Genomic DNA, 57,307 nt, shown 5'->3' with positions numbered 1-57,307 from the left:
ACGGCACGAAGGCTTCGGCCTGACCCCGCTCGAGGCGATGGCGTCGGGTGTGCCTGCCATCGCCTGTCACGGTGTTGGCGCATTCAGCGCGCAGATCAAAGATGGTGTGACCGGCCGTCTGGTCGAGAAAGACAATGCAAAGGCGCTGGCGGGCGCGTTGCAGGACATGTTGGAAGACCGCGAAAAACTGGCGCTGGCCGGGCAGGCTGCACGGGCCCATGTCGAGAAGAATTTTCGAATCGAGGGCGAGGCAGAAGCCATCGTTCGGGTCTATCGATCCTTGTTGGAGGCGCATTGACCCGCCGCAACGGTGTCAAATTGGTGTTCCGCGCCGAAATTCGCTTCGATTAGTCTTTTTTCTTCGCCGCAACGCGGCTATGAACGCGCGTCCTTAGACTTCAGGAGACATGATATGGGCTATCGCGTCGTCGTCGTTGGCGCCACAGGCAATGTGGGCCGCGAAATGCTGAACATCCTGGCTGAACGCCAGTTCCCCGTGGACGAACTTGCCGCGCTGGCAAGCCGCCGTTCGCTGGGCACCGAGGTCAGCTTTGGCGACAAGACATTGACGACCAAGGATCTGGATACGTTCGATTTCAGCGGTTGGGACATCGCGCTGTTTGCCGTGGGTTCAGCGGCAACCAAGGACTATGCGCCCAAAGCCGCGGCTGCCGGCTGCGTGGTGATCGATAACTCGTCGCTGTATCGCTATGACCCTGACATTCCGCTGATCGTGCCGGAATGTAACCCGCAGGCGATCCACGACTACAAGAACAAGAACATCATCGCCAACCCCAACTGCTCGACCGCGCAGATGGTTGTGGCGCTGAAACCGCTGCATGACCGCGCCAAGATCAAGCGCGTTGTCGTGTCGACTTATCAGTCGGTTTCGGGCGCAGGCAAGGAAGGCATGGACGAGCTGTGGGATCAGACCAAGGCCGTGTACAACCCGATCAACGAGGTTGAGCCGAAGAAGTTCCAGAAGCAGATCGCTTTCAACGTCATTCCGCAGATCGACGTCTTCATGGAAGACGGCTCGACCAAGGAAGAGTGGAAGATGGTTGTCGAAACCAAGAAGATTGTCGATCCGTCGATCAAGGTCACGGCCACTTGCGTTCGTGTTCCGGTCTTTGTCGGCCATTCCGAGGCGGTGAATATCGAGTTCGAGGAATTCCTCGACGAAGACGAAGCCCGCGACATCCTGCGCGAGGCACCCGGCATCATGGTGATCGACAAGCGTGAGGCGGGCGGCTACGTCTCGCCCATTGAATGCGTTGGTGATTTCGCCACTTTCATCAGCCGCATCCGTCAGGACTCGACCGTTGAGAACGGTCTGAACCTGTGGTGTGTGTCGGACAACCTGCGCAAGGGTGCGGCCCTGAACGCCGTTCAGATTGCCGAGCTGCTGGGCCGTGAGGTTCTGAAAAAGGGCTGAATTCTTCCCATCCGAATGTACGAAGGGGCCGCTTCACATGAAGTGGCCCTTTTTTCTCGGCCCCGGCCCGGTGATAGGCCGGACGTTCGAGACCCTCACACCAGTTTCAACTGGACGTATACACCACAAAATGCACAGTGTTTGCCCTGAGCATTTCGATTGAGGCAGAACGTGCGTTTCCTGAACAACAACAGGTTTGCCCGATCCGCTATTCTGGGTTGTGCAACGCTTCTCATGGGTTTGGTGATCTTTGGATTCACCGGACGGTATTTTGCACCCGGTGACTCGGTCGCCCTGATGAGGCCCCAGATTGGCGTGCTGCTGATCGTCTTTGCCGCGATCCTCATGGCCGTGCGTGCCAGGGGTTTCGCGTTGGCCTCCCTTGCTTTCGCAGTGATTGCGGTGGGGTCCGTTGCCGCCGGGCTCGTACCTGTTTCAGACGAATGCGATGATCCTTGTGTGACCCTGTATCAAAAGAACCTGATGTCTGTGGCATGGCCCCGGTATTCCCTTGCTGACGACATCCTTTCTTCGGACGCGGACATCGTGACACTTCAGGAAGTTTCCAGCCACAACAGGCAATATATGGAAAACCTGTTCGGGAATTACCCGACATCGGCAATATGTGAGTTCAGGCCCGAGCAGAACGTTGCGATACTGACCAGACTGGCCATTGTTGAGGATTCAGAACTTTGCCTACAGGGGCTTGGACTGGTGGGTCTTCAGGTCATCGGTCCGGGTGGTCAGCCGGTTTGGGTTGTCTCCGTTCACCTCAACTGGCCCTACCCTTATGGCCAGTTCGAACAGAGCAAAAAGATCGCCCACCAAATCGAACAACTGGACGGCCCTGTTCTGATCGCCGGGGACTTCAACATGGCCCATTGGGGCAGCAGCGTGCGCCGTATCGGTATGGCTGCCGGCAATCACGTGTTTGGCGCAGTTATGAACACGCACATTCTTGGCAACTGGATGATGCCGATGCCGATCGACAATCTTTTGGTGCCCAATGGCACGACGGGCACGGCGGAACTGCGCCCGTTCATGGGATCCGACCATATGGGAATCAGGGCCCGCATCAGCCTGCCCTGAGAACTCATTTTTCAGCTTTTTAGAGCCTGTTTGTGCCTTACTGGCCGGATTCGACCAGTTCTTTGAGGTTGGAAAGCCCGCGCTCGTAATCCCCGCCGACCCATTCATCCATCATGAGCCCCATCCAGCGCGACATGGGGTTCATACCAAGATCACTTTCAAAGCCCCACGAAATCTCGGTCTGATCGCCTTCGGGCTGCAAAGTAAACGACGCACTTGCCGTCCCCATGGATCCGAAATCCAGCGCGGTTCTGACGAACTGGTTTTCAACGCTTTCGATGATTTCTTGTGATCCCGATCCGACTTGAGGATGCTCAGAGCTCCAGTTCAGGGTATTCCCGACGCCGGCTTCTGGGCCGCTGTAGGCCAGTTTGGTTTCCGGATCGCGCGACAGCCATGGCGACCATTTCTCGGTCGCCTGCATCGAGTTCACAAAAGGAAAGATGGCAGCAGCCGGCGCGTTGATGGTGACGCTTCGCGAGACTTCGGCCTTACCGGGCAGCAGATAGGACGCGCCCACCAGAACCAGTATCAATACAAGTAAAATCAGAAGAATTCGTTTTATCCATCGCATGGCTGTCTCCGATTCCAAGCAGAATAATCTCATGTTCAAAAACCGGCGGCGCCAGATTGGACCAGAGCCGCGCCAGCTTGACTTTGCCGCGCCACGCAAACGGAATTCAACATAAATTCGAAGAACTTTCCCGACCCAATGCAAGGTTTTGCAAAGATTATGGGGCGCATTCTCTGCCTGTGCCGTGGGGGCATGAACATAGGGGTGAACGTGGTGGATAATGTAATCACGCTGGAGCACACGGAATCCGTGCGGCTGGATCCGGATCGCATTGGCGGCTTGTGCCGTCAACTTGGTGACCAGAACGCGCTGGATGTCATGTGCCGAACCGTTGAAGAACTGGCCGTGCGGCTTTCGAACTGCGAACGTTTCTGGCGGCAACGCAACTGGGCCGATCTGCGCAAATGCGCCAGATCACTGGTGGCGATTGCCGATCAGATCGGAATGACGGCGCTGGCCCATGTGGCAAATGATGTGGCCCGGACAGTGGATGCCGGGGACGCCGTTGCCTCGGGGGCGACGCTGTGCCGTCTGATCCGTGTGGGCGAGCGGTCGCTGACGGCAATTTGGGATCAGCAGGATCTTTCCGTTTGACGGGGGTTGCAGGCGCGCGTCCGGTGGCTAGTCTGGGCGCGAACCGAGCCAGCCGAGAACCCTATGACCCTGTCCTTTGCACCTGCCTCTGAACCGTCCTTGCCGCTTCATGTGATCGAACAATCCCGGCTGGAGGACTGGCTTAAAAACCAGAGCGCGAAAGTGCAATCATGGATTGCCGTCAACGGTTTCACCGGTGCTTTGGGACAGGCCCTGTTGATACCAGACACTGATGGTGTGCCGGGCTGCGCAGTTGCGGGATACGGAACGGGCGCCACGCGGGCGCGCAAACGTTTTCCTCTGGCGGCCGCGGCCGAAGCGTTGCCGCAGAGCAATTACCACATAGCGTCAGGTGTACCCGAGGATGCGCTGGACACAGAAAGCCTTGGCTGGCTTTTGACCGGATACACATTTGATCGCTACGCCAGCCAGTCTCCTGTTGGTGCCAGGTTGGTTGCACCCGACGGGTTGGACAGCGCGCGGATTGAAGCGATCGCCGCCGCCGAGGCGCTGATCCGAGATCTTGTCAATACGCCAGCTTCCGACATGGGACCGGATCAGTTGCAGGCCGCCGCGGAAACGCTCGCGCAGGACTTTGGGGCCTCTTGCAACGTGATCGCAGGCAACGCTCTGCTGGAAAACAACTTTCCAATGATCCACGCTGTCGGTCGTGCCGCCGCGCAGGAACCTCGGCTGATCGAAGTGAACTGGGGCACCAGCGGCCCCAAACTGACACTGGTGGGCAAAGGTGTCTGTTTCGATACCGGTGGGCTGGATCTGAAACCGGCGGCGGCGATGGGACTGATGAAAAAGGATATGGGCGGGGCGGCCAATGTGCTGGGTCTGGCCCGCATGATCATGTCCCTGAACCTTCCGCTACAGCTTCGGGTCTTGATCCCTGCCGTGGAAAACGCGGTTTCGGGTAGTGCATTCCGTCCCGGCGACATCCTGACCTCACGCAAGGGGTTGACCGTCGAGATCAACAACACCGATGCAGAGGGGCGGCTGGTTCTGGCCGATGCCCTGACACTGGCAGATGAGGGGCAGCCGGACCTGCTGATCTCGATGGCCACGCTCACCGGCGCGGCGCGCGTTGCGGTCGGAGCGGATCTGGCTCCATTCTATACCGATGACGATGGCGCGGCGGAAATTCTGACCGGCGCGGCGCGGTTAGCGGCGGATCCCGTCTGGAGGATGCCGTTCCACGAACCTTATGAAGCCTTGATCGAACCCGGCATAGCAGATCTGGACAATGCCCCATCGGGCGGGTTCGCAGGTTCGATCACTGCGGCCTTGTTTCTGCGACGCTTTGCCGGCCAAAGTCGCTACATGCATTTTGACATCTATTCATGGCAACGCGCCAAGGAGCCGGGACGCAGCAAAGGTGGCCTTGGACAAGGCCCTCGGGCCTTGCTGGCCGCGTTGCCGGAGTTGTTGGACCTATGAGCCGTCTTCGCATCATCGAACCGGTTGTCGACCTTCTGCGCCAACCCAACGGACCGCGCGACCGTCAATTGCTGTTTGGTGATACGGTTGAGGTCCGTGAAAACCGGGAAGGGTGGAGCCGTATTACTTCGGACAAGGACGGGTATCAGGGCTGGGTTGCGACAGACCGTTTGGGGCCCGAGGCGTCACCGACCCACTGGATCATTGCCCCGTCGACTCATACCTATGAGCGGGCGGACATCAAAAGCGCGGATCGGGCATCGCTGAGTTTTGGCAGCAAGGTTCAAGCTCTTTCCAAGCAAAACGGGTTTCTTGAGACCGAGCTGGGGTTCATTCCGTCCACCCACGCCACCACAATTTCCGACACAGTGAATGACCCGGTTGCCGTAGCCGAACTGTTTTTGGGCACGCCCTATCTTTGGGGTGGCAACAGCCGGTTCGGCCTGGATTGCTCGGGGCTTGTTCAGGCCGGGTTGCTGGCCTGTGGCATTGCCTGCCCCGGTGACAGTGGCGATCAGGAAAGGGCGTTGGGACACCTGGTGCCGCAGGATGCACCCGCAAAACGGGGCGATCTGTTATTCTGGAAAGGACATGTGGCCTGGGTCAGCGGCAACAACATGCTGCTGCACGCCAACGCCCACGATATGGCGGTCGTATATGAACCGATGGATCGGGCCATTGCCCGTATCCGGGAACAAGGCGACGGGCCGGTTACGTCACATAAAAGGCTCTAATCCAGGTCAACCGCCCGGATCAGCTTCCGCTCAAGCACGCGCAACACGGTGCGCAGGTCATGGCCGCGTTTCAGAATGCGACCGTCCATGCCAATGACCGAGTACATTCCTTGCCGCTGACGAAGGCGGGGGTGTTTTTCCACCCGATAAATCGGATGCTCGGCCGTGCGTCGGAAGATCGAAAAAACTGCCGTATCCCGTAGGTTTGAAATGCCATAGTCGCGCCATTCTCCGGCGGCGACCATTCGGCCATAAACAGACAGGATCTGGGTCATCTCGCGCCGGTCAAAAGCGACTGGCATCTGAGCCGGGCTGGCAGAAAACCCGCTGGGTGGCTGCATGTTCATACTCTCAGCCTTGCCGGAAATTCTGTTTTAATCAACCCCGAGGCAGACACACTGGTTCATTTTGCCTTGAACCTGTTACCTGCGGCCAACCTGCCGGCAGATCAGGATCACGGGCAACAATCCAACAGCCAGTATCACAAGCGAGGGTACGGCAGCCCCTTCCAGCCGCTCATCAGACGCCAATCTGTAAGCCTGCACTGCCAGCGTGTCGAAGTTGAAGGGCCGCATGATCAGCGTCGCGGGCAGTTCCTTCATGACATCGACAAACACGATCAGCAGCGCGGTCAGCAGCGATGGCGTCAGAATCGGCAGGTGCACCCGCCGCAGCGTCGCCAGCGGCGTCTGGCCCAAAGACCGCGACGCGGCATCCATATTTGCGTGAACCGTGCTTTGTCCGCCTTCATAGGCGCTGAGCGCGGCGGCCAGAAACCGCACCATATACGCCGCGACCAGCAACCAGATCGAACCGGTGATCAGCAACCCGGTCGAAATATCGAAGGTCTTGCGCATCCACGCGTCCAGCGCGTTGTCGAACCCGGCAAAAGGCACGATCAGACCGACCGCAATGACACCGCCCGGAACCGCGTATCCCAGCCGCGCCAGATAAGCCGCCGCTGACGAGACGCGCCCCGGTCTCAGGCGCTGATAAAAGCCCACGCAAATGGCGGCGAACACGGTCACCACAGCGGCTATACCGGCCAAAGTTAGTGAGTTCTGGATGAACCCGATATAGCGCCGCGACAAAAGGTTCTGTTCTGAGGTCATCCCCATCTGCACCAGTATGATCACCGGCAGAAGAAAACCCAGGACGACCGGAATGATGCACAGGACAAATGCCCCGACCGACTGCCAGCCTTTCAAATGTGCTGTTGGCAGCGCGGCGTGGCTTTTACCGGCCTGATAGTATTTGGCTTTGCCGCGCTGGGTCCGTTCGGCTACGGCCATCAGCAGCGCGAACCCTAGCAGGCACAGGGCCAGTTGAGCGGCTGCAGCGCGGTCGCCTATGGAAAACCAGCTTGTATAGATCCCGGTGGCAAAAGTCTGAACGCCGAAATAGGCGACTGTTCCAAAATCGGCGATGGTCTCCATCACTGCCAGCAGAACACCGCCAGCAATCGCCGGGCGCGCCATCGGCAGGGACACGCGCCAGAATGCCATCCACGGGCTGTTGCCCAACGCCCGGGCCGCCAGAAAGGCCGAGCCGCTTTGCTGTATGAACGCCGCGCGCGCCAGCAGATAGACATAGGGATACAGTACCAGGATCAGCATGACCGCCGCGCCTTCGGTCGAGCGGATTTCGGGGAACCAGTAGTCGCGTGGCCCCCAACCCGTTATTTGCCGCAGGTTGGTTTGAACAATGCCGGGGTGATCCAGAATAAAGGTGTAAGCATAAGCCAGAACATAGGCCGGAAAGGCCAGGGGCAGAACCAGAGCGATCTCGAGAAGTCGCACACCGGGAAAGCGTGTCATGGTCACAAGCCACGCGGCACCGACACCGATCGAAAAGGTCCCCGCCGAAACCAGGACCACCAGAACCGCCGTGGTCAGCGCGTATCCGGGCAGAACCGTGGACATCAGATGCGAGATCGTGGCCGTACCACCGGTTGCGGCCGCCAGAACAACCGCCACCATCGGCAGCAGACAGGCCGCAGCCACAAAAAGAGCGACCCCGCCGACAATCCTGGTGCCCAATACGCCGCGGTTGCGGGATCCGTGTTCTGAATACTCTATTTCGGCCATTGTCCCGGCTAACGAGTGGCAAATGCGCAGGTTTGGTCTTTCATTGACCAAAACGCTCCGAAAAGCCAGTAGGCGGGGCAACAATTCTGCGGCACTTACTGCCGCAGACTGTTCCGATGCGTCATTCGTAGACGCGCTGATCCTCGATAACCAGCCCATCCTTGGGAAGCGAGCCGGGTGCAACCACCTCGACCGCGCCCTTCAGCTTCAGGACCTCGACGACCGATTTGGCATAGGCCGCGTCGTTTTCGCAGGGGCTTTCGATCTGAACCGTCATCATGTCCATCTCGCCCTGGCGGGCTGCAATCACGCGCGCTTTGACGATTTCCTCGTGCTTGTCCACCAGCGCCGCAACCTGTTCCGGACGCACGAACATGCCCTTGATCTTGGTGGTCTGATCGGCGCGGCCCATCCAGCCCTTGATGCGGGTATTTGTCCGCCCGCAAGGGGACTGGCCCGGCATGATGGCCGACAAGTCACCGGTGGCAAAGCGGATCAGCGGGTAATCCGGGTTGAAGGTCGTGACCACAACCTCGCCAACCTCGCCGGGTGCAACCGGAATTCCGGTGCCGGGGGTGACGATCTCGACGATGACATGTTCGTCGATGATCATCCCTTCCATCGCGGCACTTTCATAGGCGATGTTGCCCAAATCCGCCGTGGCATAGCATTGCAGGCAGGAAATACCCCGGTCGGCATAGTCCTGCCGCAATGAGGGAAACAGCGCACCCCCGCCCACAACCGCCTTCGAGAAATTCAGCGAAACGCCCATCTCGTCAGCCTTATCCAGGATCACTTTCAGGTAATCGGGCGTTCCCGCATATGCGGTGCATCCGATATCACGGGCAGCAGTGACCTGAAGCTCGGTCTGGCCGGTGCCCGCTGGCAACACGGCAGCGCCGACGGCCCGCGCGCCGTTCTCAAAGATCATTCCGGCCGGTGTCAGATGATACCCAAAACAGTTCTGCACGATGTCTCCGGGTCCGACTCCGGCGGCGTGCAGAAACCGGCCCATGCGCCACCAGTCGTGATCCGTGCTGCCCGGTTCGTATATCGGACCCGGTGATTGAAACACATGGTGGAAATGACGCGCCGGTTTTACCGTGAACCCACCAAATGGCGCACGTGCGGCCTGCCCCTGTGTCAGGTCGGACTTCCGCAAAACCGGCAGCTTCGCCAGATCCTCGATCGTGGCAACCGCGTCGACATCCGCATCCGCAAAATGAGCCGCAAATCCCGGTGCCGATTTCGCCCGCTGCAATTGCGCGCGCAATGCCTGGGTCTGATCAGACAAACGTTGATCGGCCGAGCGGGTTTCGAGTGCATCGAAGTAAGTCATCGCCAAATCCTCCATCCGCTCACAGCCACCGCTTGCGGCGGCGATAAGAGCGCACATCCCGAAAGCTCTTGCGGCCTTCGTCCGACATGCCGAGATAGAATTCCTTTACATCCGGGTTTTCGCGCAATTCTGCGGCGGGGCCGTCCATCACGACGCGACCCGATTCCAGAATGTATCCATAATGCGCAAACCTAAGCGCGACATTGGTGTTCTGTTCGGCCAGCAGGAAGGACACGCCTTCTTTCTCGTTCAGATCCTTCACAATGCCGAAAATCTCTTCGACCAGCTGCGGCGCCAATCCCATCGACGGTTCGTCCAGCAGGATTGTCTCGGGCCGGGACATCAGCGCCCGTCCCATCGCAACCATCTGCTGCTCGCCACCCGAGGTATAACCGGCCTGGCTTCGGCGGCGTTCCTTGAGGCGGGGGAAATATGTGTAGACCAGCTCAAGGTCCTGCTGAATCGCGGCCTTGCCATCCTTGCGGGTATAGGCACCGGTCAGCAGGTTTTCCTCGACCGTCAGGTGTTCAAAGCAATGGCGGCCCTCCATCACCTGGATCACGCCTTTCTGCACCAGATCAGCCGGATCGCTTTCGTGAACACTGGTTCCGCGATATTTGATGGAACCTTTGGTCACCTCGCCCCGTTCGGAATGCAGCAGGTTTGACACCGCCTTGAGCGTCGTCGTCTTGCCTGCACCATTGCCACCCAGCAGGGCCGTGATACCGCCCTTGGGCACAGTCAGGCTGACGCCTTTCAGCACGAGGATCACATGGTTGTAGATCACCTCGATATTGTTGACTTCAAGCAGGGTTTCCGCCTGCACGTCAGTGGTTTGTGCCGCATCCAGCATCAGCGTGTTTCCTCATGCCTGCCCCATCCGGGGCGGTTCATCAGGAGCGGCAGGCACGCCGCCGCTCCGATTGTTTGGCGACCCCGGATCGCTCCGGGGCGCGGAGTCTTCTCTTATTCGCAGCGGGGTGCGACGTTGTTTTCAGCCGCGTACGCGTTAGAATCTTCCGCAACCAGCGCGCCGATCACTTCGCCATCGGTTGGCTTGAAGTCGGAAATCAGGCTCCAGGTCTTGGTGCCGGCATCCCATTGGGACACACCGATCAGGCCGGGGCCACCATGGTTGTCACACGACACCTGGAAGGTTGGGCCAAAGTTCGGCATGCCCAGTGCGGCCATACGCTCTTCGGTGATGTTGAGGTTCTCCATCGCGTCGCGCACCATGCCCGGTGTAACATCGCCAGTTCCGTTGGCCTCTTGCGCGTCCTTGATCGCTTCGGCGGCCAGCATCGCGGAATAGAGACCGCGGTTGTACAGAACGGTACCGACCTGATCGCCTGCGCCTGCGGCCTTACCGGCATCGACAACATGCGTTTTGATGTCATCGAATACAGGGAAGTCATTACCGACCGCGTGGAAGGTGACGGCCTTGTACCCGTTCGCCTTGTCGCCTGCGGGCAGCACGTCATGCTGCGCACCCGACCACCAGACGCCGATGAAATTTTCCATCGGGAAACGGATGTTCGCGGCTTCCTGGATTGCGACCTGGTTCATCACGCCCCAACCCCACATCAGAACGTAGTCCGGCTTTTCGCGGCGGATTTGCAGCCATTGCGACTTTTGCTCCTGACCGGGGTGATCTACCGGCAGCGTGGACAGTTCAAAACCGTGCTTCTTGGACAGCTCTTCCAGCGTGCGGATCGGCTCTTTGCCGTAGGCCGAGTTGTGATAGACCAGCGCGATTTTCTTGCCGTTCAGATCACCGCCATTTTCTTCCAGCAGATAGTTCACCGCGCCCGAGGCGCCGTCCCAGTAATTGGCGGGATAGTTGAAGACATGGCTGAACACCTTGCCGTTGCGGGCCGAAGTCCGGCCATATCCCATGGTGTGAAGCGGGATGTCATCGGCCGTCACTTTCGGGATGAGCTGATAGGTGATGCCGGTCGACAGCGGTTGATAGATCAGCGCGCCCTCGCCCTTGGTCGATTCATAGCATTCCACACCCTTTTCGGTGTTGTAGCCGGTCTCGCATTCGACAACACGAACGGGAACACCGCCGATACCGCCATCCCTCTCATTCAACAGAGTGAAATAGTCGTTGTAGCCGTCCGAGAACGGAATACCGCCCGCAGCATAAGGCCCTGTGCGATAGCTGAGGTCCGGGATCACAAGATCCGCCAAAGCGGGCCCTGCGGCCATCAGAGCGCCCAGCGCCATAGTTGCCAGTTTCTTGTTCATCGGGTGTTTCCTCCCTTGGTTATTCCGATGCGGTTTCGGGCTTTGCACCCGTCTTATGATTGGGCCGGTTCCGTTTAGTGCGGGAACGGCCAGAGTCTGAGTTTTTCCTTGGCCACGCGCCACAGCTGCGCCAGCCCGTGTGGTTCCAGGATCAGGAACATGATGATCAGCGCACCGACGATCACAAGCTGAAGATGCGCCACGATATCGGTGGGCCAGCCCAGAACGTCGACCCCGACGACCTTCAGAACCACCGGCAACAGCACAAGAAACGCAGCCCCGGCAAAGGATCCGAAAATAGAGCCTAATCCGCCGATAATCACCATGAACAGCACCAGGAACGACTTCTGGATGCCGAACACCTCGCCCACTTCGACCGCGCCCAGATAGACCGCAAAGAACAGCGCACCAGCTATGCCGACAAAGAACGAACTGACGGCGAAGGCGCTGATCTTGGCCTTCAGCGGGTTCACCCCGATGATTTCGGCTGCGATGTCCATGTCACGGATCGCCATCCATGTGCGCCCGGTGGTGCCGCGCGTCAGGTTGCGGGCAATCAGCGCGCTGACCGTCAGGAAGATCAGGCAGAACAGATAGGTCGCCCAGGCCGGAGCATTCGGCCCCGTGATGATGATGCCGAACACATCACGTTCGGGCGCATTGATCTGACCCGAAGCGGAATAGTTGTAGAACCACGGCACCCGGTTGAACAGCCAGACCAGAAAGAACTGCGCCGCCAGCGTGGCCACCGCCAGATAGAACCCTTTGATCCGCAGCGAAGGCAGACCGAACAGCACACCCACGATGGCCGTAATGCCTCCGGCAAGCAGGACATGGATGAACATGCTGACATCGGGAAAGGCCGTCATCAGCTTGTAACAGGCATATGCGCCCACAGCCATGAACCCGCCGGTCCCCAGCGATACCTGCCCGCAATAGCCCACCAGAATGTTCAGCCCGATGGCCGCGATTGCGTAGATCAGGAACGGCAACAGCAGCGCGTTGGCCCAATAATCGTTGATGATGAACGGAATGATCCCGAACGCCACCGCCAGCACCACGTAGTAGCGGTACCGATCAAACTTGATCGGGAAAGTCTGGCTGTCATCCACGTACGAGACTTTGAAGTCCCCGGCTTCACGATAGAACATGTCTTACTTTCCCCATTCTTCCTGCGCCCGGTTCCGGGTCGCAGCGTCCAATTGTTTTGAAGACTTGGCGTAACCGCTCTGCTCGGTGTTGCGCACCAGTTTCATATAGGCCAGCACGCCCGTCACCAAACCGGCAAACGCCAGGATCGCGGCGATCATCAACTGACCGTCCGTCAGCCCCTCGGCTGTGATCGCGATGTAGCCGAAGGCCCAGAACCCGGCCCAGGCGATGACGTTAATGATGGCGATCAGCTTCTGCACGACCTAAACCCTTTCGATGATCTTCTCACCGAACAGACCCTGAGGCCGGAACACGAGGAAGATCAGCGCCAGAACATAGGCGAACCAGTTCTCGGTCGCGCCGCCCACCATCGGGCCGATCGCGAATTCGAACAGCTTCTCTCCCACACCGATGATCAGCCCGCCCACGATCGCGCCGGGGATCGAGGTGAACCCGCCCAGCATCAACACCGGCAGCGCCTTGAGCGCGATCAGCGACAATGAGAACTGCACGCCGGACTTGGTGCCCCACATGATCCCTGCGACCAGTGCCACGAATCCGGCCACCGACCAGACCATGACCCAGATGAAGTTCAGCGAAATGCCGACCGACAGCGCGGCCTGGTGATCATCCGCCACGGCGCGCATCGCCCGGCCCTGTTTGGTGTACTGGCTGAAGGTCACCAGCGCCGCCACCAGCAGCGCCGCAATGACCGTCGCCACGATATCCAGATTGTCGATGAAGAAGCCGTAATCAAAGATGTTGAACGTCGTCTCGTCAATCCACAGGTTGATACCCTGCGGCAGGCCAACATCCAGCGTCTTGATCTCGGATCCCCACATCAGGTCGGCCACGCCTTCAAGGAAATAGGCCAGACCGATGGTCGCCATGAACAGAATGATTGGCTCCTGCCCGACCAGATGGCGCATGACGAACCGCTGCACCGCCCAGGCCAGCAAGACCATCACCGCCATTGTCAGAATGATCGCCAGCAACGCGGGCACGTTCCAGCCGAAATAGTGGACATGGGTGCCGAAGATCGCGTTGATCAGATGCGCAAAGGGCACCTGACCGTTCATGATCCCGACCAGTGTCATCGCCGCAAACAGGGCCATAACCCCTTGCGCGTAATTGAAAATCCCGGACGCCTTGTAGATCAGCACAAAGCCCAGCGCGACCAGTGCATAAAGCACCCCGGCCATCAGACCGTTGAGGATGACCTCCATCGCAAATACGAGTTGTTCAGGCATGTCAGCCCCTCCCCAATTCTGCCAAGGCTTCAGTCATGGCTGACCCCCAGATAGGCGTCGATGACTTCCTGATTGTTGCGCACCTCGTCGGGTGTGCCGTCGCCGATCTTCTTGCCGTAATCCATCACGACCACCCGGTCGCTAAGGTCCATCACCACGCCCATGTCGTGTTCGATCAGGGCAATCGTGGTGCCGAACTCGTCATTCACGTCGAGGATAAAGCGGCTCATGTCCTCTTTCTCTTCGACATTCATGCCCGCCATCGGTTCATCCAGCAGCAACAGCTTGGGTTCCGCAGCCAGCGCACGGGCCAGCTCGACGCGTTTTTTCAACCCGTATGGCAAGCGCGCCACGGGCGTCTTTCGGATGTGTTGAATTTCAAGAAAGTCGATTATCTTCTCGACTGCCTCACGGTTCTCGACCTCTTCCGCCTCGGCCTTACCCTTCCAAAACGCCTGCTGCAGGACGTTGGTCTTCATGAAGTTCAGGCGGCCGGTCATCACGTTGTCCAGCACGCTCATCCCCTCGAACAGGGCGATGTTCTGGAACGTGCGCGCAATGCCCTGGCGCGCCACTTCGTAGGGGCGCATCGCCGGGCGTTTCGATCCGTGGAACCAGACCTCACCCTCCTGCGGAACATAGAACCCGGAAATCACGTTCAGCATCGAGGATTTACCGGCCCCGTTCGGGCCGATGATCGCGCGAATTTCACCTTCGCGGATGTCAAACGAGATATCCTTGATCGCCACGACGCCGCCAAAGCGCAAGGTGATGTTCTTCATCTCCATCACCACACCGCCGATCTTGCGGCCGTCTTCGGTGACATATCCTTCGGAATTATCCAGCATCAGTCGCTCCCTGACGTTTGGAAAAACGGGACGGCGGGCGGGGCGATGACCGCAGGTCGAGCGGCGTACGACCGGCCCTCATTCTGCCGCCACCTTGTGCTGCGCGACAGGCACGACCGGCGCATCGACAATCTTCAAGGTCGCGCTGATCGCGCCTTTGCGGCCATCCTCATAGGTCACTTCCGTGGTCGTCGAAATGCTCTCGGACCCATCATAAAGTGCCTGGATGATGTCGTGGAACTTCTCTTCAACGAAGCCGCGCCGCACCTTGCGGGTCCGGGTCATTTCACCGTCATCCGCATCCAGTTCCTTGTGCAGAACCACAAAGCGATGCACCTGGCAGCCCGACAACATTTCGTCAGCGGCCACAGACTTGTTGACCTCTTCCACATGGCCGCGAATCGTCTCTAACACACGGGGATGCGCCGCCAGTTCCTGATAGGACGCATAGGCCACGTTGTTACGTTCGGCCCAGTTGCCGACAGCGGTCAGGTCGATATTGATGAAGGCCACGCAGCGATCCTTGCCGTTGCCGAACAGGACAACTTCAAGAATGTCAGGAAAGAACTTCAATTTGTTTTCGACATATTTCGGCGCGAACATGGACCCGTCGGCCATTTTGCCCACATCCTTGGCGCGGTCGATGATCCGCAGATGGCCGCTGCTTTCTTCGATAAATCCGGCATCCCCGGTCGCCACCCAACCTTCGGCATCTTTGGTCGATGCAGTCGATTCCGGGTTGTTGTAATACTCGACGAACACACCGGGCGAGCGGTAGTGAATCTCGCCCTTGTCGTCGATCTTCAGTTCGACATCCGGCGCAGGGACGCCAACCGTGTCGGCCCGAACCTCTCCATCCGGCTGAACGGTGATAAAGACCGTCGCTTCGGTCTGGCCGTAAAGCTGTTTCAGATTGATGCCCAGCGAGCGGTAGAAATCGAAAATCTCCGGCCCGATTGCCTCACCCGCCGTGTAGCCGACGCGAAAGCGACCGTAACCAAGCGTGTCCTTCAGCGGACCATACACCAGCAGATTGCCCAGCGCGTATTTCATCCGGTCGCCGAAACCCACCGGCTTGCCGTCCAGCAGCAGGCCTCCGACCTTCTTGGCATGCGCCATGAAGTGGTGGAACATGCGCTGCTTCAGTTTGCTCGCATCCTCCATCCGGATCATCACGTTGGTTAGCTGCGTCTCGAACACGCGCGGCGGGGCAAAGAAGTAGGTCGGTCCGATCTCGCGCAGGTCCGTCATCATCGTGTCGGCGCTTTCAGGGCAGTTCACGCAGAAGCCGCACCAATAGGCCTGTCCGATCGAAAAGATGAAATCCCCAACCCACGCCATCGGCAGATAGGACAGAATGTCTTCGTTCCGTGTCAGATGATCGAAATCGGCCGAGTTCTTGGCGCTCTCGATCACGTTGCGGTTCGACAACACCACGCCCTTGGGCTTGCCGGTGGTGCCCGAGGTGTAAAGCATCACACATGTGTCGTCATAGGTGATCTCGGAGATGCGCTTGTCCAACTCCTCATCGAACCGCGCATGGCCGGCGCTGCCCTCGGCCATGATATCGGCCAAAGTGTTCATCTGACTATGGTCGTATTTCCGCATCCCCCGCTTGTCGGTATAGAGGATGTGTTTGACCTGATCCATTTTTCCCTGGATTTCGATGACCTTGTCGACTTGCTCCTGATCACCGCAGACGACGTATTTCGCGCCGCAATGTTCCAGAACATAGGCCATCTCTTCGGCGACTGAATCCTGATAGAGAGGCACCGGAACCGCGCCCACCATCTGGGCCGCGACCATGGACCAGTAATGCGCCGGGCGGTTGCGGCCGATAACCGCGATATGGTCGCCCTTCTCGACGCCAAGCTCCAGAAAACCCAGCGCGATGGCGCGGATTTCCCGGGCCGCTTCTGCCCAGGTCCAGCATTGCCAGATCCCGAATTCTTTTTCCCGATAGGCCGGGGCATCCCCGAACCGGGTCACATTGCGGTGTAACAGCGCCGGAAGAGACTGCATCCCTTCGGCGCCCGACTGCGTCTGAGCCAATCTTTTCTCCTCCCCATCCGACCCCTCTCCCCGGGGACGGAAATGGCGGTTCCGGAACAGGGTCCGAACGCCAATGCCCCGATTTGGGACAGTGGCACAGTCAGCGTCAACTTTTTCCTGATGTTTTCTCAATTCTTACGAATTGTAACAGGGGTAGAGTGGTGATCTTCTGATTTGCACCAAACTTACAAGCAACGAAATTATGCCTCCGGGAAAAGCGGGGCGGAAAACGGGCCGTTGGCACACGGACAGATCCAGCAGACCGGCTGATACCGCTTCAAAGTTTTCCGGGAGCCATCGACGGGGCGTTGTGACGACCAACAGATCGGACTGGAAAACCAATTCCCTTTCATGGAAAAGTTCCGTCAAAGCCGAGGCGAGTGATGCAACTGTATGAAATATCTCACGCTGGTGAACGAACACGGAATTGGAGATTACAGTGAGTGGCGAAAATAACAAACCGATCCCGGCACATGTGGAACTAGATCCCGATCACGAAGACGCCATCGTTCGGTGGTGCAACAGGATGATCCGCCACGGTGTCAGAGCATTGTCAGTGCTCATGCTCGGAATCATTCTGATGGCTATTATAGACGCAGGTTTCACAACATTTCAGAAGTTGCTGGAACCGCCTGTCTACATCTTGGAAGTCAGTGACCTTCTTACAGTTTTTAGCGCTGTATTGGTCGTTCTTATCGCAATTGAGATCTATACAAATATCACGCTCTATCTGACCGCTGACGTCATCCACATCAAGCTTGTGGTCGCGACGGCCTTGATGGCGGTCGCACGAAAAATCATCACGCTCGACGACAAGAATCTGGAGCCGCAGTACTTTCTTGGTTACGCGGCAATCGGCCTAGCCTTGGGCGTAACATACTGGCTTATCGCGAGAAAACCGTGAGTCCAACTGCTCGTTTGTGTCCGACGCACCGGTGAAGCCGTTTGCTTGGCCTGCTCGGAGTCTGACCCCTCCATCGGAAAGTTGCGGTTGGGCCATTCGATCTGGGTCGGCACAATGCGATCTGCTGGATTTTCCTTTAGGGCGTGACGGCTTGGTGTCGTTTACCAGAAGGGCGCAGTTTGTGCTGACCATTTGCGAAAAGAAACAGCTGCCAGGTCCACGTTCCCGACATCCAGACTGATCACCCTGAATGCCCTTTGCATTCCACTTATAACCAGTCCCGCAAGATCGGGATCAGCGGCACATCTGCGGCAGGCATGGGGTAGTTGCGCAAGTCGTTGGCGCGGACCCATTTCAGCGCCTGCCCTTCTTTCGACTGCGGGATGCCCTGCCATTTGCGGCAGGCGAACAACGGCATCAGCAGATGGAAGTCACTATAGCTGTGACTGGCAAAGGTCAGTGGGGCCAGGCAGGACGCCCAGGTGTCGATACCCAGTTCTTCGTGCAATTCGCGGATCAGCGCGGCCTCGGGGGTTTCGCCGGGTTCGATCTTGCCGCCGGGGAACTCCCACAGACCGGCCATGGATTTGCCTTCCGGGCGCTGCGCCAGCAGAACCCGGCCTTCGATATCGATCAGAGCGACCGCAGACACCAATACGGTTTTCATGGTCGCACTCCCGGACGCAAAACCGGGCTCCACTTTTGCTGGAATTGCTCCGGTTTCACGAGCGATAATCCGCGTTTATCTCGATATAGCCGTGGGTCAGATCGCAGGTCCAGACGGTGGATTTGCCCTCGCCCAGCCCAAGATCAACGGCAATCACCAGATCCTGACCTTTCATATATGCGGCCGCGTCTTCTTCGCGGTAATCCGGGCTGACCCAACCTTTTTCAGCCACCAGAATGTCACCGAAAGAGATGCTCAGAAGGTCACGGTCTGCCGCGGCACCGGACTTACCAATAGCCATGACCACACGGCCCCAGTTCGGGTCCTCGCCCGCGATGGCCGTCTTGATCAGCGGAGAGTTGGCGATAGCCAGCCCATGCACCTTGGCATCCGCATCCGAGGCCGCACCAGTCACGCGAATTTCCACGAATTTCGTGGCGCCTTCACCGTCGCGCACCACTTGCTGTGCCAGATCCAGCATGACGCCTTCCAGCGCCTCTGCAAACGCCCCATTGCCGGTGGCATCCATCCCCGAGGCCCCCGTCGCGCACAACAGCAGACTGTCCGAAGTCGAGGTGTCGCTGTCGACAGTGATGCAGTTGAACGTCCGGTCCGTCTGCGCGCCCAGCATCGCCTGCAGTGCCGATTGCTCGACCCGGGCATCCGTGAAGATGTAGACCAGCATCGTCGCCATGTCCGGCGCGATCATGCCGGAGCCCTTGGCAATCCCTGCAATAGAGACTGTTTTGCCGTCAATCGCAACCTGCGCCGATGCCCCTTTCGGGAAAGTATCGGTGGTCATGATGGCGCGGGCGGCATCCTCGATCGCATGCCGGCTGAGCCCCGCCTTCAGCGTCTCAAGCTGGGCCACGATGCGTTCATGCGGCAGCGGTTCACCAATCACGCCGGTTGATGAGGTAAAGACCCGTTCGACCGGAACGCCGGTGGCCTTGGAAACGGCCTGGGTTACTTCTGCCACCGAGGTCTGGCCATAATGGCCGGTGAAGGCGTTGGCATTGCCCGAGTTCACAACGATCGCTGCCGGTCCTTCGCTGGATCCGCCAATCTTGTTCTGACAATCCAGCACCGGGGCCGCGCGGGTCGCCGAGCGGGTGAATACCCCGGCCACGGATGTGCCCGGATCCAGCACTGCCAGCATGACATCGGTACGACCCTGATAGCGCACACCGGCCTCAACCGTCGCGAAACGCACGCCGTCGATGGCCGGAAGGTCGGGGAAGGCCGCAGGTGCCAGCGGCGACACTTTAGTGATATTGGCCAAGGGGATTACTCCTGAATCAGATCCAGCTGCCGCATGATTTCCGGACCGGCACCTTCCAGCGCCGGACGCTCGATCTGGGCTTTCTGGGTCAGTTCGTCGATACGGGCCTGAATGGCTTCCTGCTGGATGGATTGGGCCAGTTCATTGCGAACATCGGCAAGTTCGGGGGCCTCGGACTTGCGCTGATCGTTCAGGATGATCACGTGCCAGCCGAACTGGGTCTGCACAGGATCCGAGATCTGGCCTACTTCCAGTTCCAGCACGGCGGCCTCAAACTCGGGCACCATGCGACCCTTGCCGAACCAGCCCAGCACGCCGCCATTGGGGCCAGACGGGCCGGTGGATTTTTCCCTGGCGAGCTCCGCGAAATCCGCGCCATCGTCCAGCTGGGTCTTGATTTCCTTGGCCTCATCCTCGGTTTCTACCAGAATGTGGCTGGCCTCGTACTCGTCCTCGCCTTCAAACTCGGCGATCTGCGCATCATAGGCGGCCTGAATCGACTCGTCCGTCACCAGACCGCCGGTGATTTCGGCAACCGTCTGCACGGCCCTCAGCGAACGTTCCTCGTTCTTGAGCGTCAGGGCGTTGTAGGTGGAAAGGCCTTCCTGTTCCTGGCTGAGCAATTGCTGCTGGACCAGCTGCTCGACGATGAAGTCAAAGAGGACCTGGTCTTCCATCTGCTGGTATTGCTGCGGCAGGCTTGCGGCGGTGGCGATCACGTGACCCAAAGTGATCTCGTCCCCGTTGACGCGCGCAACCACAGTGGTCGCATCCGGCTGGGTCTGGGCGGCCAGTGGCAGGGCCATCACGGCGGCCAGGGCCAGCGATGGCAGAAAAGTGAGGCCTTTGGGCATTGAATTATCCTATTTCCATGCCGCGACAGGGCGCAGCGTTGACACTCTGGAACCTGCCGCTTACATCGCTTTGAAGCCTTGGACAGGGCCGCCTTTCACCCCCCGTATCTATGGGTTGCGCGCAAGGTGGGCAAGCCTGTCGCAACCAAGACAAGAACAGATCCGCTGGAGTGAACATGCTGGGACTCGGAACGCTTGCCAAAAAGGTGTTCGGAACACCGAACGACCGCAAGATCAAGGCGACCCGCCCGCTGGTCGAAAAGATCAACGCGCTGGAGCCGGAGTTTGAGAAACTGTCGGATGAGGGTTTGATCGAGAAGACCAAAGAGCTGCGCCAACGCGCGCTGGATGGCGAGAGCCTGGATGCCTTGCTGCCCGAAGCTTTTGCCAACGTGCGCGAAGGAGGAAAGCGGGCTCTGGGTCTGCGGGCATTCGACGTGCAGCTGATGGGCGGCGCGTTCCTGCATCAGGGCAACATCTCGGAAATGAAAACGGGTGAGGGAAAGACGCTGGTCGCCACCCTCCCGGCTTATCTGAACGCGCTGACCGGCAAGGGTGTGCACGTGGTCACGGTGAACGAATACCTGGCCAAGCGTGACGCGGAATGGATGGGCAAGGTTTTCTCGGCCGTAGGCATGACGACCGGTGTGATCTGGTCCGGTCAGCCGGACGAAGAGAAAAAGGCGGCCTATGCCTGCGACATCACCTATGCCACCAACAATGAGCTGGGCTTCGACTACCTGCGCGACAACATGAAGGCGGACCTGAACGACGTCTATCAGAAGCACCATAATTTCGCGATCGTGGACGAGGTCGACTCGATCCTGATCGATGAGGCGCGGACACCGCTGATCATCTCGGGTCCATCACAGGACCGGTCGGACCTGTATACCGCGATCGATACGCTGATCCCGTTGCTGCAGGACGATCACTATTCGCTGGACGAAAAGTCGCGCTCGGTGACCTTTACCGATGAAGGCAACGAGTATCTTGAGCAGCAGTTGCTGGCAAACGACCTGATCCCTGAAGGTCATTCGCTGTACGACCCCGAAAGCACGACCGTGGTGCATCACGTCAACCAGGGCCTGCGCGCGCACAAGCTGTTTCAGCGCGACAAGGACTACATCGTCCGCGACGGCAATGTGGTACTGATCGACGAATTTACGGGCCGGATGATGCCGGGCCGCCGGTTGTCCGAAGGCCTGCATCAGGCCATCGAAGCCAAGGAAGGCGTGCAGATTCAGCCCGAGAACGTGACCCTGGCCAGCGTGACGTTCCAGAATTACTTCCGTCTTTATGACAAGCTGGGCGGCATGACCGGTACCGCGCTGACCGAAGCCGAGGAATTTGCCGAGATCTATGGGCTGGGTGTGGTCGAAGTTCCGACCAACAAGCCGATCGCCCGTCTGGACGAAGACGATCAGGTCTATCGCACCGCCCCCGAGAAATACGACGCGATGATCAAGGAAACCAAAAAGGCGGTCGAGAAGGGCCAGCCGGTTTTGCTGGGCACCACCTCGATTGAAAAATCAGAGGTGCTGAGCCAGATGCTGACCGAGGAGGACATTCAGCACAACGTGCTAAACGCCCGCCAGCACGAGCAGGAAGCGCAAATCGTCGCCGAAGCGGGTCGTCTGGGCGCGGTGACCATCGCCACCAACATGGCCGGACGCGGTACCGACATTCAATTGGGCGGCAACGTGGAAATGAAGGTTCTGCAGGCACTTGCCGAGAACCCCGAAGCGGACCCCGCCGAACTGCGCGCGGCGGAAGAGGCGCGTCACGCCGAGGAAAAACAGAAGGTGCTTGAGGCCGGTGGCCTGTATGTCATGGCCTCGGAACGGCATGAAAGCCGCCGCATCGACAACCAGTTGCGTGGCCGTTCGGGCCGCCAGGGCGACCCGGGCCGCACCGTGTTCTACCTGAGCCTCGAAGACGATCTGATGCGCATCTTCGGCTCGGAACGGCTAGACAAGGTGCTGACAACGCTGGGTATGAAAGAAGGCGAGGCGATCATCCACCCGTGGGTGAACAAGTCGCTGGAACGCGCACAGTCCAAGGTCGAAGGCCGCAACTTTGACATGCGCAAGAACGTTCTGAAGTTCGACGACGTAATGAACGACCAGCGCAGGGTGATCTTCAGCCAGCGGCGCGAGATCATGTCGACCGGTGACCTTTCGGAAATCGTATCGGACATGCGCGAACAGGTAATCGACGATCTGATCGACGAATATATGCCGCCGAAAACCTATGCCGACCAGTGGGACACCGACGGTCTGCACGAGGCAATCAAGGACAAGCTGACCATCGACGCGCCGGTTCAGGACTGGGCCGCCGAGGAAGGCGTCGATGACGAGCAGGTGCGCGAGCGCCTGATCAAGGCCGCCGACGAGATGATGGCCCAGAAGGCCGCCGCGTTTGGCCCCGAGAACATGCGCAACATCGAAAAGCAGGTGCTGCTGCAGACCATCGACGGCAAGTGGCGCGAGCATCTTCTGACGCTGGAACATCTGCGCTCGGTCGTGGGCTACCGCAGCTATGCCCAGCGCGATCCGCTGAACGAGTACAAGAACGAAAGCTTTCAGCTGTTCGAAGGGATGCTGGACAGCCTGCGCGAAACCGTGACCCAGCAATTGTCGCGTGTTCGCCCGCTGACCGAGGAAGAGCAGCGTGAGATGCTGGCCCAGATGGCGGCGCAGCAGGCCCAGGCGCAACAGGCGGTCGAACAGGCCGCCGGTCAGGCCGAAGCAGTCGCAGAAGCCGACGCCTCGGGTGATGCCCGGCCCGGATTTGACGAAAGCGATCCGGCGACCTGGGGTAACCCGTCGCGCAACGACCGCTGCCCCTGTGGATCCGGAAAGAAGTTCAAACACTGTCACGGCAGGCTGACCTAACGTCACCCAAATTCGAACACAATGACTTCGCGTCGCGGTCACAAATTGGCCGCGATTGACCGGGAAAGTGTGACTCGCTCCTTCAACTGGGGAGGGTGTCTTGTTCGTTGTAAGAAACTACGTGACCATGGGTGGCACTGTCGTCTGCGCGCTCGCCATCGGTTACCTGATGCAGAATGGATCTGCCGCGCAACCTGATGGAAATCAGGCCGGTATCTCTGTGGCTTCTGCCGCGAGCCAACCTGTTGGGCTGGCCGGGCTTGAGCAGTTCGCGCTTACTTCGTCTTCTGCCAGCACCGCGTCACTTTCTGCTCCGGCACCCTCGCAGCGCAGCCTGCAACCCCGCCCCGAAGTAACGGCCGACTGCAACCTGAGCGCGCGCGCCACCGCGGTGCCTGGCGCAGCGGCAAGGTTGATCGTCAAGGCCCCCTGCCACGCCAATCAACGGATCGAGGTCCATCACAGCGGGCTGGCCGTTTCTCAACAGACGGATGAAAACGGCGCCTTGGATCTGACGATGCCGGTGCTGTCGGAATACGCGATTTTTCTGATTTCCTTCGAGGATCAAAAAGGCACGGTGGCAACAACCCATGTGCCGGACATAAGCCAGTACGACCGCGTCGCGCTGCAATGGAAGGGCACGACCGATCTGCAGATTCACGCGCTGGAGTTTGGTGCCAGTTATGGCGGTGACGGGCATGTTTGGGCGGACAGCTCGGCAACGGGTCTCGGCGAAGTTGTCCATATGGGCCAGCCGGGTCTTGGCACCGCGCAGAATATCGAGATTTATTCCTTCCCTTCCGCCCAGTCTGCGCAATCGGGTGCCATCGGCCTGACGGTCGAGGCTGACGTGACCAAGGCCAATTGTGGCTCGGATCTGAGCGTACAGTCGCTGGAACTGCGCGCCGACCGCCGCCTGCGCTCGCGCGATCTGGTGCTGAACCTGCCCGACTGTTCGCAGGTCGGAGAGTTTCTGGTGTTGAATAATCTGTTCCAAGACCTGACAATCGCGGCAAAGTAAACGGCAGGCAGGCTCGAAACTCCTATGACATCCTTGCGTGCAGCGGTGGCTGCACTTTTTCTGGCAACGCTGGCATCTGGTGCCAAGGCGCAGGACATCACGCTGACCTCGCATGACGGCAAGGTCGAGGTAACTGGAAACCTGCTGGGATATGATGGCGAGTTCTATCGTATCGATACCCAATTCGGTGAACTGACGGTGGACGGGTCCGGCGTGACCTGCGATGGCCCCGCCTGCCCCAATCTGACCGATTTTGTGGCAGAGGTCCGGTTCTCCGGGTCGTCGGTCATGGCCGAGAAGGTCATGCCTGCCCTGATTCTGGGTTTTGCCCAACAAGAAGAGTTGTCGGCGACCCCATCACGGATTGACTCGGCAACCTTTGCCTACGATCTGTTTAAACCCGGTCGACCCGCACCTTTGGGGCGGTTCTTCTTTCGCGTGGGCAATACAGGCCGGGGGTTTTCCGATCTGAGCGCGAATGAAACCGATATCGTCATGGCCCTGCGCGAAATCCGTCCGGGTGAGCGAATGGCCGCGGAAGACGCCGGGATGGGCGATCTGACAAAAGCGCGGCGATCCCGGGTTGTGGCGCTGGATGCGATGGTGCCTGTGGTGTCCGCCGTCAACGCAATACGACAGATCTCGCCCACGGATCTGGCACGCGTGTATTCCGGCGAAATCCTGAACTGGGCCGAACTGGGCGGGGCCGATGCGCCGATTGCGCTGCATCTGCCGGACATAGGATCGGGCTTGTCCCAGGCCTTCGAGGATCAGTTGCTTGCGCCCGCCGGCGTGGCGCCGTCCGACACGGTCCTGCGGCATGGGCGCAGCAACGACTTGGTTCACGCAGTGGCCGAGGATCCGTTTGCCATCGGAATCGCCAGCCGGGCCGAAGCTGACAAGGTTCGCGCGCTGCCGCTTGCCGGGGGCTGCGGCCACGCGCTGACGGCGACCCGGCAATCGATCAAGACCGAGGATTATCCGCTAACCTCACCTATGTTCCTGTACCTGCCGTCATACCGCCTGCCCCGGATCGCACGACAGTTTCTGGCCTATACCCAAAGCCCGGAAGCTCAGATGGCGATACGGCAGGCCGGTTTCGTGGATCAGGCACCCGAGACCATGCGCATCGGATTGCAGGGGGACCGCCTCGCCAACGCCATCGCAAACGGCGGGGACGAAGTTGGCCTGGACAGCTTGAAACAGATGATCGAAACGCTGCGCCCGATGTCACGCCTGTCGCTGTCTTTCCGGTTCGAGGCCGGGTCTTCGCGCCCGGATGCCCAGTCCCGCGCGAACATCCTGCACTTGGCGCAGGCGCTTGAGGCCGGGGCCTACGAGGCCCGAAAGCTGACCTTCGTGGGATTCAGCGATGGTGACGGGCCAGCGGCGGGGAACGCCCGCATTGCGCTATTGCGGGCCAAAACAGTGCGCAACGCGGTTCTGGCCGCTGTTGAGACCGCGATACCCGACAGTGTCGAGATCTCGGTCGAAGGGTTCGGCGAAGCCATGCCCATGGCCTGCGACGACACCGAATGGGGCCGCAAGATCAACCGCCGGGTCGAAGTCTGGATCAAGTGACTTCGAATCCCACCGACAGCTACAGATAGCCTTGCGACTGGAAACTCAGCTCTGTCGATTTTCCGATGATAAGGTGATCGTGCAGCACCAGGCCAAGCGCGGTGCAGGCATCTTGAATGCGATTGGTCATGTCGATGTCGGATTGTGATGGTGTGGGGTCACCCGAGGGGTGGTTGTGCACCAGAATCAAAGCCGAGGCATTCAGTTCCAGCGCCCTTTTCGCCACCTCGCGCGGGTAGACGGGAACATGGTCCACCGTGCCCTTGGCCTGTTCCTCATCCGCGATGAGGACGTTCTTGCGATCAAGGTAGAACACGCGAAACTGCTCGGTCTCGCGATGGGCCATGGTGGTGTGGCAATAATCCAGCAATGCGTCCCAGCCTGAAATCACATGCCGTTGCATCACCCGTGCGCGAGCCATGCGATGGGCGCAGGCTTCCAGAATCTTCAGATCCGTGATCACGCTTTCGCCGACACCCTTGATCTGTCGTAACCTTTCTTCGGGCGCGGTCAGCACCCGGTTGAAGTCGCCTAGTTCGTCCATCAGGGCCCGGGCCAGAGGCTTTACGTCTTGCCGGGGGATCGAGCGGAACAGGACCAGCTCCAGCAGCTCATAATCAGGCATCGCTGCAGAACCGCCAGACATGAACCGTTCGCGCAGCCTTTTGCGATGGTCCTTGATATAAGACGGCAACCGGCCTGCCGGCAGCGGCTGCACCGGGGCTTCGTCGTTCTCAAAAAGCATCGGGGCTTCGGCAAAGGCGTCCTTGGTCATACGCGCAGACTGGCGCAGAATTGCTTTCCGAAACGTTAACGCACCTCACCCGCCATGCGCGCCGTGGCGCGGTGCACGACCATGTGCAGCAGGATCGAAAATACACCCAGCGTCAGCATGGCCGCGAACATCAGGTCCGTCTTCGCCCGGCCGTTGGCCAGCAGCATCAGGTTCCCCAGACCCCCGGAGGAACCACCGACCCATTCTCCGATCACGGCCCCGATGGGTGCGTAGACCGCCGCCAGCCGCATCCCCGAAGCCAGCGAGGGCAACGCGGCTGGTATTCGGATATGCCACAAAACCGCGCGCGGACTGGCCTGCATGGTGCGTGCAAGGTCCAGATATCCGGCCGTAGAGCGCATCAATCCGTCAAAAAAGGATGACGTGACCGGAAAATAGATGATCAGCATGGCCATTGCCACTTTCGACCAAAGATCAAACCCCAGCCAAAGCGTCAAAAGCGGTGCCAGGGCAAAAACCGGCAGGGCTTGCGTGAACACCAGCAAGGGTCGCACCAGGATCCGGGTCATGCGCGAACTGGCCAGCGAGACGGCTGTGACAACGCCCAAGGTTACACCAGAAACGAAGCCGGTCAGTACCTCGACCGCCGTTACCCATGTGTCTTTTGCGATGATCCACCGGTTGTCCCACCATGTTTCGGCGACAATGGCCGGGCCGGGCAAGATGAATTTCGGCCAGCCCGTGAAGGAGACGATGCCCTGCCAGACGACAAGGCCAAAAAGCGCGGCCGCAAGCGGAGACAGGTATTTCATGCTGCCTCCTGTCTCAGCAGGCGCAACAATGCGCCCTGCGTGGCCAACGAGTCCGGGTCGTCCACTTTGCGGGGGGCCGGAGCCCTGGGCGGCTGGCATTTGGTCAGCCCGTGCCGGGTCATGACAATAATGGTTTGCCCCAGCCGGGCGGCTTCGGCCGGATCGTGGGTGACCAGCAAAACGGTGCGGCCCCGCAACACCTCGGCCGCGAGATCCTGCATATCGGCGCGGGTCCGGGCATCGAGGGCCGAAAACGGCTCGTCCAGCAATACGAAAGGGCGGTCCTCCATCAAAGTTCGGGCAAGGGCCACGCGCTGGCGCTGACCGCCCGACAGTTCCGACGGTTTCGTGGTCAGGTGATCCCAAAGGCGCATCCGTTTGATCAGACGGTCGCGCCGGTTCAGATCGGCCTTTTCCCCCCGCAACTGTGCGCCCAGCGTGATATTCCGGGCAACACTTGCCCAAGGCAGCAACAGATCGTCCTGCGCCATGTACGCGACACGTTCTGGCACCGGCAAGCCATCGTCGGCCGTGATTTGCCCCGAGAACTCCGCCCCGGTCTGCAATCCCGCGATCAGGCGCAGGATGGTGGTTTTACCGACGCCGGAACCGCCCAGAAGACAGGTCCATTCCCCTGCCGCCAGTGTAAGCGAAAGCGGCGCGAACAGGGTCGCGCCGCCGATTGTGGCCTGTCCGCTGATGGTCAGCGCGGGGGCAGACATCATGGCGTCATGCCCATCTGCCAGAAACTGACTTCAAGTTCGGTCGAAGTGCGGAACGTCCGGCTCAGGCGGTCCCAGCGCGGGGAGGCTTCAAAATCGTGCCCAATGCGCCGTGTTAGAGCCTGATCAAGCAATTGTCCAACCGCCTTGCATGCAGCCTGATAGTCTTCGCTGGCATAGGCGTTGATCCAGTCCCGATAGGTTTCGGACGTGGCCTCGGTTGCCAGACGCCCGCCAATCTCGCCATAGCCCATGACGCAAGGCGCAAGCGCTGCCAGCAAGTCCAGCAAGTCACCGCTGTAGCCTGCCTCGAGCACAAAGCGCGTATAGGCCAGGTTCTCGGCACGCTCGGGCGTTGCAAACAGGTCCCGCTGTGAAATGCCCGCAGCCTCGCAGACACCGATATGCAGTTTCATCTCTTCGCTGATCAGACCGTTCACTGTGCGCGAGGCGGCCAGCATCTCTTCGTGGGTTTCCGATTTCACCACCGCAAGCGCCCAGGCACGGGCAAAATGGATCAGAAACACATAGTCCTGCCGCAGATAATGAAGAAACGCTGCGCGCGGAAGCGTTCCGTCCTTCAACCCTTCGACAAAGGCGTGGCGGGTATAATCCCGCCACGGCCCCTGCGCCGCATCGCGCATCAGCGCGAAGGCCTTGCCATATTCATTCATTGCGCAGTCACGTCGATGGCGATGGCGCTGACCGGGTTGATGCTGTCGATCATGCCGCTGTCTTTCAGAAAAGCCTCGAACCGGGTGTACCGCCCGGCATCGAACCCGGCCGGGCGCAGGGCAAAACGCGGTAGCGTGTCGACCCAGGCACGGGCGTTCAGCTCATCCTGCAGCTCGGGCGAGGTTGCTGCGAAGATTTCCCAGCTTTTTTCGGGGTTGTTGACGATGAACTGTGTTGCCTTTTCCGTCGCGGCCAGAAAACGGGCGATCTTATCGGTATCCATTGTGTCCGGGTTCGCGACATAGATCAGTTCGTCATAGGACGGCACGCCCTCTTCCTCGATATAGAAGCAGGTGCCGGGATGGTCTTCGATGTCCATCTGGTTCAGCTCGAAATTGCGGTAGGCGCCGATCACCGCATCTACCTGCCCCGACATCAGCGACGGTGAAAGCGAGAAGTTGACGTTGATCATTTCGACATCGGCCAGCGCGACGTCATATTTGCCCAGAACGGTGCCCAGAACTGCCTCTTCCACGCCAGCGACAGAAAAGCCGATTTTCTTGCCCTTCAGGTCCGCCGGGGTTTTGACCGGGCCATCTTCCAACACCAGAAGGCAGTTGAGCGGGGTCGCAACAAGTGTGCCGACGCGTTTCAGGGGCAGACCCTCGTGGATCTGCAGATGCAGTTGCGGCTGGTAGGACACAGCCAGATCGGCCTGCCCCGCAGCAACCAGACGCGGCGGTGCGGACGGGTCAGCAGGCGGGATGATTTCAACTTCAAGCCCCTGTTCGGCGAAATAGCCGTTTTCCTGCGCCACGATAATGGGGCCGTGATCGGGGTTGATGAACCAGTCCAGCAAAATGGTCATCTTGTCGTCAGCCCAGGCCGGTGCAGCGGCCAGCAGCGATAAGGCTGTGATCAGTTTCTTCATATCTCGCGTTTCCTTCCTGTTCACGAGGTTGAGGCCGCGACGAGGACAATCTCGCCCGGCCAATCCGATTGAATCCGTTCGGCTGCGCGCCACGCCCGTAGACCAGTGGCGCAGCAAAGGGCCAATCTTTTTGCTTGTTTAGGCTCTAATCCGGACAATTCGACTGGCGTTAGTCGTTCTGCGCCGGGGTGTATCGGGACCAGCGCTTCATCCGTGCCGCGAAGCTCGATGATCCGGTCTTCGGCCGTGAGTTGGCTGGCAGACAGGAAGCGGAAACAACTTGCGGGTTCTGGCGCATCATCGAAACGGAAACTGTTGCTGCGCAGGGTGCGGGCATCAAAGTTCACCATTTGGCCCAGCGGCGATGGTTGCAGGCCCAGGATCACGCTCAGCGCCATTTGCGCCTGCGTCGCGCCGATCACACCGACAACCGGACCCAAAACACCTGCTGAGGCGCAGCTGGCACCACTGTCGGGCGCGTCTGGAAACAGCGCACGTAAGGACGGCGCGCCGCCGCAAAAACCGCCCACATAACCTGACAACCCGAGCACCGAGGCACTGATCAGCGGCTTTCCCTGTGCCAGACAGCTGTCCGACAGGACATAACTGGCCGCATAACTATCCGCACAATCCAGGACCACATCCGACCGCGACACCAGATTTGCCGCGTTTTCGCATGTCAGGGCCTGACTTTGTCTGGTGACTTCAAGCTTGGAGTTGAGGTCGCGACAGCGCCGCGCCGCAACTTCAGCCTTTGGCAGGCCGACATCCCGTTCCGTGAAAAGCGTTTGCCGGTGCAGGTTCGACAGATCAACGACATCGCCATCAACAACCATGATGTGACCCACCCCTGCCCCGGCCAACAGCGGCAGAACCGGCGCGGCCAACCCTCCGGCCCCGACGACAAGTACTCGTGCAGCGGACAGGCCCGCCTGCCCTTCGGGCCCCACTTCGGGCAGGATCATCTGGCGAGCGTAACGGTTCATCGCGTGATGCCGATCCATTCGCGCACCCGCACTTCGGGGTCAGGGTTCAGCGTGATGTCGGTCACTGCCGCGACAATATCGGCCCCGGCCTCGAACACGCCAGGCGCGCGCTCGACGGTCATTCCACCAATGCCGACCAATGGGATACGCCCCACCCGCGCCTTCCATTCGGTCACGCGGGGCAGACCTTGCTGCCGCCACTTCATCTTTTTCAGGATGGTCGGATAGACAGGTCCGAGCGCCACATAGTCGGGGTCCATCGACAGAACCCGCTCAAGCTCATCATCGTCATGGGTAGATACGCCCAGTTTCAGGCCTGCCCGACGGATGGCATGCAGATCGGCATCATCCAGATCCTCCTGCCCCAGGTGGACCCAGTCGCAGTCCGCCTCTATTGCCTGCTGCCAATGGTCGTTCACGACCAACTGAGCGCCATGGGTGCGGCACAGTTCGAGCGAGATCATAATCTGGGCGCGCACCGCAACGTCCGATTGGCCCTTGATCCGCAACTGCACCAGTTTGACGCCCAGAGGCAGCATCCTCTGCAGCCAGTCGGAATGATCGAAGATCGGATAGAACCGGTCCAAAGTCATGACAGAAATGCCTTTCCGATCACGGGGGTTGAGGGTTCAGCCATGTCGCGTGCCTCGATCGGGTCGGCCTTATGGGCCAATTGGCCGGCCTGAACCGCCAATGCCATTGCACGCGCCATCCCCACCGGATCACCGGCACGGGCCACCGCCGTGTTCAGAAGAACAGCATCATAGCCCAGCTCCATCGCATGCGCGGCGTGGCTTGGACGGCCGATACCGGCATCAATGACAAGCGGTACATCGGGAAACGCAGCGCGCAGCGCCCGCAACGCGTATTCGTTGCTCAGACCGCGCCCGGACCCGATGGGCGCGCCCCACGGCATCAGAACCTCGCAACCCGCCTGCAACAGGCGTTCGCCGACGATCAGATCGTCCGTTGTGTAGGGAAAGACCTGAAATCCATCTTCCGTCAGGACGCGGGCGGCTTCGACCAGTTGGAACACATCAGGTTGCAGGCTGTCGGTATGACCGATCAGTTCCAGCTTGATCCAATTGGTCTGAAAAACCTCGCGCGCCATCTGGGCGGTTGTCACGGCCTCTTTCACCGTGTGGCATCCGGCGGTGTTGGGCAGGACAATGACACCCAGGTCGCGGATCATCCGCCAAAAGCTCTGCCCGGCCCCACCCGCGCCTTCACGGCGCAGGGATACCGTGGCAACACCGGCCCCGCTGAGGCGAAACGCTTGTTCCAGAATGGCCGGACTGGGATACTGCGCCGTGCCCAGCATCAGCGGGTTAGGCAGTTCTGTGCCGTAAAAGGTCTTCATCGTCAGCCCCCCTGCATCGGGGCGACAACTTCGACCCGGTCACCATCTTCGAGTTTTCGGGCCAGTCGAAGGCTTTTAGGGACGAACTGTTCATTCACAGCAGTGGCGACGCAGCCCGAGAATCCACATTCCGCCAGCAAATCTGACAGGGTTTCTGCGCGGCTTTCGCGCGCCTCGCCATTAAGCACGATCTTCATCGACCATCTCCGAATGTTTGTTTTCCAGCGCCAGATCGGCGACACCCTGTGCCAACGCGGGCGCAAGCAGGTAGCCATGGCGATACAGGCCATTGGCATAGATCGTTCGACCCAACCGGCGGATGCGAGGCAGGTTGTCGGGAAAAGCGGGGCGAAGATCGACACCGACTTCCAGGATCTCAGCCTCACCAAAGGCCGGGTTCAGCGCATAAGCCGCGCTGAGAAGCTCCAGCATCGAGCGGGCGGTAATCCGGCCGCTGTCCTCGGATTCGATCATCGTTGCGCCCAGCATGTAGACCCCGTCACCCCGCGGGACGACATAAAGCGGCATGCGCGGGTGCAGCAGTCGCACAGGGCGAGAGAGCGTGACATCCGGGCAGCGGATCACCAGCATCTCGCCTTTGACGCCACGCAGATCATGCAAGATCTCGCGCGCGTGCAACCCCCGGCAATCGATCGCATTCTCCAACCGGGAAGGGGCCAGTTTACGGTGAAAGAGCACACCTCTGTCCCTGAGGTGGCTGTAGAGGTCCCGCAACGCTTGCCGGGGATCAAGATGGGCCTCTGCCCGGAAGAAGAGACCGTTACCGAAATTGCTTATTTCAGGCTCTAAATCAGTGATTTTCGCACTTCCGACTTCTGAATACCCATCCGTTCGGCGTGCAAAGCGGCGCAAATCCGGCAGGTCGCGCGAATGCGCAACAACCAGCGTTCCGCAACGATGCACCCGCGTTCTGGCGGCCCACCAGTCAATCGCTGCTTGTCCAAGCCGCAGAACCGGCTCCTCGGCATTTTCGTATTCACACCAGGGGGCAAGCATGCCACCCGCCCACCAGGAACAGCCATGTGGACCCGGCGCACCTGCCGGGTCGAATATCTGCACGTCAGCGCCGCGCGATACCAACTCGGCTGCAACAGTCAGACCGGCTACTCCGGCACCTATGACCGACCAGACGGTCATGCGGGCCAAAGCTGATGAAAATGATGAACTGGCCCATGCCCGCGACCAATGTCCAGATCATCGGACCGGGCTATCGCGCCTTGCAGATAGCTGTGCGCATCTGCAACGGCCGTCATCAGCGTTTTTCCCAGCGCCAGGCCGGCAGCAATTGACGCGGACAATGTACAACCGGTGCCATGCGTATTTCTGGTTTTCCGGCGCGGTGCCGTGAACTCTGCCACCAAGCCCGAAGCGTCGATCAAGAGATCACGGCAAATGTCGCCGGATCCATGCCCGCCCTTCATCAGAACGGAATCTGCGCCCATGTTACACAAGGCAAGCCCCTGTTTTACCATCTGATCCGGCGTCTCCGCAGCCGGGCAATCCAGAAGGCGTCCGGCCTCGGGCAAGTTCGGCGTCAATAGCGTGGCTATGGGCACGAGCACCGCCCGCAATGTCGCAACCGCGTCTTCTGTCAGCAAGGCATCGCCGGATTTGGCGATCATCACAGGATCCAGAACGATGGAACCACGGAACCCTGCAAGGCTGTCTGCAACACATCGGATGATCTCCGGCGTCGCCAACATGCCAATCTTGACGGCGCCCACGCTCAGATCAGACAGAACGGCATCGATCTGTGCGGCGACAGTATTCAGCGGGATCCCGTGAACGGCGGTAACGGCCCGTGTGTTTTGCGCGGTCACGGCGGTGATCACGCTGGCACCATAAACCCCCAAGGCAGACATTGCCTTGATGTCAGCCTGAATTCCGGCCCCACCGCCACTGTCCGAGCCTGCAATTGTCAGCGCAATAGGCGTCATATCGTTACTCCATCAAAATTGGGCAACGCGCGCATGGAAAACGTCTGACAATCTGAGACCGTTCCCTACGCCGGTATTGCCCGGATCAGGTTCGATGGGTTAGCGCATTAACGCCTCTCAGCCCTTCGATCAGGGCACCCCAACGGTTGACCGGACAATCACAGGCACATCGGAAAAACACAAGACTGAATTTGATCTGTATTATGGCCACCCTGACACCTTGGGTAAGGCCAAAAGTATTTGCGAGGCTCTGCCTCGCGCTCCGGGATATTTGGGGCCAGATGAACAAGGGATCTTTCCTTCATCTGGCCAAAAATATCCCGGGGGAGGCGCCCAAAGGGCGGCGGGGGCAGCGCCCCCTGCAACAAAAAAGCCGCCCGAAACCGGGCGGCTTTGGTCGGGAAAGCGGTTCCCTTAGCTTTTCATGCCATCCCAGAAGGACTTGACCGACGAGAAAAAGCTTTTTGATTCCGGGTGGTTGTCCTCTCCCAGATCGTCAAACTCACGCAGCAGTTCTTTCTGGCGACTGGTCAGGTTGACCGGTGTTTCCACAGCCAGTTCGATGAACATGTCACCCACGCCACCGCCACGCAGGGCGGGCATTCCCTTGCCACGCAAACGCATCTGGCGGCCCGACTGGCTGCCTGCCGGGATCTGCACCCGGCCACGACCGCCGTCGATGGTGGGCACTTCGATCGAACCGCCCAGCGCGGCCTTGGCCATGCTGACCGGCACGCGACAATAGAGGTTTATGCTGTCGCGCTCAAACAGCTTGTGATCGGACACTTCGACAAAGATATACAGATCGCCCGGGGGGCCACCACGCATTCCGGCCTCACCCTCACCCGCCAGACGGATGCGAGTTCCGGTTTCGACACCGGCTGGAATGTTGACGGACAGCGCCCGTTCTTTTTCCACGCGACCCGCGCCGCCGCAGGATTTGCAGGGTTTCTTGATGATCTGACCCAATCCCGAACAGGTCGGACAGGTGCGTTCAACGGTGAAAAAGCCCTGTTGCGCGCGGACCTTGCCCATACCCGAACAGGTCGGGCAGGTCGTCGGTTCTACGCCGCTTTCAGCGCCCGACCCATCACAGGCCGAACAGGCCACGGCAGCGGGCACGTTGATAGTCTTTTGCAGACCCGCAAACGCCTCTTCCAGCGAGACGCGCAGGTTGTAACGCAGGTCAGAACCGCGTGCGGCACGACGGCCACCGCCGCCGCGCTGGCCACCCATGAAATCGCCGAACAGGTCGTCGAACACGTCCGAAAACGCGCTGGAGAAGTCGCCCTGACCAAAGCCGCCGCCGGGTCGTCCGCCGCCACCCATGCCGTTTTCAAACGCGGCATGGCCAAAGCGGTCATAGGCGGCCTTGCGTTCTGAATCTTTCAGAACGTCATAGGCTTCGTTCGCTTCCTTGAACTGCGCCTCGGCTTCCGGGTTGTCCTTGTTGCGGTCGGGATGCAACTCTTTGGCTTTCCTGCGAAAACCTTTCTTGATCTCGTCCGCCGATGCACCCTTGGACACGCCGAGTACATCGTAATAGTCGCGTTTTGACATCAGTGTTTCCTTCTGCCTCAACGTAAACGGGCCGGCCCGGTATCCGGACCGGCCCGAATTGGCCCGGTTACCCGTTAGTTACGCTTGTCGTCGTCCAGATCTTCGAACTCGGCGTCGACAATATCGTCATCACCCGGAGCGGCGTCCGCGGCTGCCGGTTCATCCTCGGCCTCTTCGGACTGCGCCTTGTAGATGGCCTCGCCCAGTTTCATGGCCGCTTCGGTGACGTTCTGGATACCCGACTTGATTTTGTCGGCATTTTCGGTTTCCAGTTCGTCCTTCAACGCAGCAATCGCCAGTTCGATAGCTTCGATGGTGGTCGGGTCGACCTTGTCGGAGTGCTCTTCCATCGACTTCTCGGTCGAGTGGATGAGGCTTTCCGCCTGGTTCTTGGCGTCGACCAGTTCACGGCGTTCCTTGTCGGCTTCCGCGTTCTCTTCGGCGTCCTTGACCATCTTCTCGATGTCCTCGTCGGACAGACCGCCCGAGGCCTGGATGGTGATCTTCTGTTCCTTGCCGGTGCCTTTGTCCTTGGCCGAAACCGAGACAATGCCGTTGGCGTCGATGTCGAAGGTCACCTCGATCTGAGGCATGCCGCGCGGTGCTGGCGGGATGTCTTCGAGGTTGAACTGACCCAGGATCTTGTTGTCCGAAGCCATCTCACGCTCACCCTGGAACACGCGGATGGTTACGGCGTTCTGGTTGTCCTCGGCCGTCGAGAAGACCTGAGACTTCTTGGTCGGGATCGTGGTGTTGCGGTCGATCAGGCGGGTGAACACGCCACCCAGCGTTTCGATGCCCAGCGACAGCGGGGTCACGTCAAGCAGAACCACGTCTTTGACGTCGCCCTGCAGAACACCGGCCTGAATGGCGGCGCCCATGGCAACAACTTCGTCCGGGTTCACACCCTTGTGCGGCTCTTTGCCGAAGAATTTGGTGACCTCTTCGATCACTTTCGGCATCCGGGTCATACCACCGACCAGAACAACCTCGTCCACGTCAGCAGCCGACAGACCGGCGTCTTTCAGAGCGGCGGCGCAGGGCTTCATCGACTTCTTGATCAGATCGCCAACCAGCGATTCCAGCTTGGCGCGGGTCAGTTTCATGACCATGTGCAGCGGCTGGCCGTTCGAACCCATCGAGATGAACGGCTGGTTGATCTCGGTCTGCGAGGTCGAGGACAGCTCGATCTTGGCTTTTTCAGCAGCTTCTTTCAGACGCTGCAGCGCCATCTTGTCGGCAGACAGGTCGACACCGTGTTCCTTTTTGAACTCGTCCGCCAGGTAGTTGACGATGCGCATGTCAAAGTCTTCACCACCCAGGAAGGTGTCACCGTTTGTCGACTTGACCTCGAACAGGCCGTCGTCGATTTCCAGGATGGTCACGTCGAAAGTACCGCCACCAAGGTCATAGACCGCGATGGTTTGAGTGTCTTTCTTGTCCAGACCATAGGCCAGCGCGGCAGCTGTGGGTTCGTTGATGATCCGAAGCACTTCCAGGCCGGCGATCTTGCCCGCGTCCTTGGTGGCCTGACGCTGCGCGTCGTTGAAGTATGCCGGAACGGTGATGACGGCCTGCGTGACTTCCTCACCCAGATAGCTCTCGGCGGTTTCCTTCATCTTGCCCAAAGTGAAGGCCGAGATCTGGCTTGGGGAGTACTTTTCACCGCGGGCTTGGACCCACGCATCGCCATTGCCGCCATCAACGATGGCGTACGGCACCATTTTCTTGTCTTTTTCGACTTCGGCATCATCCACACGACGACCGATCAGACGCTTGACGCCAAAGATCGTGTTGTCGGGGTTGGTGACCGCCTGACGTTTTGCAGGCTGACCGACCAGTCGCTCATCTTCGGTGAAGGCGACGATCGAGGGCGTGGTCCGCGCCCCTTCGGCGTTTTCGATGACTTTCGGCTGCGAGCCGTCCATGATGGCCACGCACGAGTTTGTGGTACCAAGGTCAATCCCGATTACTTTACCCATATTTTCAATCCCTTTCTCTTCAAGGCGATGTCCCGAGGCCGGGACCCGTTATGGCATCCCTGCCCCGATCTGCATTGCGTAATGGCCCTACACCATTGCGCGTCCCGGCGTATATAAGGGCGCGACGAAAGGCCTGCAAGCGGTGTAAAACGCAGGTTTTCGGGATTTTGTGGCCTTTTTCGGCAAGGTTTTGGCAAGGATTGAGGATTCTGGGATGGCCCGGCTGATTTTGCGCGGATTCGACATCAGAAAGGGCTGGCTGGATGCATCGGCCCAGACGCAACTGATCGAAACGCTGCGCCCGATTCTGAAAGCGGCGCCACTGGTGCGGCCGGTGACGCCGCAAGGCAAGGCTATGTCGGTGCGCATGACCTCGGCCGGGGCCGTTGGCTGGGTCACGGACCGGGATGGCTACCGGTATCAAACACAGCACCCGCAAGGGAAGGCCTGGCCCGACATTCCCGAACCGATCCTGAACCTGTGGCACGACCTTGCCAGCAGTGAACGCGACCCCGATTGCTGTCTGATCAATTATTACGGGGAAGGCGCCCGAATGGGTCTGCATCAGGACAAGGACGAGGCCGATTTTTCCTGGCCGGTTCTTTCGGTTTCGCTGGGGGATGATGCGCTTTTTCGGATCGGCAACACCACCCGAGGCGGCAAGACCGAGTCGATCTGGCTGAATTCGGGCGACGTTGTCATCATGGGCGGGCCAGCACGGCTGACTTATCACGGGATCGATCGCATCCGCTTCGGATCTTCCAAACTCTTGCCAAAAGGCGGGCGGATCAACCTGACTCTGCGGGTGGCCCGTTAGCGGCGTGCGTCCCAGCTTTGAGACACGTGTTTGCGTGTAAAGAACTCACCCAACAGCCCGATCATCAGCAGCGCTATGCCGACCCACAAGGCATATTCCCAGTTTGTGTTCCGTGGAAAATAGTTGCGGAAAATGAAGCCCCGGGCCTGGTCGATGATGTGAAACAGCGGGTTCCAGGCGAACATCATCAGGATATAGCCGCCCAGCGCATTGGCGACGAACATCTTGCCCGAGAACACCATGTTCAGACGCCGATAGATGTTTTTCAACATCTCCGCCGTCCTTGGAAACCACGGCTTCAGGGCCATCAGGTTCAATCCCACCGTGCATCCCACAAACCAAGACAGGATCAGCATTCCGAAGGCGCCGCCTGGGTCCAGAATATCCAAAGGTTCAACCGCGACATGATACACGAACAGGATCACCAGTATTGAAACGAGCTGCGTGTAAAGCGCGCCGAAGGCCGCCGCCAAAAGCATGATCATCGGATTCATCGGCGAATGCAGCATCATCGGATTGTTCCCCGGCGCAATACCGGCAATCGCGGATACCGACTTTACATGCATGATGAACATGAAAACGCCCGACAGCATGTAAAGCACGAAGTTGCCGCGGATTTTGGCAATCCGTCCCCCCATGAATGACAGGATCAGGTAGAAGACCGTGGCCAGAATGACGATCTGCATGATGTTGATGAAAATCGCGATAACAGCATTCGAATGTTGCGAGCGTATCTGCCGCACGACGGCGTGAAACACCAGTTCCGCCGTGGTGAAGGCACCGCCCAAAAGCGTTTGGTTGCGCTTGTAATAAAACACCCGACGCGTCTTTCCTGCTTCTTTGCCCAAAAACTGGCACGAAATTCTTGCCGTTCCGTAACCGTCACATCATAAGTCCAACAGGACATTGGATCAACAAATCCCAGGAACGGAGCATTTTTGTGACCTACGACGCGTTAATTCCCGTCATCAGACGCCTTGCCCTGCAAGCAGGGGACAAGATCATGCAGATATATGAGGCGGATGATTTCGACGTGAAGGTCAAATCCGATAGCAGCCCCGTGACCGAAGCGGACGAGGCGGCAGATGCCCTGATCTCGGCCGGTCTGCGCGAAGCCTTTCCCGACGTCCTGCTGGTGACCGAGGAACAGGCGGCCTCGCACACGCAGAAGGGCGACACGTTCCTGATCGTCGACCCGCTGGACGGCACCAAGGAATTCATCAACCGGCGAGGTGATTTCACCGTCAATATCGCGCTGGTCGAAAACGGCGTTCCCACGCGCGGCGTTGTTTATGCACCTGCCCGGGGCCGCATGTTCTACACGCAGGCCGATGGCCGGTCGGTCGAAGAAACAGGTGCGCTTGAGATGGACATTATCGGGGACGTTACGCCAATTTCAGTGTCTGAACCGGACAATTCCGCTCTTTTGGTCGTGGCCTCGAAATCGCATCGGGACCAGGCGACCGAGGATTACATCAACAAATATCAGGTGAAGGACAGCAAAAGCGCCGGCTCGTCGCTCAAGTTCTGCCTTGTGGCCACTGGCGAGGCCGACATCTATCCACGGGTTGGCCGCACGATGGAGTGGGACACCGCCGCCGGACACGCGGTTCTGGCCGGCGCCGGGGGCAAGGTCGTTCGCTTCGACGATCATTCACCGCTGACCTATGGCAAGGAAGACTATGCAAATCCGTTCTTCATTGCCTACGCTCCGGGTGTGGAACTGAAGGAAGCCTGATGTCTGTACTGATCGCAATCCCCGCCCGTTACGCGTCGACCCGCTATCCGGGCAAACCGCTGGTGCCGCTGGCCGGTGCAAGTGGCGTGTCCATGACCCTGATCGAACGATCCTGGCGCGCTGCGTGTTCGGTGTCCGGCGTGGACCGCGTTGTAGTGGCTACAGACGATGACCGCATTCGTGACGTGTGCGAAGGGTTTGGGGCGGAAGTGGTCATGACCTCCGAGACTTGCGGTAACGGCACGGAACGCTGCGCCGAAACCCATGCCAATCTGGGTTCGGGTTACGAGATCGTCGTCAATCTGCAGGGAGACGCACCGCTGACACCGCATTGGTTCGTCGAAGATCTGATCACGGGGTTACGTACGGCCCCTGACGCGGGTGTGGCCACGCCGGTCCTGTGCTGTGACGGTGATGCGCTGAACAGCCTGCTGAATGATCGCAGGAACGGAAGGGTCGGCGGCACAACCGCCGTGTTCGGTGCAGATCACAGCGCGATGTATTTCTCGAAAGAGGTGGTCCCCTTTACCACGGCCACTTATGCGGGTGACGAGCCAACCCCGGTGTTCCATCACGTGGGTGTTTATGCCTATCGACCCGATGCGCTGGCCGCTTATCCCGACTGGCCGGTGGGGCCGCTGGAGAAACTGGAAGGACTGGAGCAGCTTCGGTTCATGGAGAACGGCCGCAAGGTTCTGTGCGTGGAGGTTGAGGCCAAGGGCCGCCAGTTCTGGGAACTGAACAACCCGCAGGACGTGCCCAAGATCGAAGAAATGATGGCCGCTATGGGGTTGGATTGAACATTTTTACCCATTTCACCGCCTCCTTTCATGGCCTAGTGTTTTTTGACGTTCGGAAATTGGATCACCCATGACAGTTGTTCTTGTCACCGGCGGCGCCGGATATATCGGGTCGCATGCCTGCAAGGCCCTTGCTGCCGCAGGCTATACGCCTGTGACATATGACAATCTGGTTACGGGCTGGCAGGACGCGGTTAAATTCGGGCCGTTCGAGCATGGTGATCTGCTGGACCGAAGCAGGCTGGAACAGGTGTTTGCCAAATACCGTCCCGCTGCGGTGATGCACTTTGCTGCTCTCAGCCAGGTGGGCGAAGCGATGGTGCAACCCGGCAGATACTGGGCGAACAATGTCGCCGGTTCGCTGAACCTCATCGAAGCAGCCGTCGAAGCCGGATGTCTGGATTTCGTCTTTTCGTCGACCTGTGCCACTTACGGCGATCAGGACAATGTGGTGCTGGACGAAAACGCGCCACAGAACCCGGTGAATGCCTACAGCTCCTCGAAACGCGCGATTGAGGATATTCTGCATGATTTCGGGGCCGCGCACGGGCTGAATCACGTCATTTTCCGCTATTTCAACGTTGCAGGAGCTGATCCTGACGCGGAAGTTGGCGAGTTTCACCGGCCCGAAACCCATCTGGTGCCGCTGATGCTGGATGCCATCGACGGTAAGCGGGATGGTCTGACCGTGTTCGGAACCGATTACGATACGCCGGACGGCACCTGTATCCGCGATTACGTTCATGTCTGCGATCTGGTGGATGCCCATGTTCTGGGGCTTAAATGGCTGGAAAACGGTAAAGGCAACCGGGTGTTCAACCTGGGGACCGGGTCGGGGTTTTCGGTGATGGAAGTGATCGAGCAATCCGGCGCGGTCACCAACCGAACAGTGCCCTATACGATCGGGCCCCGTCGCGCCGGGGATTGTACGCGGCTGGTTTCGGGCTCGGACCGGGCGGAACAGGAACTGGGCTGGCGGCCGAAAAGATCAACGTTAGAGACGATTGTCCGGGACGCATGGCGCTGGCACCAGACCGGACACTACGAGAAATGAGGGTCATGTGACCGCGCACCCGGTTCAGGATCTGCCACCCATTGGCTGGGCGCAGATGTACCGGTTGCGGCTGAAACGCCGCGGGCTCTTGTGGCGCTCATTCCGAAGCCGCCGCCAGCTGTCCTGTCTTGAGGACCGGACGGAGAAAATCGGTAAGGGAGATATTCTGGCCTTTACCACACTGCGCAACGAGATGACGCGGCTGCCGTGGTTTTTTGAACACTACCGAACCCTCGGCGTGGATCATTTTCTGATCGTCGATAACGGCAGCGACGACGGATCGACCGAATATCTGTTGGAACAACCCGATGTTTCGGTCTGGAACACGACGGCCAGCTACCGTGCCGCACGGTTTGGCCTGGACTGGCTGACCTGGCTGCAGATGCGATACGGGCACGGGCACTGGACCTTGATGGCTGATGCGGACGAGTTGCTGATTTACGCCCATCACGAGACCAGATCGCTACATGATCTGACCGCATGGCTGGAGTCGCACAGGCAAGACGCCTTTGGCGCGCTGATGCTGGATCTGTATCCGCAAGGGCCGCTGGGGGATCAAAGCTATGACCCCGAGACCGACCCGATCCGGGTGCTGGACGGGTTCGACAACGGTCCCTACCGGGCGCAGCGCCAAAGCCCGCTGGGTAATCTTTGGGTGCAGGGCGGAGCCCGCGAGAGGATGTTTTTCTCAAATGCCCCGCGTCGGTCGCCCACGCTGAACAAGATCCCTCTGGTACGCTGGTCCCGGCATTATGCCTTTGTAAACTCGTGCCATTCCGCGCTGCCGCGCCGGTTGAACACCACCTATGACGGCCCGGGGGGGACTGCGGCCTCGGGTATCCTGCTGCACACCAAATTCCTGCCGGATGTCGTCGACAGGTCCGAAACCGAGAAGACCAGGCGTCAGCATTTTCATGATCCGGACCAATTCGGGCCATATTACGATGGCATAATTGCGCAACCTGTCATGTGGACAGAGCGATCAGAGCACTACGCCGGATGGCAGCAATTGCGAGCGCTGGGGCTGATAAATGACGGGGGCTGGAACTGAATTGCCGCCTTCCCGACAGAATTGCAACGCCCCCGGCTAACAACTTTTAAACCCGTTGCCTCGCAAGATGCATAGGTGGCATAAAACGGCAATGGCTCGGATCCACTCAGGCTTGAACAGGCCCCGGGCCTGCTCGCGTAATAATAAGGGTTGGGCAGTCGCGTGAGCCTGTTGGATTCATATAGAATGAGGCTTCGGCGCAAGCGCCGTCTGGTACGCTGTGTGCGTAAACGGCGTGAGTTGCGCGCGGTTTCGAACAACACCGCGCAAATACAGCGTGGCGATGTCCTGCTGATGAGCGTTGTGCGCAACGAAAAGATCAGGCTGCCGTTCTTTCTGGACTATTATCGCAACCTGGGCATCAATCACTTCCTGTTTGTCGATAACGACAGCGATGACGGAACCTGCGCCTTTCTTGAGGCGCAGCCGGATGTGTCCGTCTGGCAGGCCGAGGCCAGCTATAAGCGCGCATCCTTTGGTCTGGACTGGTCCAACTACCTGCTGCGCAAATACGCGCCCGATCACTGGGTCCTGACGGTCGACCCGGATGAGTTCTTCATTTACCCGTTTTGTGACACCCGCCCGATCCGCGCGTTGACGGACTGGCTGGATGGCTGTGCCGTGCGCAGCTTTGGCACCATGCTGATCGACATGTACCCGCAAGGTCCGGTCGATGAGGCGCCATATCAAGAAGGGCAGGATCCGTTCGAAATCGCGAACTGGTTCGACTCGGGCAACTACATGATTACCCGAAACCCCGATTATGGAAATCTGTGGATTCAGGGCGGCCCCCGCGCGCGGGTGTTCTTTCAGGACAATCCCTCAAAAGCTCCGGCGCTCAACAAAATACCGCTGGTCAAATGGGACAAGCGGTATGTCTATGTCAGCTCGACCCATTCCCTGCTGCCGCGCGGGCTGAACCAGGTCTATGACGAATGGGGCGGTGAAAAGGCCAGCGGCGCGTTGCTGCATGCCAAGCTGATCAACACTCTGGGCGACAAGGCGCGCGAAGAACTGCACCGCGGCCAGCATTATCGCGGCTCGGGCGAGTACCGGGCCTATGCCCAGCGACTGGAAGGCAAACCGGTTTTTTGGTGCGACTGGTCCGAGAAATACATCAACTGGAGACAGCTTGAGATTCTGGGCCTCTTGTCGAAAGGAAACTGGGCATGAGCGGTCTGGGCGTCGTCATGCTGGTGCATACAGCACTGGACCGTGCCGAGCAGGTCGCGCGCCACTGGACAACGTCCGGCTGCCCGGTAGTGATCCACGTGGATCGTAAGGTTTCCGACCAGGCATTTGCCGAGTTTTCCGAGGCCTGCGCCGACAATCCCCTGATTGTATTCTCGGACCGGCATGCCTGCGAATGGGGCGGCTGGGGCATCGTCGCAGCCTCGCAATGCGCGGCGACGCTGATGCTTGAACAGTTCCCGGATGTGCGTCACGTATTTTTGTCGTCCGGGGCCTGTCTGCCCCTGCGGCCCGTGCAGGAGCTGATCGACTATCTGTCGGACCGCCCGCGCGTCGATTTCATCGAAAGCGCGACCACCGCCGATGTCAGCTGGACCATCGGCGGTCTGGATCATGAACGGTTCACCCTGCGATTCCCGTTTTCCTGGCGCAAGCGCCGCAAATTGTTTGATACTTACGTCAAACTTCAACGCGCCCTGGGCTTGCGGCGGCGTATCCCGGACGGGCTGGTCCCGCATATGGGCAGCCAGTGGTGGTGCCTGACCCGGCAGACCCTGTCGGCCATCCTGCAGGACCCCAAACGCCCCGTGTATGACCGCTATTTCCGCCGCGTCTGGATACCCGATGAAAGCTATTTCCAGACGCTCGCAAGGCTCTATTCAACGCATATCGAAAGCCGCTCGCTGACCTTGTCCAAGTTCGACTTTCAGGGTCGGCCGCACATATTCTATGATGACCACCTGCAATTGCTGCGCCGTTCGGACTGTTTTGTGGCCCGCAAGATCTGGTGGAAGGCCGACCGGCTGTATCAGTCGTTTTTGACCGATCAAGCTGGGGCGATGAAACCGGCCGAGCCAAATCCGGGCAAGATCGACCGGGTGTTTTCCAAAGCGGTCGAGCGGCGCATGCGCGGGCGCGACGGGCTTTACATGCAAAGCCGGTTTCCCCGACATGGCAGCGAAAACGGCCTGACGTCGTTTCCATATTCGGTATTTCAGGGCTTTTCCGACCTTTTTGAAGATTTCGAAACCTGGCTGGAAAACACAACAATCACACGCGTACATGGTCATGTGTTCGGCCCTGAACGGGCAGAGTTTGCGGGTGACCAGACAATTACGAACGGCGCACTCAGCGATTGCGCCACATTGCGCGACTACAACTCGAAGGCTTTCCTGTCGAACCTGATCTGGAATACTCGCGGCGAAAGACAGTGTTTCCAGTTCGGCCCGGCGGACACGCAGGATATCAATTGGTTTCTGGCGCGCGACAAGAACGCACAGATTTCAGTGATCACCGGAGCCTGGGCAATTCCTCTGTTCCGGTCGAACCGGAACTTCGCCGATATCCGCAACGAGGCCGCGCGCCTGCAACAGATCGAAAGCAAGCAGCTTGAGGTTCTGACCTCGGTCTGGACCAAGGCGCGGGTGCGCACCTGGTGTCTGGCAGAGTTTGTCGAATCTCCGATCGAGGCGCTGCATGAGGTGATAGACGAGATCGGAACCCAGCAACCGAGCCACCTGATTGAGGCGCCGAAGATGGTTGATCTGTCCGGCTTCGGTCAATTCCTGCAAAACCTGAAGAACCAGGGAATGCACCCGTATCTGATGGGCGATTTCCCGGTAGACGACGTGTTTGGCAGCCAGACCAAACCGTTCCGAAAACCCTATTTGGTTCAGTAAATCGCCATGTCCGGTCCCTGGGATTACTTCATCGTTCTTGGCGCCATGCGCACGGGATCCAACCTGCTGGAAGCCAATCTGAACGCACTGGAGGGCGTGAATTGCCACGGAGAAGCGTTCAACCCGCATTTTATCGGCCGATTGAAGTCCGAGGAATTGCTGGGTGTTTCGCTGGACGAACGCGACCAAAATCCTGACCTGTTACTAGACGCCATCAAAGCAGCCCCCGGCGCACTGAACGGGTTTCGCTATTTTCAGGGGCACGATCCCCGCGTGCTGGAGCCTGCGCTGAGCGACCCGCGCTGTGCCAAGATTGTTCTGACGCGAAATCCGCTGGACAGCTACATCTCACTGAAAATTGCGCGGGAGACCATGCAATGGCAGTTGAAGAACATAAAGCGCCGCCGCGATGCTCTGGTCACGTTTCAGGCTGAAGAGTTCTCGGACTACATGGATCAGCAGCAGGAATTTCAACTGATGCTGCTGAACCGGCTGCAGAAAACCGGGCAGACCGCATTTTTTCTGGCCTATGACGATCTGAACCGGCTGGATATTCTGAACGGATTGGCATCGTGGCTTGGGGTACAGGCGCGGCTGACGGCCCTAGACGACACGCTCAAACCCCAGAATCCCGGCCCGGCCCTGTCCAAAGTCTCAAACCCGGAGGAATTGGAACAGGCGTTGTCCGGAATGGACGCGTTCAACCTGCATCGTAACCCGGGATTCGAGCCGCGCCGCGGGCCGGCAGTAGGCCAATACGTCACTGCCGCCCGGACACCTTTGATGTATCTTCCCTTGCGCGGCGGAAACGACAACGCGGTGACGACATGGATGGCCGATCTTGATGGCAGCGCGCCGGTCACGAACCGCAATCGCAGGCAAATCCGGCAATGGCTGGAGGCCAACCCCGGACACCGCAAATTCAGTGTCTTGCGCCACCCTTTGGCGCGGGCCCATACCGCGTTCTGTTCAAAGATTCTGAGTACCGATCCAGGCGCCTATGCTTCCATCCGAAATACCCTGCGCAACCGCTTCAAACTGCCCATTCCCGGCCAGATCCGCGACGGTAATTACCCCTTGGAACAGCACTATCAGGCGTTTGCGGCCTTTCTGAAGTTCCTGCACCACAATCTGTCCGGGCAAACGTCCATTCGGGTGGACGGCGTTTGGTGCAGTCAGGCGCAGGCGCTGGAGGGGATGTCGGCCTTTGCGCTGCCCGATCTGATTCTGCGGGAAGATGAACTGGCCGCCGCCCTGCCGGAACTGGCGCGTAAAACGGGCCATCCTTCGCCGCCCCAACCGGCAACATGTGCGCCGGACACCCCCTACGCGCTGGATCAGATTTATGACACAGAACTGGAAGCGCTGGCGGTTGAAACCTACCAGCGCGACTATCAGCAATTCGGGTTTGGAGACTGGAAACCGGTCTAGGATCAGGGGCGCAGGGTGATCAGCGTGCCTTTGTTCACCATCGCGTAAATCTCTTCGATTTCTTTGTTTTTTACGGCGATACAGCCTGCCGTCCAGTCGGGCGTCTTACGGGAGCGGCGGATTTCAGACCTGAGGCTGGGCTCACCATGAATGAAGATGTCACCGCCCGGATCGACGCCTGCTGCTTTGGCCTGCGCAATGTCTTCCGAATTCGGGTAGGAAATCCCGATCGACAGGTGATAGCGGCTGCGCGGGTTCCGGCGGTCAATCAGGTACGACCCTTCGGGTGTGCGGCCATCGCCGCGTTTTGTCTTGGTGCCTTGGGGCGCAAAGCCCAGCGCGACATCGTATTCTTTCAGTATCCGTTCGTTGTGCAACAGATACAGCTTGCGCGCGCCCTTGTTGACGACCAGCGACGTCACCTCGGGTCCGCGATATGTCAGAAATTTCGGGTTGGCGGATGCACATGCCGAAAGGGCCAGCGTCGCCATCGCCCCTAATCCAAATACTCGACGATCCATATATTCACTGCCTGCTTCTGCTTTTTTGCGATGATTATGCCAGAAAACGCGAAATTTGAAATCACTTTTTGCTGTTCAACTGCCTGGTCAGGTGGCGCTCGATGGTTTCCAGACGCTCCAGAACCTCATCGCGGTAGGCATCGGTTTTGACTTCATCCTCGGCATGGTGGGCATCCTGCATCGAGTTGACGATCAGACCGACCAGCAGGTTCACCACGGCAAAGGTCGTGACCATGATGAAGGGCACAAAGAAAATCCACGCGTAGGGATAGACCTCCATCACCGGGCGGACGATGCCCATCGACCAGCTTTCCAGCGTCATGATCTGAAACAGCGTATAGGCGGACAGGCCCAGATCACCGAACCAGTCGGGGAAAGACTGAGAGAACAGCTTGGTCGCGATAACGGCGCCGATATAAAACAGGATCGCCATCAGCAGAAACACACTGGCCATGCCGGGAAGCGCCGAGATGAACCCTTCGACAACGCGGCGCAGGCGCGGGGCCACCGAAATGACACGCAGAACCCGCAGGATACGCAGCGCCCGCAGCACTGACAGGCCCGCACCACCCGGAATGAGGGCGATACCCACAATCAGAAAATCGAAAATATTCCAGCCGCTTTGAAAGAACCGCCGACCGGTTGCCACAAGCTTCATGGCAATCTCGGCCACAAAGATTGTCAGGCACAAGCTGTCCAGCGTCACGATCAGGGGGCCTGCGCGTTCCATCAGACTGGGCGAAGTTTCCATGCCCAGCAAGACGGCGTTAAAGATGATGACACCGGTGATGAAACGCCCGAATGCCGGGGCTTCGATAACAGTCGAAAGGCGCTGGGTGATCCCCATTGTGAATATCTCCGGTCTGATCATTGTGCTGGGCCTAAAGTGAACCGCGCGGCAAGTTCGGTGTGTGACGACCACCGAAATTGGTCAACGACCTGTACCCATTCAAGGGCATATCCGGCATCAACCAGAATTTTTGCATCCCGCGCAAAGGTCACGGGGTTGCAGGACACGTAGGCCACGACCGGACGCAGCGCCTGCGCCAGTTCGGCCACCTGCGCCTGCGCGCCCGCACGAGGCGGGTCCAGCACAATGGCGTCAAAAAACTTGAGCTCATCCGGCATCAGGGGTCGGCGAAACAGATCGCGGGCCTCGGTCGTGATCCGTTTCAGGCCTTTGGCTTTGCGCCAGCCCTGGTCCAGCGCCTTGGTCATCGCCGCTTCGCCTTCGACGGCGTGAACCTCGGCCTGTTCCGCAAGCGGTAACGAGAGCGTACCGCAACCCGCAAACAGATCGGCGACGCGCTTCGCGCCCTGCGTGGCCTGCAAAACTGCCTGTATCAGAGCCTGTTCTCCGTCCTTGGTGGCCTGCAGGAATGCGCCGGGCGGCGGGGTGACTTCCGCCTGACCAAACCTCTGGAACGGAGGCGTACGCATGGCGATCACCTCTCCATCCCAGGCCAGCCTTGCCAGCCCGTATGCCTCAGTCTCCTGCGCCAGCGCCAGTTCCAGCGAGCCGTCCAGCGGCTTGCCGCCCTGAACGGATACATCCAGGCCGACCTCGGATAATGTCAGCGTCACGGCCAGCACGCCTTTTCGGCTGCCGCCCAGAACGGCCAACGCTTCGGCAATGGGGATGGCAGCGACCAGCGCCGGGTCGAGCAACTGGCAATCGGGGATCTCGGTAATCGTGTCCGAAGCGCGCCCGTGAAACCCGGCCAACGTTCCCTTTTTCGTTCGACGCACCGCGATTGTTGCCCGACGGCGCGACCATTCCGGCGACGTATGGATCGGACGCATGGGCGCGCTCAGGTCCTGTGCTGCCAGTGCGTTGCGCACCACTTCGACCTTCCAGTCCGCGACAAAACTGTCGGCTGCATGTTGCAACTGGCATCCGCCACAGGCTTTGTAGTGGCGGCACGGCGCCTTGACTCTGTTTTCCGATGGGGTGTCCACGCGGATATCGCCGAGAATCTGGCCCTGCAACGTCCCGCTGACCACTTCTCCCGGCAGGGTGCGCGGCGCGTAGACCGGGCCTTCGGCGATGCCGTCGCCCTGATGGCCAAGACGGGTGATGGTGAATTTCTGCGTCATGCGTGGCCTGATACCGGGGCTGCGCCCGCAACAAAACCCCTGACTGAACGCTTTGCGCCTTATTCCGCCGCTTCGGCCTGAATGAAGCCGCCCGACTGACGGTGCCAGAACCGGGCGTAAAGCCCACCCTGCTCCAACAGCGCCTCATGGGTACCGCTTTCCACGATGCGTCCATGATCCAGCACGATAATTCGATCCATCTCGATCAGGGTCGACAGGCGGTGCGCGATGGCCAGAACGGTTTTGCCCTGCATGACACGATGCAAGGCGGCCTGGATCGATGCCTCAACCTCGGAATCCAGGGCCGAGGTTGCCTCGTCCAGAACCAGTATCGGCGCATCTTTCAGAATGGCGCGGGCCAGCGCGATTCGCTGGCGCTGACCACCGCTAAGCTTGACGCCCCGCTCCCCCAGATGCGCTTCATAACCGGTTCGACCCTGCGCATCCTCAAGCCCGAGGATGAATTCATGCGCTTCGGCCTTCCGCGCGGCGGCGATCAGTTCGGGTTCCGTGGCGTCGGGCCGGCCATACAGAATATTCTCACGGGCCGAGCGGTTGAACATCGCCGTTTCCTGCGTGACCATCCCGATCTGGCTGCGCAGGCTGTCCTGCGTCACCTTAGAAACGTCCTGTCCATCGATCAGGATCGCGCCCTCTTCCCGGTCATAAAGCCGCAGCAGCAGGGACACCAAAGTCGATTTTCCGGCCCCCGAGGCACCAACCACACCCAGCTTTTCGCCGGGCGCGACGGTCAGGTTCAGATCTGCAACCCCGCCGATATCCCGCCCATAGGCGAAACTGACGTTTTCGAAAGCGATGCGCCCTTTGGTGACGTTCAGACGTGTTGCGCCGCTGCGGTCTTCGATCCGGTCCCGCCTGGTCAGTGTCTTCATGCCATTCTCGATCTCGCCGACATTGGCATAAAGGCCCATCAGCGTGAAACTGACCCAGCCTGTCATCTGCGCGATGCGGATCGACACCGCGCCTGCCGCGACGATATCGCCTGCCGTGGCAAAGCCTGCCTGCCACAACCAAAGTGTGGCTCCCAGCAAAAGCACCGGCAACACGCCTGCCAACGCCATCAGGATGGATCGGAAACTGGCCGAGAGCCAACCGAAATCCAGCGACTTTTCGCGCAGGGTCATCATGGCGTCACGCGCGGCCTGATCCTCGTTGTCGGAATGGGCGAACAGTTTGACCGTCTTGATGTTCGTGATGGTATCCACCACCTGCCCCGACACCATTGCCCGGGCTCCTGCCCGCGCGGCCGAACGCAGGCGGATGCGTGGCAAGTACCATCGGATCAACAGCAGATACACCGCAAGCCATCCGGCAAAAGGCAGCATGACCAGCGGATGAATTGACCCTAACAAAAGCAAAGATCCCGCAAGCGAGGCCAGCGCAAAAACGATTGCACTGATGACATCCGACACCACCGACGCCATGGCATTCGACGTCTGCATCTGTTTCTGCGCGATCCGGCCGGCAAAATCGTCGTCGAAATAGGTCGTCGATTGGCCCAGCGTCCAACGATTCAACCGGGCCAGAACAAGCGGCGTAATGTTGGGCATCACAACGTAATTGTTCGAGAAGGACGACAAGGCCGCGATGATCGGCCGCAACAGCATCAAAAAGATTGCGGCACCACCGAAGGCCCACAGATTCCGTTCTTCAAACAGGTTCTCCGGCCCGCTGGTGGTGGCAATGTCGATCACCTTTCCCAGTATCCACGCGGTGGCCACTTCTGCTGCTCCGCCCAGCATGGAAAGGAACGCCGCCACAAACAGGATCGACCAGGACCCCGCCAGGCACCAGCGAATGAACGCCCCCAACCTCTGCGGAGGGGGCGTGTCAGCGCCTTTGAAAGGATCGATGAGGTTTGCAAGCCTCATTCAGCAGCCTCTGGGTTCAGGAAGCCGCCAGACTGCCGCGCCCAGAACTGCGAGTAAAGCCCGCCTTGCGACAGCAGTTCAGAGTGCCTGCCCTGTTCCACGATCCGGCCCCCATCCATCACCAGAATGCGATCCATCTGCGCAATGGTGCTGAGCCTGTGGGCGATGGCGATTACGGTTTTACCTTGCATCATGCCGTAAAGAGTTTCCTGAATTGAGGCTTCGACCTCGGAATCTAGGGCAGAAGTCGCCTCGTCCAACAACAAGATCGGCGCGTCCTTCAGGATCACCCGCGCCAGCGTGACCCGCTGCCGCTGACCGCCGCTTAGTTTCACGCCGCGTTCACCCACATGGGCATCGTAGCCTGTGCGCCCTTGTGGGTCTTGCAGGTCAAGGATGAAGTCATGCGCCTCGGCCTGTTTGGCGGCGGCGATCATCTGCTCTTCCGTGGCGTCGGGTCGACCATAGAGGATGTTGTCCCGCACCGATCGATGCAACAGCGCACTGTCCTGCTGGACCATGCCGATGTGGCTGCGCAGACTGTCCTGCGTGATGTTGGCGATGTTCTGATTGTCGATCAGGATTGCACCGCTCTCGACGTCGTAAAACCGCAAAAGCAGCTTGACCAGGGTCGATTTCCCGGCCCCCGACCGCCCGATCAGGCCGATTTTTTCACCCGGGCGGATTGTCAGATCGACGTGATCCAGACCACCGGTTTCACGGCCATAGTGATGGGACAGGTCGCGGATTTCGATCTGGCCTTTGGTCAGCTGCAAATCGTCGGCCTTCGGTGCGTCCAGCAGGTCGATGGGCTGCGCAATCGTTTCCATCCCTTCGGCAACAATACCGAGCTGGCGGAAAAAACTGGTCAGCGCCCACATGATCCAGCCGGTCATGGCATTCAGCCGCAGGGTCAGGGCGGTGGCGGCGGCAACCACACCGACCGTTGCGCTGCCCTGCATCCACAGGGAAATGGCCCAGCCCACAACGCCGACGATCAGCAGACCGTTCAGCGTGACCAGAACGGCATCCATCACGGTGAAGATCCGCATCTCGATCTGAAAGGTCCGCCGCGTTTCCTCGATCGCTTCGCGGGCGTAGTCGAGCTCCTGCGTATCGTGCGCGAACATCTTCACCGAATGAATGTTGGTGTAGCTGTCCACCACCCGCCCGGTCACGTTCGAGCGCGCATCAGACGCCGCCTTTGACGCCGGTTGCACTCGCCGCACGGTCCACCGGACCAGAGCTGCATAGAGCGCGAACCAGATCAGCAGCGGGATCAGAAGACGCGCGTCTGCCGCATAAAGAAGGATTGCCGCACCGATCAGATAGGCCAGCGAAAAGGATATCGCGTCGAAGACCTGAAAAATCACCTCGCCAGCAGCCGGAGGGGTTTGCATGATCCGGTTTGCGATACGTCCGGCAAAGTCGTTTTCAAACCAGCCAACGGACTGGCGCAGCACGTGTTTATGCGCGCGCCACCGGATCAGGGTGCCAAAATTCGGCAGGATTGCGTTGTTCAGCAACAGCACGTCCACCACATGCAGCAAAGGCCGCAGGAACAAGACAAAGACCGCCATCAGGATCAGTTCCGTTCCATGCGCCTGCCAAACCTCGGTAGGCGATCCGCTGAGCAGGTCCACGACGCGCCCCATATAGTAGATCAGACCGATCTCGACCCCGGCCACGATGACAGAAATCAGCGCCGTCCAGATGAAGATCCTGTAGAACGGGCTCGAATAGTCCAGCATGAATGGCCACAGCCGCGTCGGCGGTGTGTCGGTCTCGGTATAGGCGACAAAAGGGTCAACAAGGTTTTCGAAATAGCGAAACATGGAGAGTGCTCCGATTGAGCATAAACTAGGGGCGTGCGAAGAAAGATGGCGCCAGAACACCACCCTTACGGGTCAAAGTGTTCCGGCTTTAGCCGAACCAGATCCCGTAATACATTCGCATTCCTCCATCCATGTGACAGGGGCAAGTAACCACAAACGATTTGACTTGTCATCCCTTTTTGAGACCTCGCGCTAATCGGCAAGCAGCTCTTTGCGGCTTAGCCGGAAGCCCGACTCGATCCAACGGCGCTCCAGTTCGGCAAGTTTCTGGCCCAGTGCGGGCCCGGAAAAATCGGGGATCAGGTCCGTTGCACCGATTGGAAAACGGGCCGCCGCGCCAGCTTTCAACTGCTGTTTCAGGTCATCCGACCACGGTTGTTCCAGCAACGCACAGCGCAGCAGGGTTTCATGCAATCCACCATCTTCGCCATAGCGATAACCCAACTCGGCCACGCTTGCGGTCCCCGAGGCCTCTTCCCGCATTCGGGTCAGCCGCTGCAGTTGCGCCCGGCTAAGGCGCAGGGTCGCGGCGTCTTCGGGTGTTGCAATGGCTGCCAGCCTGCGCACTGCGTCAGGGGACGCGCCAGCCTGCTGTTCCAGTGCAATCAGCGGCGCCAGTGATCTGTCATCCGCCCCGGGCAGCACTTGCATCAGAACGCCGGTACTTCGCATTCCCGCCACCGACGGTGCGGGATCAGGGGCTGCCAGCAGCTTCAGCAACTCGGCCCCGACCCGTTCGCGCGACAGTTGACGCAGCCCGTCCGGGTTTGCCGCAATCGCCGCCAGCGCATCCTGATCGAACCCGGCCTGCGGATCGCCATACCAGGCGTGAAACCGGAAAAAGCGCAGGGATCGCAGGTAATCCTCGCGAATGCGGTGTTCGGCGGTTCCGATAAAACGGACCCGGCGCGCCTTCAGATCCGGCAGGCCGTTCAACGGGTCAAGAACCGTCCCGTCCGGGGCGGCATAGATCGCATTCATGGTGAAATCACGGCGGGCGGCGTCTTCTTCCACCTTATCCGAAAATGCCACCACGGCCCGGCGACCGTCCGTTTGCACGTCCCGGCGGAACGTGGTGATTTCATGCGCGATGCCGTGACAAACAACCGTGATGGTTCCGTGATCAATCCCGGTAGGGATAGCCTTGAGGCCCGCATGCCGTGCAAGCTGCATGACCCGTTCCGGCGGCGCATCTGTGGCGATGTCGATATCCGACACCGGTTCGCCCAACAATGCGTTGCGCACGCAACCACCGACAAACAACGCCTGCGCCCCGGCTTCTGTCAGGGCCGCACAGACATTCTGCGTTGCCGGTTCCGTAACCCAGGGTTCAACAATCCGCTTCATTCATTCAACCGTGCTGCCAATCCCCGCAACATGCGGGCCGTTGCGCCCCAGATGTAATAGGGACCGAACGGAACTGTGAAATAGTGCCGTCTCTGGCCCCGCCAACGACGTGATTCCACGATATAATTCGCAGGGTTGAGGACATGTGCAAGCGGAACCGAGAAAACTTCCTCCACCTCACCGGGTTCCGGGATCGGGGTGAATGGCCGCCGCAATATGGCGACGACCGGTGTCACCTGAAACGATGTCACGGTCTCATGCACGGGCAGGTGTCCCAGGATTTCGGGCAGTTCAGGTGGCAGCGCGATCTCTTCGCGGGCTTCGCGCAGGGCCGTGGCAGTGACGTCGGCATCGTCACCGTCCTGCTTGCCACCCGGAAAGGCGATCTGCCCGGGATGGTGTTTCAGGGCCGACGACCGTTTGGTCAGGATCAGGCGCGGCTGGTCTCCGACCAGCGAAATTGGCACCAGCACACCCGCCGGACGCAGTTTCCGCCCCGGCGGAAGAACCGCATCCGGGTTCAGGTCAAAATCGCTGGACCCACCGCCCGGTCGGCGCAGGGCCGCCCTGAGCTGTTCAGTCAGGTCATGCACCGCCGGACTCTTTGGCATCGAAACCCACGGTTTCGGGGTCAAGGACGTAATGTGCGCCACAGAACTGGCAGTCAGCCGTCACCAGACCTTCGGGCGTGGTCATCTTTTCGATGTCCTTGGCGGAATAGATCGACAGGCTCTGCCGCACGCGGTCCTCGGAACAGGTACAGCCGAACTGCACGGCTTGCGCGTCATAAACGCGGGGCTGTTCCTCATGAAACAGGCGGATCAGCAGGTCCGTGGGTGCCACCGAAGGCCCGATGAGTTCCAGATCTTCGACCGTATCCAGCAGGATATTGACCCGGCCCCAGTTTTCGCCTTCTTCGCCGTCGACCAGATCCGTCGCTGTCAGGATTTCGCCCTCGCCCTGACTGCTTGCCACAAAGGGCGAGGCCTTGGGCATATGCTGCAACATGACACCACCCGCACGCCAGTGTTCCCCCACGCCCGGTTCGGTCGATTTGCCAAAGCTCAGCGAAAACCGGGTTGGCAATTGCTCGGATTGCGCAAAATATGCCTCGGCGCAGGCGCTGAGCGAACCGCCGGCCAGCGGTGTGATGCCCTGATAGGGCTGTGTGCCTTTCCCCTGATCGATCAGAATCGCGAAATAGCCTTCGCCCACCTGATCAAACGGCGCGGCATCGGTCAGCCGATCGCGGTCAAAGCTTGCATAAGCGCGGATGCGGGCTAGCTCACCCTCTTTTTGAGGCGCGTAATAATCCGTTGCGATCATCCGCACCGCACCCTTGGACTGTACCTGCAGCGAAAGCTTCCAGCGCAACGCAACAGTCTGGCCGATCAGCGCGGTCAGCAGGGCCATCTCGGCCACCAATGCCTCGACCTTTTCAGGATAGTCGTGCTGTTTCAGGATGCCGTCCAGAACGCCATCCAGACGGGCCACGCGGCCGCGCATATCCGATACATCGAGTTGAAAGGGCAGGACGGTGTCGTCCCACGCGATTTTCGTTCCAAGAGACATGGGGTTTCCTTACACGCCACGGGTTGGCATACCGCCACCATATAGGTCGAACAGATTGGGTTGTAAGGGGCCATACATGATCAGACGGTTCGGTGAAACCCCGGAACCGGGGCGCAAGTACATACGCAGGGTGGGCGTTTACGGTTTGCTGCCGCGAGGCCGGCACCTGTTGCTGACCTGCCAGACCGAACCTGGGCCGGACCTTCAGTTACCCGGTGGCGGTATCGATCCCGGCGAATCCCCGATCACTGCGCTGCACCGCGAGGTTTACGAGGAGACAGGTTGGCAAATCGCCGCGCCCCGGCGCATCGGCGCGTTCCGACGGTACACGTTCATGCCGGAATACGATCTGTGGGCTGAAAAGGTTTGCCTGATCTATCGCGCAAGGCCCGTGCGCCGCATGGGCCCGCCCAGCGAACCCTTTCACGAAGCATTGTGGATGCATGGCGCTGACGCGGTTGAGATGTTGGGCAACGGCGGCGATCGGCACTTTGCCAGACTTCATTT

55 protein-coding genes and 1 riboswitch (2 of these 56 running past the window's edge) are annotated in these 57,307 nt (G+C 59.5%); of the genes, 19 read left to right on the top strand and 36 right to left on the bottom strand.

Going from position 1 to position 57,307, the window contains the following annotated elements; all coding sequences use genetic code 11:
* The 3 genes from ACR0CG_RS05240 to ACR0CG_RS05230 form a co-directional block, all read left to right on the top strand.
* Positions 1-298, top strand: partial view of a glycosyltransferase family 4 protein gene (locus tag ACR0CG_RS05240; RefSeq protein WP_480523132.1) — the end only. The gene continues 770 nt to the left of window position 1, outside the view; only the last 298 of its 1,068 coding nucleotides appear in the window; its start codon lies beyond the left edge, outside the window; the stop codon is at positions 296-298.
* 114 nt (positions 299-412) lie between these two features.
* The gene (locus tag ACR0CG_RS05235; RefSeq protein ID WP_170612623.1) at positions 413-1,435 is read left to right on the top strand and encodes an aspartate-semialdehyde dehydrogenase; all 1,023 of its coding nucleotides are present in this window, start codon (positions 413-415) and stop codon (positions 1,433-1,435) included.
* A gap of 171 nt (positions 1,436-1,606) precedes the next feature.
* Positions 1,607-2,524: an endonuclease/exonuclease/phosphatase family protein gene (locus ACR0CG_RS05230; RefSeq protein ID WP_480523129.1), complete on the top strand. Its 918-nt coding sequence runs from the start codon at positions 1,607-1,609 to the stop codon at positions 2,522-2,524.
* Positions 2,525-2,561: 37 nt separating this feature from the next.
* On the opposite strand, the gene ACR0CG_RS05225 is transcribed toward ACR0CG_RS05230, so the two are convergent.
* Positions 2,562-3,098 carry an SRPBCC family protein gene (locus ACR0CG_RS05225; protein ID WP_480523127.1) on the bottom strand — a complete coding sequence of 179 codons (537 nt, stop codon included), beginning with the start codon at positions 3,096-3,098 and terminating at the stop codon, positions 2,562-2,564.
* Between the two features lie 204 nt (positions 3,099-3,302).
* Between ACR0CG_RS05225 and ACR0CG_RS05220 the strand changes: the two genes are divergently transcribed.
* The 3 genes from ACR0CG_RS05220 (at position 3,303) to ACR0CG_RS05210 (ending at position 5,872) form a co-directional block, all read left to right on the top strand.
* On the top strand, positions 3,303-3,692 hold the full coding sequence (locus ACR0CG_RS05220) for a hypothetical protein (protein WP_480523177.1): 390 nt from the start codon (positions 3,303-3,305) through the stop codon (positions 3,690-3,692).
* 63 nt (positions 3,693-3,755) lie between these two features.
* Positions 3,756-5,138, top strand: a complete 1,383-nt coding sequence (locus ACR0CG_RS05215) for a leucyl aminopeptidase family protein (RefSeq protein WP_480523125.1) — start codon at positions 3,756-3,758, stop codon at positions 5,136-5,138.
* Positions 5,135-5,872, top strand: coding sequence for a C40 family peptidase (locus ACR0CG_RS05210; RefSeq protein ID WP_480523123.1), 738 nt, complete (start codon positions 5,135-5,137; stop codon positions 5,870-5,872). The genes ACR0CG_RS05215 and ACR0CG_RS05210 overlap by 4 nt, the downstream gene beginning before the upstream one ends.
* On the opposite strand, the gene ACR0CG_RS05205 is transcribed toward ACR0CG_RS05210, so the two are convergent.
* The 10 genes from ACR0CG_RS05205 to ACR0CG_RS05160 all read right to left on the bottom strand — a co-directional run bounded on the left by ACR0CG_RS05205 (position 5,869) and on the right by ACR0CG_RS05160 (position 16,820).
* Positions 5,869-6,219 (bottom strand): DUF2794 domain-containing protein, encoded by a 351-nt coding sequence (locus tag ACR0CG_RS05205; protein ID WP_170824992.1) that lies wholly within the window; start codon positions 6,217-6,219, stop codon positions 5,869-5,871. The two genes, ACR0CG_RS05210 and ACR0CG_RS05205, sit on opposite strands and share 4 nt — an antisense overlap.
* Before the next feature lie 75 nt (positions 6,220-6,294).
* On the bottom strand, positions 6,295-7,959 hold the full coding sequence (locus tag ACR0CG_RS05200; RefSeq protein WP_480523121.1) for an ABC transporter permease: 1,665 nt from the start codon (positions 7,957-7,959) through the stop codon (positions 6,295-6,297).
* A 121-nt stretch (positions 7,960-8,080) separates the two neighbouring features.
* Entirely contained in the window at positions 8,081-9,298 is a 1,218-nt protein-coding gene (locus ACR0CG_RS05195; protein WP_480523176.1) for a phenylacetate--CoA ligase family protein, read from the bottom strand.
* Between the two features lie 19 nt (positions 9,299-9,317).
* Positions 9,318-10,151, bottom strand: coding sequence for an ABC transporter ATP-binding protein (locus ACR0CG_RS05190; protein ID WP_170612639.1), 834 nt, complete (start codon positions 10,149-10,151; stop codon positions 9,318-9,320).
* A 113-nt stretch (positions 10,152-10,264) separates the two neighbouring features.
* Positions 10,265-11,548, bottom strand: coding sequence for an ABC transporter substrate-binding protein (locus ACR0CG_RS05185; RefSeq protein ID WP_170612641.1), 1,284 nt, complete (start codon positions 11,546-11,548; stop codon positions 10,265-10,267).
* Between the two features lie 74 nt (positions 11,549-11,622).
* Complete coding sequence (locus tag ACR0CG_RS05180; protein WP_170612643.1) at positions 11,623-12,699, bottom strand: branched-chain amino acid ABC transporter permease; 1,077 nt, start codon at positions 12,697-12,699, stop codon at positions 11,623-11,625.
* Between the two features lie 3 nt (positions 12,700-12,702).
* Positions 12,703-12,960 (bottom strand): hypothetical protein, encoded by a 258-nt coding sequence (locus tag ACR0CG_RS05175; RefSeq protein WP_170612645.1) that lies wholly within the window; start codon positions 12,958-12,960, stop codon positions 12,703-12,705.
* 3 nt (positions 12,961-12,963) lie between these two features.
* Positions 12,964-13,950, bottom strand: coding sequence for a branched-chain amino acid ABC transporter permease (locus ACR0CG_RS05170; protein WP_480523119.1), 987 nt, complete (start codon positions 13,948-13,950; stop codon positions 12,964-12,966).
* 29 nt (positions 13,951-13,979) lie between these two features.
* Positions 13,980-14,798: an ABC transporter ATP-binding protein gene (locus ACR0CG_RS05165; RefSeq protein ID WP_170680230.1), complete on the bottom strand. Its 819-nt coding sequence runs from the start codon at positions 14,796-14,798 to the stop codon at positions 13,980-13,982.
* 78 nt (positions 14,799-14,876) lie between these two features.
* Complete coding sequence (locus ACR0CG_RS05160; protein WP_480523174.1) at positions 14,877-16,820, bottom strand: AMP-binding protein; 1,944 nt, start codon at positions 16,818-16,820, stop codon at positions 14,877-14,879.
* Between the two features lie 469 nt (positions 16,821-17,289).
* On the opposite strand from ACR0CG_RS05160, the gene ACR0CG_RS05155 reads away from it, so the two are divergent.
* The gene (locus ACR0CG_RS05155; protein ID WP_480523117.1) at positions 17,290-17,754 is read left to right on the top strand and encodes a phosphate-starvation-inducible PsiE family protein; all 465 of its coding nucleotides are present in this window, start codon (positions 17,290-17,292) and stop codon (positions 17,752-17,754) included.
* Between the two features lie 268 nt (positions 17,755-18,022).
* On the opposite strand, the gene mutT is transcribed toward ACR0CG_RS05155, so the two are convergent.
* From mutT to ACR0CG_RS05140, 3 genes are read right to left on the bottom strand one after another with little or no spacing between them, the layout of a single operon-like run.
* A complete protein-coding gene (gene mutT, locus ACR0CG_RS05150) occupies positions 18,023-18,421 on the bottom strand; it encodes an 8-oxo-dGTP diphosphatase MutT (RefSeq protein ID WP_480523115.1) in 399 nt (132 codons plus the stop codon).
* 55 nt (positions 18,422-18,476) lie between these two features.
* Positions 18,477-19,703, bottom strand: coding sequence for a bifunctional glutamate N-acetyltransferase/amino-acid acetyltransferase ArgJ (gene argJ, locus ACR0CG_RS05145; RefSeq protein WP_480523113.1), 1,227 nt, complete (start codon positions 19,701-19,703; stop codon positions 18,477-18,479).
* Between the two features lie 5 nt (positions 19,704-19,708).
* Entirely contained in the window at positions 19,709-20,557 is an 849-nt protein-coding gene (locus ACR0CG_RS05140; RefSeq protein ID WP_480523111.1) for a peptidylprolyl isomerase, read from the bottom strand.
* Between the two features lie 176 nt (positions 20,558-20,733).
* On the opposite strand from ACR0CG_RS05140, the gene secA reads away from it, so the two are divergent.
* From secA to ACR0CG_RS05125, 3 genes are all read left to right on the top strand, one after another.
* Entirely contained in the window at positions 20,734-23,451 is a 2,718-nt protein-coding gene (gene secA, locus ACR0CG_RS05135; RefSeq protein WP_480523109.1) for a preprotein translocase subunit SecA, read from the top strand.
* A gap of 100 nt (positions 23,452-23,551) precedes the next feature.
* Positions 23,552-24,472: a hypothetical protein gene (locus tag ACR0CG_RS05130; RefSeq protein WP_480523108.1), complete on the top strand. Its 921-nt coding sequence runs from the start codon at positions 23,552-23,554 to the stop codon at positions 24,470-24,472.
* A 24-nt stretch (positions 24,473-24,496) separates the two neighbouring features.
* Entirely contained in the window at positions 24,497-26,053 is a 1,557-nt protein-coding gene (locus ACR0CG_RS05125) for a phosphate ABC transporter substrate-binding/OmpA family protein (protein ID WP_480523107.1), read from the top strand.
* Positions 26,054-26,072: 19 nt separating this feature from the next.
* On the opposite strand, the gene radC is transcribed toward ACR0CG_RS05125, so the two are convergent.
* The 13 genes from radC to dnaK all read right to left on the bottom strand — a co-directional run bounded on the left by radC (position 26,073) and on the right by dnaK (position 37,775).
* Entirely contained in the window at positions 26,073-26,828 is a 756-nt protein-coding gene (radC, locus tag ACR0CG_RS05120) for a RadC family protein (RefSeq protein WP_480523106.1), read from the bottom strand.
* 35 nt (positions 26,829-26,863) lie between these two features.
* Positions 26,864-27,601: an ABC transporter permease gene (locus ACR0CG_RS05115; protein ID WP_480523105.1), complete on the bottom strand. Its 738-nt coding sequence runs from the start codon at positions 27,599-27,601 to the stop codon at positions 26,864-26,866.
* A complete protein-coding gene (locus ACR0CG_RS05110; RefSeq protein ID WP_480523104.1) occupies positions 27,598-28,326 on the bottom strand; it encodes an ABC transporter ATP-binding protein in 729 nt (242 codons plus the stop codon). The genes ACR0CG_RS05115 and ACR0CG_RS05110 overlap by 4 nt, the downstream gene beginning before the upstream one ends.
* Positions 28,323-28,997, bottom strand: coding sequence for a thiaminase II (gene tenA / locus ACR0CG_RS05105; protein WP_480523103.1), 675 nt, complete (start codon positions 28,995-28,997; stop codon positions 28,323-28,325). The genes ACR0CG_RS05110 and tenA overlap by 4 nt, the downstream gene beginning before the upstream one ends.
* Positions 28,994-29,929: an ABC transporter substrate-binding protein gene (locus ACR0CG_RS05100; protein WP_480523102.1), complete on the bottom strand. Its 936-nt coding sequence runs from the start codon at positions 29,927-29,929 to the stop codon at positions 28,994-28,996. Before ACR0CG_RS05100 ends, tenA begins: the two co-directional genes overlap by 4 nt.
* 20 nt (positions 29,930-29,949) lie before the next feature.
* Complete coding sequence (locus tag ACR0CG_RS05095) at positions 29,950-30,915, bottom strand: HesA/MoeB/ThiF family protein (RefSeq protein WP_480523101.1); 966 nt, start codon at positions 30,913-30,915, stop codon at positions 29,950-29,952.
* Positions 30,912-31,508, bottom strand: a complete 597-nt coding sequence (locus tag ACR0CG_RS05090) for a thiamine phosphate synthase (protein WP_480523100.1) — start codon at positions 31,506-31,508, stop codon at positions 30,912-30,914. The genes ACR0CG_RS05095 and ACR0CG_RS05090 overlap by 4 nt, the downstream gene beginning before the upstream one ends.
* Positions 31,505-32,275 (bottom strand): thiazole synthase, encoded by a 771-nt coding sequence (locus ACR0CG_RS05085; RefSeq protein ID WP_480523099.1) that lies wholly within the window; start codon positions 32,273-32,275, stop codon positions 31,505-31,507. The genes ACR0CG_RS05090 and ACR0CG_RS05085 overlap by 4 nt, the downstream gene beginning before the upstream one ends.
* 2 nt (positions 32,276-32,277) lie before the next feature.
* Positions 32,278-32,472, bottom strand: a complete 195-nt coding sequence (thiS, locus tag ACR0CG_RS05080; RefSeq protein WP_480523098.1) for a sulfur carrier protein ThiS — start codon at positions 32,470-32,472, stop codon at positions 32,278-32,280.
* Positions 32,456-33,433 (bottom strand): FAD-dependent oxidoreductase, encoded by a 978-nt coding sequence (locus ACR0CG_RS05075; RefSeq protein ID WP_480523097.1) that lies wholly within the window; start codon positions 33,431-33,433, stop codon positions 32,456-32,458. The genes thiS and ACR0CG_RS05075 overlap by 17 nt, the downstream gene beginning before the upstream one ends.
* Positions 33,430-34,233, bottom strand: coding sequence for a bifunctional hydroxymethylpyrimidine kinase/phosphomethylpyrimidine kinase (gene thiD / locus ACR0CG_RS05070; RefSeq protein ID WP_480523096.1), 804 nt, complete (start codon positions 34,231-34,233; stop codon positions 33,430-33,432). Before thiD ends, ACR0CG_RS05075 begins: the two co-directional genes overlap by 4 nt.
* Positions 34,234-34,278: 45 nt before the next feature.
* Positions 34,279-34,385: riboswitch (TPP riboswitch) on the bottom strand.
* A gap of 262 nt (positions 34,386-34,647) precedes the next feature.
* Entirely contained in the window at positions 34,648-35,793 is a 1,146-nt protein-coding gene (gene dnaJ / locus ACR0CG_RS05065; RefSeq protein WP_480523095.1) for a molecular chaperone DnaJ, read from the bottom strand.
* A gap of 74 nt (positions 35,794-35,867) precedes the next feature.
* Positions 35,868-37,775, bottom strand: coding sequence for a molecular chaperone DnaK (dnaK, locus tag ACR0CG_RS05060; RefSeq protein ID WP_321249926.1), 1,908 nt, complete (start codon positions 37,773-37,775; stop codon positions 35,868-35,870).
* Between the two features lie 214 nt (positions 37,776-37,989).
* On the opposite strand from dnaK, the gene ACR0CG_RS05055 reads away from it, so the two are divergent.
* Positions 37,990-38,592 carry an alpha-ketoglutarate-dependent dioxygenase AlkB family protein gene (locus ACR0CG_RS05055; RefSeq protein WP_480523094.1) on the top strand — a complete coding sequence of 201 codons (603 nt, stop codon included), beginning with the start codon at positions 37,990-37,992 and terminating at the stop codon, positions 38,590-38,592.
* On the opposite strand, the gene ACR0CG_RS05050 is transcribed toward ACR0CG_RS05055, so the two are convergent.
* Positions 38,589-39,410, bottom strand: a complete 822-nt coding sequence (locus ACR0CG_RS05050) for an ABC transporter permease (RefSeq protein WP_170824985.1) — start codon at positions 39,408-39,410, stop codon at positions 38,589-38,591. The genes ACR0CG_RS05055 and ACR0CG_RS05050 overlap by 4 nt on opposite strands.
* A gap of 122 nt (positions 39,411-39,532) precedes the next feature.
* Here ACR0CG_RS05050 and cysQ point away from each other — a divergent pair, with 122 nt between their 5' ends.
* From cysQ to ACR0CG_RS05015, 7 genes are all read left to right on the top strand, one after another.
* On the top strand, positions 39,533-40,330 hold the full coding sequence (gene cysQ / locus ACR0CG_RS05045; RefSeq protein ID WP_480523093.1) for a 3'(2'),5'-bisphosphate nucleotidase CysQ: 798 nt from the start codon (positions 39,533-39,535) through the stop codon (positions 40,328-40,330).
* Positions 40,330-41,130 carry a 3-deoxy-manno-octulosonate cytidylyltransferase family protein gene (locus tag ACR0CG_RS05040; RefSeq protein WP_480523092.1) on the top strand — a complete coding sequence of 267 codons (801 nt, stop codon included), beginning with the start codon at positions 40,330-40,332 and terminating at the stop codon, positions 41,128-41,130. Before cysQ ends, ACR0CG_RS05040 begins: the two co-directional genes overlap by 1 nt.
* A 70-nt stretch (positions 41,131-41,200) precedes the next feature.
* Positions 41,201-42,184: a UDP-glucose 4-epimerase GalE gene (gene galE / locus ACR0CG_RS05035; RefSeq protein ID WP_480523091.1), complete on the top strand. Its 984-nt coding sequence runs from the start codon at positions 41,201-41,203 to the stop codon at positions 42,182-42,184.
* A gap of 7 nt (positions 42,185-42,191) precedes the next feature.
* A complete protein-coding gene (locus tag ACR0CG_RS05030; protein ID WP_480523090.1) occupies positions 42,192-43,235 on the top strand; it encodes a glycosyltransferase family 2 protein in 1,044 nt (347 codons plus the stop codon).
* 186 nt (positions 43,236-43,421) lie between these two features.
* Positions 43,422-44,408, top strand: a complete 987-nt coding sequence (locus tag ACR0CG_RS05025; protein ID WP_480523089.1) for a glycosyltransferase family 2 protein — start codon at positions 43,422-43,424, stop codon at positions 44,406-44,408.
* A complete protein-coding gene (locus ACR0CG_RS05020; RefSeq protein WP_480523088.1) occupies positions 44,405-46,105 on the top strand; it encodes a DUF5927 domain-containing protein in 1,701 nt (566 codons plus the stop codon). Before ACR0CG_RS05025 ends, ACR0CG_RS05020 begins: the two co-directional genes overlap by 4 nt.
* Positions 46,106-46,111: 6 nt before the next feature.
* Complete coding sequence (locus ACR0CG_RS05015; protein ID WP_480523087.1) at positions 46,112-47,536, top strand: nodulation protein NodH; 1,425 nt, start codon at positions 46,112-46,114, stop codon at positions 47,534-47,536.
* A gap of 2 nt (positions 47,537-47,538) precedes the next feature.
* Here the strand turns inward: ACR0CG_RS05015 and ACR0CG_RS05010 are convergent, their stop codons facing one another.
* The 8 genes from ACR0CG_RS05010 to hslO all read right to left on the bottom strand — a co-directional run bounded on the left by ACR0CG_RS05010 (position 47,539) and on the right by hslO (position 56,800).
* Positions 47,539-48,057 (bottom strand): L,D-transpeptidase family protein, encoded by a 519-nt coding sequence (locus ACR0CG_RS05010; RefSeq protein ID WP_170612703.1) that lies wholly within the window; start codon positions 48,055-48,057, stop codon positions 47,539-47,541.
* 61 nt (positions 48,058-48,118) lie between these two features.
* Positions 48,119-48,904: an ion transporter gene (locus tag ACR0CG_RS05005; protein WP_480523086.1), complete on the bottom strand. Its 786-nt coding sequence runs from the start codon at positions 48,902-48,904 to the stop codon at positions 48,119-48,121.
* Positions 48,905-48,924: 20 nt separating this feature from the next.
* Positions 48,925-50,154: a class I SAM-dependent RNA methyltransferase gene (locus tag ACR0CG_RS05000; RefSeq protein WP_480523085.1), complete on the bottom strand. Its 1,230-nt coding sequence runs from the start codon at positions 50,152-50,154 to the stop codon at positions 48,925-48,927.
* Positions 50,155-50,213: 59 nt separating this feature from the next.
* On the bottom strand, positions 50,214-52,046 hold the full coding sequence (locus ACR0CG_RS04995) for an ABC transporter ATP-binding protein (RefSeq protein WP_480523084.1): 1,833 nt from the start codon (positions 52,044-52,046) through the stop codon (positions 50,214-50,216).
* Entirely contained in the window at positions 52,043-53,881 is a 1,839-nt protein-coding gene (locus ACR0CG_RS04990; protein ID WP_480523083.1) for an ABC transporter ATP-binding protein, read from the bottom strand. The genes ACR0CG_RS04995 and ACR0CG_RS04990 overlap by 4 nt, the downstream gene beginning before the upstream one ends.
* A 192-nt stretch (positions 53,882-54,073) precedes the next feature.
* Positions 54,074-55,228 (bottom strand): CCA tRNA nucleotidyltransferase, encoded by a 1,155-nt coding sequence (locus ACR0CG_RS04985; protein WP_480523082.1) that lies wholly within the window; start codon positions 55,226-55,228, stop codon positions 54,074-54,076.
* Complete coding sequence (locus tag ACR0CG_RS04980) at positions 55,225-55,839, bottom strand: CoA pyrophosphatase (protein WP_480523081.1); 615 nt, start codon at positions 55,837-55,839, stop codon at positions 55,225-55,227. Before ACR0CG_RS04980 ends, ACR0CG_RS04985 begins: the two co-directional genes overlap by 4 nt.
* A complete protein-coding gene (hslO, locus tag ACR0CG_RS04975; protein WP_480523080.1) occupies positions 55,814-56,800 on the bottom strand; it encodes an Hsp33 family molecular chaperone HslO in 987 nt (328 codons plus the stop codon). Before hslO ends, ACR0CG_RS04980 begins: the two co-directional genes overlap by 26 nt.
* A 76-nt stretch (positions 56,801-56,876) precedes the next feature.
* On the opposite strand from hslO, the gene ACR0CG_RS04970 reads away from it, so the two are divergent.
* Positions 56,877-57,307: the 5' portion of an NUDIX hydrolase gene (locus ACR0CG_RS04970; RefSeq protein WP_480523079.1), read on the top strand. The gene runs 13 nt beyond the window's last position; 431 of the gene's 444 nt are visible here — the first part of the coding sequence; its start codon is at positions 56,877-56,879; its stop codon lies off the right edge, out of view.

This window comes from Ruegeria sp. AB8, assembly GCF_056542605.1.
This window is presented reverse-complemented; position numbering and strand designations above follow the sequence as displayed.

Excerpts from the sequence above, each read along its gene's own strand:
- ACR0CG_RS04980 (WP_480523081.1), bottom strand. The coding sequence starts at position 55,839 with ATGCCAAAGAGTCCGGCGGTGCATGACCTGACTGAACAGCTCAGGGCG.
- dnaK (WP_321249926.1), bottom strand. The coding sequence starts at position 37,775 with ATGGGTAAAGTAATCGGGATTGACCTTGGTACCACAAACTCGTGCGTG.
- ACR0CG_RS05215 (WP_480523125.1), top strand. The coding sequence starts at position 3,756 with ATGACCCTGTCCTTTGCACCTGCCTCTGAACCGTCCTTGCCGCTTCAT.
- radC (WP_480523106.1), bottom strand. The coding sequence starts at position 26,828 with ATGACCAAGGACGCCTTTGCCGAAGCCCCGATGCTTTTTGAGAACGAC.
- ACR0CG_RS05210 (WP_480523123.1), top strand. The coding sequence starts at position 5,135 with ATGAGCCGTCTTCGCATCATCGAACCGGTTGTCGACCTTCTGCGCCAA.
- ACR0CG_RS05015 (WP_480523087.1), top strand. The coding sequence starts at position 46,112 with ATGTCCGGTCCCTGGGATTACTTCATCGTTCTTGGCGCCATGCGCACG.
- ACR0CG_RS05085 (WP_480523099.1), bottom strand. The coding sequence starts at position 32,275 with ATGAAGACCTTTTACGGCACAGAACTGCCTAACCCGCTGATGCTGGGC.
- ACR0CG_RS05200 (WP_480523121.1), bottom strand. The coding sequence starts at position 7,959 with ATGGCCGAAATAGAGTATTCAGAACACGGATCCCGCAACCGCGGCGTA.
- ACR0CG_RS05055 (WP_480523094.1), top strand. The coding sequence starts at position 37,990 with ATGGCCCGGCTGATTTTGCGCGGATTCGACATCAGAAAGGGCTGGCTG.
- dnaJ (WP_480523095.1), bottom strand. The coding sequence starts at position 35,793 with ATGTCAAAACGCGACTATTACGATGTACTCGGCGTGTCCAAGGGTGCA.
- ACR0CG_RS05000 (WP_480523085.1), bottom strand. The coding sequence starts at position 50,154 with ATGACGCAGAAATTCACCATCACCCGTCTTGGCCATCAGGGCGACGGC.
- ACR0CG_RS05125 (WP_480523107.1), top strand. The coding sequence starts at position 24,497 with ATGACATCCTTGCGTGCAGCGGTGGCTGCACTTTTTCTGGCAACGCTG.
- ACR0CG_RS05100 (WP_480523102.1), bottom strand. The coding sequence starts at position 29,929 with ATGAAGAAACTGATCACAGCCTTATCGCTGCTGGCCGCTGCACCGGCC.
- ACR0CG_RS05165 (WP_170680230.1), bottom strand. The coding sequence starts at position 14,798 with ATGCTGGATAATTCCGAAGGATATGTCACCGAAGACGGCCGCAAGATC.
- ACR0CG_RS05095 (WP_480523101.1), bottom strand. The coding sequence starts at position 30,915 with ATGAACCGTTACGCTCGCCAGATGATCCTGCCCGAAGTGGGGCCCGAA.
- ACR0CG_RS05110 (WP_480523104.1), bottom strand. The coding sequence starts at position 28,326 with ATGATGTCTGCCCCCGCGCTGACCATCAGCGGACAGGCCACAATCGGC.
- thiD (WP_480523096.1), bottom strand. The coding sequence starts at position 34,233 with ATGACGCCTATTGCGCTGACAATTGCAGGCTCGGACAGTGGCGGTGGG.
- ACR0CG_RS05235 (WP_170612623.1), top strand. The coding sequence starts at position 413 with ATGGGCTATCGCGTCGTCGTCGTTGGCGCCACAGGCAATGTGGGCCGC.
- ACR0CG_RS05115 (WP_480523105.1), bottom strand. The coding sequence starts at position 27,601 with ATGAAATACCTGTCTCCGCTTGCGGCCGCGCTTTTTGGCCTTGTCGTC.
- ACR0CG_RS05205 (WP_170824992.1), bottom strand. The coding sequence starts at position 6,219 with ATGAACATGCAGCCACCCAGCGGGTTTTCTGCCAGCCCGGCTCAGATG.
- mutT (WP_480523115.1), bottom strand. The coding sequence starts at position 18,421 with ATGAAAACCGTATTGGTGTCTGCGGTCGCTCTGATCGATATCGAAGGC.
- tenA (WP_480523103.1), bottom strand. The coding sequence starts at position 28,997 with ATGAATGAATATGGCAAGGCCTTCGCGCTGATGCGCGATGCGGCGCAG.
- ACR0CG_RS05075 (WP_480523097.1), bottom strand. The coding sequence starts at position 33,433 with ATGACCGTCTGGTCGGTCATAGGTGCCGGAGTAGCCGGTCTGACTGTT.
- ACR0CG_RS05195 (WP_480523176.1), bottom strand. The coding sequence starts at position 9,298 with ATGACTTACTTCGATGCACTCGAAACCCGCTCGGCCGATCAACGTTTG.
- ACR0CG_RS05180 (WP_170612643.1), bottom strand. The coding sequence starts at position 12,699 with ATGTTCTATCGTGAAGCCGGGGACTTCAAAGTCTCGTACGTGGATGAC.
- ACR0CG_RS05090 (WP_480523100.1), bottom strand. The coding sequence starts at position 31,508 with ATGACTTTGGACCGGTTCTATCCGATCTTCGATCATTCCGACTGGCTG.
- ACR0CG_RS05040 (WP_480523092.1), top strand. The coding sequence starts at position 40,330 with ATGTCTGTACTGATCGCAATCCCCGCCCGTTACGCGTCGACCCGCTAT.
- secA (WP_480523109.1), top strand. The coding sequence starts at position 20,734 with ATGCTGGGACTCGGAACGCTTGCCAAAAAGGTGTTCGGAACACCGAAC.
- ACR0CG_RS05005 (WP_480523086.1), bottom strand. The coding sequence starts at position 48,904 with ATGGGGATCACCCAGCGCCTTTCGACTGTTATCGAAGCCCCGGCATTC.
- thiS (WP_480523098.1), bottom strand. The coding sequence starts at position 32,472 with ATGAAGATCGTGCTTAATGGCGAGGCGCGCGAAAGCCGCGCAGAAACC.
- ACR0CG_RS05140 (WP_480523111.1), bottom strand. The coding sequence starts at position 20,557 with ATGCCCAAAGGCCTCACTTTTCTGCCATCGCTGGCCCTGGCCGCCGTG.
- ACR0CG_RS05025 (WP_480523089.1), top strand. The coding sequence starts at position 43,422 with ATGAGGCTTCGGCGCAAGCGCCGTCTGGTACGCTGTGTGCGTAAACGG.
- ACR0CG_RS05020 (WP_480523088.1), top strand. The coding sequence starts at position 44,405 with ATGAGCGGTCTGGGCGTCGTCATGCTGGTGCATACAGCACTGGACCGT.
- ACR0CG_RS04985 (WP_480523082.1), bottom strand. The coding sequence starts at position 55,228 with ATGAAGCGGATTGTTGAACCCTGGGTTACGGAACCGGCAACGCAGAAT.
- ACR0CG_RS05190 (WP_170612639.1), bottom strand. The coding sequence starts at position 10,151 with ATGCTGGATGCGGCACAAACCACTGACGTGCAGGCGGAAACCCTGCTT.
- ACR0CG_RS04990 (WP_480523083.1), bottom strand. The coding sequence starts at position 53,881 with ATGTTTCGCTATTTCGAAAACCTTGTTGACCCTTTTGTCGCCTATACC.
- galE (WP_480523091.1), top strand. The coding sequence starts at position 41,201 with ATGACAGTTGTTCTTGTCACCGGCGGCGCCGGATATATCGGGTCGCAT.
- hslO (WP_480523080.1), bottom strand. The coding sequence starts at position 56,800 with ATGTCTCTTGGAACGAAAATCGCGTGGGACGACACCGTCCTGCCCTTT.
- ACR0CG_RS05225 (WP_480523127.1), bottom strand. The coding sequence starts at position 3,098 with ATGCGATGGATAAAACGAATTCTTCTGATTTTACTTGTATTGATACTG.
- ACR0CG_RS05185 (WP_170612641.1), bottom strand. The coding sequence starts at position 11,548 with ATGAACAAGAAACTGGCAACTATGGCGCTGGGCGCTCTGATGGCCGCA.
- ACR0CG_RS05170 (WP_480523119.1), bottom strand. The coding sequence starts at position 13,950 with ATGCCTGAACAACTCGTATTTGCGATGGAGGTCATCCTCAACGGTCTG.
- ACR0CG_RS04995 (WP_480523084.1), bottom strand. The coding sequence starts at position 52,046 with ATGAGGCTTGCAAACCTCATCGATCCTTTCAAAGGCGCTGACACGCCC.
- ACR0CG_RS05160 (WP_480523174.1), bottom strand. The coding sequence starts at position 16,820 with ATGCAGTCTCTTCCGGCGCTGTTACACCGCAATGTGACCCGGTTCGGG.
- ACR0CG_RS05010 (WP_170612703.1), bottom strand. The coding sequence starts at position 48,057 with ATGGATCGTCGAGTATTTGGATTAGGGGCGATGGCGACGCTGGCCCTT.